The organism is Flexivirga sp. (assembly GCF_051955415.1).
Classification (GTDB): Bacteria; Actinomycetota; Actinomycetes; order Actinomycetales; family Dermatophilaceae; genus Flexivirga.
The window spans coordinates 1-57,671 of the sequence record NZ_JBQCGS010000071.1 but is presented as its reverse complement, the minus strand read 5'-3'; the positions used below and the strand labels follow the sequence as shown (position 1 = coordinate 57,671).

General features: G+C 69.3%; 46 protein-coding genes (1 of these 46 running past the window's edge). 20 read left to right on the top strand and 26 right to left on the bottom strand.

Translation table 11 applies throughout. The features are described 5' to 3' along the window. The 6 genes from ACTHL4_RS11915 to ACTHL4_RS11890 all read right to left on the bottom strand — a co-directional run. Positions 1 to 494: the 5' portion of a hypothetical protein gene (locus ACTHL4_RS11915; RefSeq protein WP_440282986.1), read on the bottom strand. The gene continues 214 nt to the left of window position 1, outside the view; 494 of the gene's 708 nt are visible here — the first part of the coding sequence; the start codon lies at positions 492 to 494; the stop codon falls past the left edge of the window. A gap of 141 nt (positions 495 to 635) precedes the next feature. Continuing rightward, a complete protein-coding gene (gene sigM, locus ACTHL4_RS11910; protein ID WP_440282985.1) occupies positions 636 to 1,193 on the bottom strand; it encodes an RNA polymerase sigma factor SigM in 558 nt (185 codons plus the stop codon). Then, positions 1,190 to 2,989, bottom strand: coding sequence for a protein kinase family protein (locus ACTHL4_RS11905; RefSeq protein WP_440282984.1), 1,800 nt, complete (start codon positions 2,987 to 2,989; stop codon positions 1,190 to 1,192). Before ACTHL4_RS11905 ends, sigM begins: the two co-directional genes overlap by 4 nt. A gap of 177 nt (positions 2,990 to 3,166) precedes the next feature. Then, positions 3,167 to 5,014: a murein biosynthesis integral membrane protein MurJ gene (murJ, locus tag ACTHL4_RS11900; RefSeq protein ID WP_440282983.1), complete on the bottom strand. Its 1,848-nt coding sequence runs from the start codon at positions 5,012 to 5,014 to the stop codon at positions 3,167 to 3,169. Beyond that, entirely contained in the window at positions 5,007 to 7,571 is a 2,565-nt protein-coding gene (locus tag ACTHL4_RS11895) for a DUF6049 family protein (protein ID WP_440282982.1), read from the bottom strand. The genes murJ and ACTHL4_RS11895 overlap by 8 nt, the downstream gene beginning before the upstream one ends. Beyond that, a complete protein-coding gene (locus ACTHL4_RS11890) occupies positions 7,519 to 8,004 on the bottom strand; it encodes an NUDIX hydrolase (RefSeq protein ID WP_440282981.1) in 486 nt (161 codons plus the stop codon). Before ACTHL4_RS11890 ends, ACTHL4_RS11895 begins: the two co-directional genes overlap by 53 nt. 144 nt (positions 8,005 to 8,148) lie before the next feature. On the opposite strand from ACTHL4_RS11890, the gene ACTHL4_RS11885 reads away from it, so the two are divergent. After that, the gene (locus ACTHL4_RS11885; RefSeq protein ID WP_440283004.1) at positions 8,149 to 9,675 is read left to right on the top strand and encodes a CCA tRNA nucleotidyltransferase; all 1,527 of its coding nucleotides are present in this window, start codon (positions 8,149 to 8,151) and stop codon (positions 9,673 to 9,675) included. A gap of 4 nt (positions 9,676 to 9,679) precedes the next feature. On the opposite strand, the gene ACTHL4_RS11880 is transcribed toward ACTHL4_RS11885, so the two are convergent. The 7 genes from ACTHL4_RS11880 to ACTHL4_RS11850 are packed head-to-tail and all read right to left on the bottom strand — an operon-like array spanning position 9,680 to position 20,289. After that, positions 9,680 to 11,491, bottom strand: coding sequence for a 1-deoxy-D-xylulose-5-phosphate synthase (locus ACTHL4_RS11880; RefSeq protein WP_440282980.1), 1,812 nt, complete (start codon positions 11,489 to 11,491; stop codon positions 9,680 to 9,682). Then, positions 11,491 to 12,486, bottom strand: coding sequence for an adenosyl-hopene transferase HpnH (gene hpnH / locus ACTHL4_RS11875; RefSeq protein ID WP_440282979.1), 996 nt, complete (start codon positions 12,484 to 12,486; stop codon positions 11,491 to 11,493). The genes ACTHL4_RS11880 and hpnH overlap by 1 nt, the downstream gene beginning before the upstream one ends. A gap of 11 nt (positions 12,487 to 12,497) precedes the next feature. After that, positions 12,498 to 13,976 carry a 4-hydroxy-3-methylbut-2-enyl diphosphate reductase gene (gene ispH, locus ACTHL4_RS11870; RefSeq protein ID WP_440282978.1) on the bottom strand — a complete coding sequence of 493 codons (1,479 nt, stop codon included), beginning with the start codon at positions 13,974 to 13,976 and terminating at the stop codon, positions 12,498 to 12,500. After that, positions 13,973 to 16,018, bottom strand: a complete 2,046-nt coding sequence (gene shc, locus ACTHL4_RS11865; RefSeq protein ID WP_440282977.1) for a squalene--hopene cyclase — start codon at positions 16,016 to 16,018, stop codon at positions 13,973 to 13,975. Before shc ends, ispH begins: the two co-directional genes overlap by 4 nt. A gap of 59 nt (positions 16,019 to 16,077) precedes the next feature. Then, positions 16,078 to 18,552 carry a hydroxysqualene dehydroxylase HpnE gene (hpnE, locus tag ACTHL4_RS11860; RefSeq protein ID WP_440282976.1) on the bottom strand — a complete coding sequence of 825 codons (2,475 nt, stop codon included), beginning with the start codon at positions 18,550 to 18,552 and terminating at the stop codon, positions 16,078 to 16,080. After that, positions 18,549 to 19,427 carry a presqualene diphosphate synthase HpnD gene (gene hpnD, locus ACTHL4_RS11855; protein WP_440282975.1) on the bottom strand — a complete coding sequence of 293 codons (879 nt, stop codon included), beginning with the start codon at positions 19,425 to 19,427 and terminating at the stop codon, positions 18,549 to 18,551. Before hpnD ends, hpnE begins: the two co-directional genes overlap by 4 nt. A gap of 1 nt (position 19,428) precedes the next feature. After that, entirely contained in the window at positions 19,429 to 20,289 is an 861-nt protein-coding gene (locus ACTHL4_RS11850; RefSeq protein ID WP_440282974.1) for a squalene/phytoene synthase family protein, read from the bottom strand. Positions 20,290 to 20,385: 96 nt separating this feature from the next. Between ACTHL4_RS11850 and ACTHL4_RS11845 the strand changes: the two genes are divergently transcribed. Next, complete coding sequence (locus ACTHL4_RS11845) at positions 20,386 to 21,597, top strand: PucR family transcriptional regulator (protein ID WP_440282973.1); 1,212 nt, start codon at positions 20,386 to 20,388, stop codon at positions 21,595 to 21,597. Between the two features lie 83 nt (positions 21,598 to 21,680). Here ACTHL4_RS11845 and ACTHL4_RS11840 read toward each other — a convergent pair whose 3' ends face one another. The 5 genes from ACTHL4_RS11840 to ACTHL4_RS11820 form a co-directional block, all read right to left on the bottom strand. After that, positions 21,681 to 23,714 (bottom strand): phosphatase PAP2 family protein, encoded by a 2,034-nt coding sequence (locus ACTHL4_RS11840; RefSeq protein WP_440282972.1) that lies wholly within the window; start codon positions 23,712 to 23,714, stop codon positions 21,681 to 21,683. Between the two features lie 25 nt (positions 23,715 to 23,739). Then, positions 23,740 to 24,405 (bottom strand): hypothetical protein, encoded by a 666-nt coding sequence (locus ACTHL4_RS11835; RefSeq protein ID WP_440282971.1) that lies wholly within the window; start codon positions 24,403 to 24,405, stop codon positions 23,740 to 23,742. Between the two features lie 8 nt (positions 24,406 to 24,413). Beyond that, positions 24,414 to 25,316 (bottom strand): DMT family transporter, encoded by a 903-nt coding sequence (locus tag ACTHL4_RS11830; RefSeq protein ID WP_440282970.1) that lies wholly within the window; start codon positions 25,314 to 25,316, stop codon positions 24,414 to 24,416. Continuing rightward, the gene (locus tag ACTHL4_RS11825; RefSeq protein WP_440282969.1) at positions 25,317 to 26,093 is read right to left on the bottom strand and encodes an SDR family NAD(P)-dependent oxidoreductase; all 777 of its coding nucleotides are present in this window, start codon (positions 26,091 to 26,093) and stop codon (positions 25,317 to 25,319) included. A 224-nt stretch (positions 26,094 to 26,317) separates the two neighbouring features. After that, on the bottom strand, positions 26,318 to 27,790 hold the full coding sequence (locus ACTHL4_RS11820) for an MFS transporter (protein ID WP_440282968.1): 1,473 nt from the start codon (positions 27,788 to 27,790) through the stop codon (positions 26,318 to 26,320). 266 nt (positions 27,791 to 28,056) lie between these two features. On the opposite strand from ACTHL4_RS11820, the gene ACTHL4_RS11815 reads away from it, so the two are divergent. After that, the gene (locus ACTHL4_RS11815; RefSeq protein ID WP_440282967.1) at positions 28,057 to 28,728 is read left to right on the top strand and encodes a TetR/AcrR family transcriptional regulator; all 672 of its coding nucleotides are present in this window, start codon (positions 28,057 to 28,059) and stop codon (positions 28,726 to 28,728) included. 113 nt (positions 28,729 to 28,841) lie between these two features. Here ACTHL4_RS11815 and ACTHL4_RS11810 read toward each other — a convergent pair whose 3' ends face one another. Both ACTHL4_RS11810 and ACTHL4_RS11805 read right to left on the bottom strand, forming a co-directional pair. Further along, complete coding sequence (locus ACTHL4_RS11810; protein ID WP_440282966.1) at positions 28,842 to 30,932, bottom strand: chorismate-binding protein; 2,091 nt, start codon at positions 30,930 to 30,932, stop codon at positions 28,842 to 28,844. Next, positions 30,917 to 31,720: an aminotransferase class IV gene (locus tag ACTHL4_RS11805; RefSeq protein ID WP_440282965.1), complete on the bottom strand. Its 804-nt coding sequence runs from the start codon at positions 31,718 to 31,720 to the stop codon at positions 30,917 to 30,919. Before ACTHL4_RS11805 ends, ACTHL4_RS11810 begins: the two co-directional genes overlap by 16 nt. 170 nt (positions 31,721 to 31,890) lie before the next feature. Here ACTHL4_RS11805 and ACTHL4_RS11800 point away from each other — a divergent pair, with 170 nt between their 5' ends. The 4 genes from ACTHL4_RS11800 (at position 31,891) to ACTHL4_RS11785 (ending at position 35,747) form a co-directional block, all read left to right on the top strand. Beyond that, entirely contained in the window at positions 31,891 to 32,883 is a 993-nt protein-coding gene (locus ACTHL4_RS11800) for a substrate-binding domain-containing protein (protein ID WP_440282964.1), read from the top strand. After that, positions 32,883 to 33,935 (top strand): ABC transporter permease, encoded by a 1,053-nt coding sequence (locus tag ACTHL4_RS11795; RefSeq protein ID WP_440282963.1) that lies wholly within the window; start codon positions 32,883 to 32,885, stop codon positions 33,933 to 33,935. The genes ACTHL4_RS11800 and ACTHL4_RS11795 overlap by 1 nt, the downstream gene beginning before the upstream one ends. Beyond that, a complete protein-coding gene (locus ACTHL4_RS11790) occupies positions 33,932 to 34,855 on the top strand; it encodes an ATP-binding cassette domain-containing protein (protein ID WP_440282962.1) in 924 nt (307 codons plus the stop codon). Before ACTHL4_RS11795 ends, ACTHL4_RS11790 begins: the two co-directional genes overlap by 4 nt. A 205-nt stretch (positions 34,856 to 35,060) precedes the next feature. Then, entirely contained in the window at positions 35,061 to 35,747 is a 687-nt protein-coding gene (locus tag ACTHL4_RS11785; RefSeq protein ID WP_440282961.1) for a hypothetical protein, read from the top strand. A 55-nt stretch (positions 35,748 to 35,802) separates the two neighbouring features. Here ACTHL4_RS11785 and ACTHL4_RS11780 read toward each other — a convergent pair whose 3' ends face one another. Further along, positions 35,803 to 36,705, bottom strand: coding sequence for an NYN domain-containing protein (locus tag ACTHL4_RS11780; protein WP_440282960.1), 903 nt, complete (start codon positions 36,703 to 36,705; stop codon positions 35,803 to 35,805). 36 nt (positions 36,706 to 36,741) lie between these two features. After that, complete coding sequence (locus ACTHL4_RS11775) at positions 36,742 to 37,146, bottom strand: RidA family protein (protein WP_440282959.1); 405 nt, start codon at positions 37,144 to 37,146, stop codon at positions 36,742 to 36,744. 245 nt (positions 37,147 to 37,391) lie between these two features. On the opposite strand from ACTHL4_RS11775, the gene ACTHL4_RS11770 reads away from it, so the two are divergent. Both ACTHL4_RS11770 and ACTHL4_RS11765 read left to right on the top strand, forming a co-directional pair. Continuing rightward, positions 37,392 to 38,195: an SGNH/GDSL hydrolase family protein gene (locus ACTHL4_RS11770; protein WP_440282958.1), complete on the top strand. Its 804-nt coding sequence runs from the start codon at positions 37,392 to 37,394 to the stop codon at positions 38,193 to 38,195. 200 nt (positions 38,196 to 38,395) lie between these two features. Continuing rightward, positions 38,396 to 39,265: an SDR family NAD(P)-dependent oxidoreductase gene (locus tag ACTHL4_RS11765; protein WP_440282957.1), complete on the top strand. Its 870-nt coding sequence runs from the start codon at positions 38,396 to 38,398 to the stop codon at positions 39,263 to 39,265. 112 nt (positions 39,266 to 39,377) lie between these two features. Here the strand turns inward: ACTHL4_RS11765 and ACTHL4_RS11760 are convergent, their stop codons facing one another. Together ACTHL4_RS11760 and ACTHL4_RS11755 are read right to left on the bottom strand one after the other, a co-directional pair. Next, entirely contained in the window at positions 39,378 to 40,469 is a 1,092-nt protein-coding gene (locus ACTHL4_RS11760) for an inositol-3-phosphate synthase (RefSeq protein ID WP_440282956.1), read from the bottom strand. Between the two features lie 3 nt (positions 40,470 to 40,472). Next, positions 40,473 to 41,141, bottom strand: coding sequence for a PadR family transcriptional regulator (locus ACTHL4_RS11755; protein ID WP_440282955.1), 669 nt, complete (start codon positions 41,139 to 41,141; stop codon positions 40,473 to 40,475). A gap of 168 nt (positions 41,142 to 41,309) precedes the next feature. On the opposite strand from ACTHL4_RS11755, the gene ACTHL4_RS11750 reads away from it, so the two are divergent. Beyond that, the gene (locus ACTHL4_RS11750; RefSeq protein ID WP_440282954.1) at positions 41,310 to 43,583 is read left to right on the top strand and encodes a transglycosylase domain-containing protein; all 2,274 of its coding nucleotides are present in this window, start codon (positions 41,310 to 41,312) and stop codon (positions 43,581 to 43,583) included. Positions 43,584 to 43,598: 15 nt separating this feature from the next. Here the strand turns inward: ACTHL4_RS11750 and ACTHL4_RS11745 are convergent, their stop codons facing one another. Then, positions 43,599 to 44,003: a PRC-barrel domain-containing protein gene (locus ACTHL4_RS11745; protein WP_440282953.1), complete on the bottom strand. Its 405-nt coding sequence runs from the start codon at positions 44,001 to 44,003 to the stop codon at positions 43,599 to 43,601. 79 nt (positions 44,004 to 44,082) lie between these two features. Here ACTHL4_RS11745 and ACTHL4_RS11740 point away from each other — a divergent pair, with 79 nt between their 5' ends. The 5 genes from ACTHL4_RS11740 (at position 44,083) to rplI (ending at position 47,372) form a co-directional block, all read left to right on the top strand. After that, complete coding sequence (locus tag ACTHL4_RS11740) at positions 44,083 to 45,375, top strand: glycosyltransferase 87 family protein (RefSeq protein ID WP_440282952.1); 1,293 nt, start codon at positions 44,083 to 44,085, stop codon at positions 45,373 to 45,375. Between the two features lie 271 nt (positions 45,376 to 45,646). Continuing rightward, positions 45,647 to 45,934, top strand: a complete 288-nt coding sequence (gene rpsF, locus ACTHL4_RS11735) for a 30S ribosomal protein S6 (RefSeq protein WP_440282951.1) — start codon at positions 45,647 to 45,649, stop codon at positions 45,932 to 45,934. A 29-nt stretch (positions 45,935 to 45,963) separates the two neighbouring features. Further along, a complete protein-coding gene (locus ACTHL4_RS11730; protein WP_440282950.1) occupies positions 45,964 to 46,548 on the top strand; it encodes a single-stranded DNA-binding protein in 585 nt (194 codons plus the stop codon). A 124-nt stretch (positions 46,549 to 46,672) separates the two neighbouring features. Then, positions 46,673 to 46,909 (top strand): 30S ribosomal protein S18, encoded by a 237-nt coding sequence (gene rpsR, locus ACTHL4_RS11725; protein ID WP_440282949.1) that lies wholly within the window; start codon positions 46,673 to 46,675, stop codon positions 46,907 to 46,909. A 13-nt stretch (positions 46,910 to 46,922) separates the two neighbouring features. Beyond that, positions 46,923 to 47,372, top strand: a complete 450-nt coding sequence (gene rplI, locus ACTHL4_RS11720; protein ID WP_440282948.1) for a 50S ribosomal protein L9 — start codon at positions 46,923 to 46,925, stop codon at positions 47,370 to 47,372. Between the two features lie 227 nt (positions 47,373 to 47,599). On the opposite strand, the gene ACTHL4_RS11715 is transcribed toward rplI, so the two are convergent. Further along, positions 47,600 to 48,973 (bottom strand): MATE family efflux transporter, encoded by a 1,374-nt coding sequence (locus tag ACTHL4_RS11715; protein ID WP_440282947.1) that lies wholly within the window; start codon positions 48,971 to 48,973, stop codon positions 47,600 to 47,602. A gap of 438 nt (positions 48,974 to 49,411) precedes the next feature. Between ACTHL4_RS11715 and ACTHL4_RS11710 the strand changes: the two genes are divergently transcribed. From ACTHL4_RS11710 to ACTHL4_RS11690, 5 genes are all read left to right on the top strand, one after another. After that, positions 49,412 to 50,194, top strand: coding sequence for a C40 family peptidase (locus ACTHL4_RS11710; RefSeq protein WP_440282946.1), 783 nt, complete (start codon positions 49,412 to 49,414; stop codon positions 50,192 to 50,194). 716 nt (positions 50,195 to 50,910) lie between these two features. Further along, a complete protein-coding gene (locus tag ACTHL4_RS11705) occupies positions 50,911 to 51,909 on the top strand; it encodes a C40 family peptidase (protein WP_440282945.1) in 999 nt (332 codons plus the stop codon). 419 nt (positions 51,910 to 52,328) lie between these two features. Beyond that, entirely contained in the window at positions 52,329 to 52,964 is a 636-nt protein-coding gene (locus ACTHL4_RS11700) for a DUF6318 family protein (protein WP_440282944.1), read from the top strand. After that, positions 52,958 to 53,884, top strand: a complete 927-nt coding sequence (locus tag ACTHL4_RS11695) for a hypothetical protein (protein ID WP_440282943.1) — start codon at positions 52,958 to 52,960, stop codon at positions 53,882 to 53,884. Before ACTHL4_RS11700 ends, ACTHL4_RS11695 begins: the two co-directional genes overlap by 7 nt. Positions 53,885 to 54,275: 391 nt before the next feature. Further along, complete coding sequence (locus ACTHL4_RS11690) at positions 54,276 to 56,930, top strand: replicative DNA helicase (RefSeq protein ID WP_440282942.1); 2,655 nt, start codon at positions 54,276 to 54,278, stop codon at positions 56,928 to 56,930. The last annotated feature ends 741 nt before the right edge of the window (positions 56,931 to 57,671 follow it).

Below are 57,671 nucleotides of genomic sequence, written 5' to 3'. Positions count from 1 at the left end.
GCACCGAACTGCGCCAGCAGCGAGGCGTCCGGAGATTGGCCGGCCGTGCCGTTCGCCATACTCGCCGCCTGGGTGTCGAAGGACGCCCCGGTGTAATGGGTGCCGGTGCTCTCCACCTGCACGCGATCGGCGAGCTGGGCGGTGCTGATGGTGTGCTGGGCGCTCCCGGACGGGAGGGCCGTCACCGGCGCGTTGTCGTGCCGCAGCGCGTTGACACCGACCACCGCCACGGCTGCCACAGCGGCCGCGGCCACCAGACCACCGACGGCCGGCATCCAGCGTCGCCGGCCCGACCGGTCGCCGGAGCGCCCGGTGCGGGTCAGCGGGGTGACGTTGTGGTGCTCCTGCTGGCCGCCGGTGCGTTCCTGCGCCAGGGCAGCGGTGATCCGGTCCTGGACATCCTGCGGCATCGGCCCGGGAGCGGGCAGCGAACGCAACAGGTCGCGCATACCTGTCGGATCGTTCTCGAAGTCGTCATCGGGAGGTGTCCTCACGGCTTCCTCCAATCGGTTCAGTAGCTGGGACGACGAATGCCAGGGCATGGTTCCGTGCTGCCCCGGGGCAGTCCGGTGGTGAGGAGACCACCATCAGTCCAGGGTCCGACGTGCGAGCGGACCCTGCGGTTCCCTCCCTCATCAGGTGCCGCCGGCGTAACCGTCCCCGTGCTTGTCGCGCAGCAGCTCGGCCAGTGCCGAACGGCCGCGTGCGCACCGGGACTTGATGGTGCCCTCGGCGACGCCGAGCACCTGCGCGGCCTCGGCCACCGGCAGACCCTGCATGTCCACCAGCGTCAGCGCCAGCCGCTGTCCCTCGGGGATCTTGCCCAGCGCCTCCTGCACGTCCAACCGCACGACCGTGCTGCCGTGCACGTCGTGCCGGTCGGCCAGGTCGTACTCCGGTAGCTCCGAGGTCGGTTTGATCCGGCGCAGCCGGTCCAGGCAGGCGTTGACGATGATGCGGTGCAGCCAGGTCGTCACCTGAGCGTCGCCGCGGAAGGAGTCTGCGCGGCGGAACGCCGAGATGAAGCCGTCCTGGACGGCGTCGGCGGCGATCTCCGGGTCGCGGGTGGTGCGCAGCGCGACCGCCCACATGCGGTCCTTGTGCCGCCGGAAGAGTTCGCCGAACGCGTCGGGATCGCCCGCACAGTGTGCCGCCAGCAGGTCCCGGTCGTTGGTCCCGGCCAGCTCGGTCACGGGTAGACCTTGACGTCGTTGATGCGCTCCTGGAACCGGCCGTTGTCCTGCTTGCTGAGCTTGGTGACCCAGAGGGTGATGTATCTCGCCTGGACGCCGTTCAGCTGCGCGGTCTGGGTGCCCTGGCCGGTCAACGTGGTCTCCGGGTCACGCGAGCTCACCGGCTCGATGTGGTCGCTGACGAAGAATTTGATCGTCGACGGACCACCGGTGGTGGTGATCTTCACGCTGCCGACGGTCTGCACGCTCCCCAGGTCGAGCAGGAGCCCGGTGCCCTGGCCGCCGCCGCGGCCGTCGGCGGTGCTGTAGTCGTAGCTCTGCCAGTAGGAACCGGGGTCCTCGTCGGCGGCCTTGGCGGCCAGTCGGGAGTTGTCGCCGCCGTTGATGCCGTATGACGTCACGCGCTGGATGGTCACCGGTGTGGCGGTCGGTGTGGGCTTTGCGCTCGTGGTCCTGGACGCCGGTGCCGAGGCACTCCCCGACGACGTGGCGGCGCCCGCGGAGGTACTGCTGGTCGAGGGCTTGGACGAGCCGCCGATGCCGCGCAGCCCGATCGCAGCGAAGACCACGGCGACGACGACCAGCAGGCCGACGATCACCAGCGCCAGCCGGCTGCTCTGGTTGTCGGCCTCGAAGTGACCGTCCAGGCCGGGAACCGGTGGTTCGAGATCGGTGAACGACGGGTCGTAGTCGCCCCTGGGGTCGCCACCGAAATCGTCGTCCAGATCGTCCCGCGGCGCTGCGGCGCGTGCGCGGGCCCGCGCCAGATCGGCGCCGGAGATCTGCGCCGTCTCGTCGCCGGTGTCGGTGCTGCCATTGCCGGCGGCCGTGGCCACGCCGGCCCGCGGCAGCGCGGTCCGGGTCGGGACGGCCTCGGTGGCCGGTGCCTCGTCGTGGGCCCGCTCCTCGAGAGCTCGATCGTCGTCGGCCGAGCCGGTCCCGGCGAGCGCCCCGCGGCCGCCACCGGGCACGGCGGCCAGGGTCGCACCGGGCCGGCGACCCGAGCCGGTCGTCCGGCGGGTCGAGGTGGTCACCCGCTCGGAGGACCAGGGTGCCAGCTGCCGGGCGAGCTCGCCCGGAGTGCGGGGGCCCTCGTCGGCGCCCAGCGTGGTCCGGCACAGCGTGTCCAGGTCGCCGGGCACTCCGGACACCAGCTCGCTGGGAGCCGGGAGCTCGCCGTCCGCGCGGCGGGTGACGTCCTGCAGACCGGGCACCGACTCCTCACCCGGCCAGCGGCGGGTCAGCCCGGCATACACGATCTGCACGAGCGCCACGGTGTCGGCGCGGGAGGCTTCCTCCGAGGAGAGTTCGTCCGCGCCGGCGAGGGCGGCGTCGGTGGGCAGGCCGAGCACGGACACGGCACCGTCGGGTGAGGTGACGATGTCGTGCGGTGTCAGCTGCAGGTGGTGCAGACCGCGCGCCGAGGCGGCGCCGAGACCACTGGCGGCCTCGCCGACCATCCGGCGCACCTCCTCGGGGGGCAACGGGTCGAACTGCAGCATGGCGGCGATCGAGTCGGCGCCGTGCAGCGCCTCGGTGATGACGTATGCCGTCCCGTCCTGCGTGCCGACGTCGAGCACGCGCGGCAGGTGACGGTCCTCCACACCCGCGGCGCGGCGGGCACTGTCCAGGGCCGCTTCGGCGTGGTCGGAGTCCGCTGCGAAGACGGTGGCGGTCACTTCCCGGCCCAACGTGGCGTCGGTGGCGATCCACAACTCCTGGTCACCACGTCCCGCCAGCTTGCGGGTCAGCGTGTAGCGCTGCGCCAGCACGGTGTTCTCGCCGATGGCTTGCACCTGACCAACGCTCCCTGTTCGCCGTTCGTGTGCCGCGTCGGCGCGGCTCCCATGGTGATCCGTGCCCGTCGCCGCCGCGCACGCATCGGCCACATCCTAAAAGGCCGACCGGCGCAGTCCGGCGGGGACACGCGCCGGGAAGCCCGATCCGCGGCGCGGACGGCGGATCGGCAGCCGTCAGCGACCGATCAGTCGTCGTACGCCGCCGAGCCGGCCGGACACCGCGCCGATGAGTTCCTCGACCTCCTTCACGTGCAGCCGACGGGAGAACAGCACATAGAGGACGAGGAAGACGGCCGCGGCGACGGCGAAGACGATGAAGTTGGCGATGCGAGTGTCGTGGCCGGTGACCAGTCCGGTGCCGTACCGGGCGGCGAACGCGATCGCCACCGCGATCACCGAGGCGACGGCGAGACGGGCCCACGTCTGCGCGACGCCGACCATCCGCAAGCCGGGCAGCTGCTGGTCCCGCAGCCAGCGGTAGCCGATGGTCGCCTCGACGAAGTAGGCGATCGATCCGGCCAGGCAGACGCCGAAACCCCGCCAGTCGTCCGGCAGTAGGACGCACGGCACGGCCAGCACACTGGTGATGATGGTGCACCACACCTGCATCTTGAACGGCGTCTTGGCGTCCTGGTAGGCGAAGAGCGCGCGCTGCACGACGACGCACACCGTGAACGGCACCAGGCCGATCAGCAGCGCGATCGTCTGTCGCTCGACCGCGGTGGCGATGGGCGGGTAGAAGGCGGCGGCCAGCGGCCCGGCGGCCACCAACGCACCGAAGGTCGCCGGCATGGTCGCCACGGAGGACAACCGCAGGCTGAACTCGGTGTCCTGGGCCACTGCGCGGGTGCGTCCCTCATGGGCGGCTCGTGACATGCGGGTGAAGAGCGCGGTGACCAGGCTGAGGGTCACCAAGGAGTGGGGCAGCATGAAGAAGAGGAATGCGTAACCCTGCGCCTGGTTGGCCGAGCCGATCCCGTTGAGCAGGTTTCCGGTGACCAGGAAGACGCCGAGCTGCTGCACGATGACCGCCGCGAACGCCCACCCCGCGATCGTGGACGTGTTGCGCAACCCCACCCCGCGGAAGGAGAAGTTGGGCGCCCAGGTGTAGCCGGACCGTCGCAACGGGATGATCAGCACCACCGCCTGGGCGACGATGCCCAGTGTCGCCGATCCGGCGAAGATCACCACCATCGACGTCGTCCACCGGGACGGGTCGCCGACCTCCCGATGGTGCTGTGCGAGCAGCCAGACGATGCCGGCGATCGCGAAGACGTTCGCCAGTGCCGGGGACCACATGAGTGCGCCGAACCGGCTGCGGGCGTTGAGGATCTCGCCGAGCAGAGTGTAGAGACCGTAGAAGAACAGCTGCGGCATACAGATGAGGGTGAAAAGGATGCCCAGACGCCAGGTGTCGCCGCTGGCATGGACGTAGCCGATCTTGAAGACCAGCGGGGAAGCCACCATGAAGAGCACGGTCGCGCCGAGCAGGATCGACATGGCGAGCGTGAGGATCCGGTCGGTGTAGGCCTTGCCTCCGTCCGGGTCCTTCAGCGCGCGGGTGATCTGCGGGACCAGCACCGCGTTGATGACGCCGCCGGCCAGCAGCAGATAGATCTGGTTCGGGATCTTGTTGGAGGTCTCCCAGACGTTGCCGGCCACGCCGATGATGACCGCGGCCATCAGGATGGTGCGCACGAAGCCGAGCGCGCGGGAGACCAGGGTGCCCGCGGCCATCACCGCGCTGGCCCGGCCGATGCCCCCCTCGGGCGCCGGTGCCGGTGCCGCCGCGGCGGGCGCCTGCGGCAGCGCATCCGGGTCCGCACCCCGGGCGATCGCGTCCCGGCGGGCCCGGACGACCTCCGGGTCGGGCATCGGCAGATAGCCGGAGTCCTCGCCCATCCAGGCGGCATACAGCGAACCGAGGCTGCCCTGGCTTTCGGGCGCGTTCTGCTGGACCTGGGCGCGCAGGTCCGACTCGGCGTACAGCTGGCCCAGGCTGGGTCGGCTCTCGTCAGTCATCGGTGTCGCTGCCCTCGCCTCGATCTGTGGTCTGCTGTGCGGTGGTCTCGCCGGCATCGACGATGGCGTCCTCCGGGGTCGGCGCGTCCGTGGCCACCGGCTGCTCGGAGGCGGTCCGCGGACCTCGGCGTACGGCGCGCCACAGGCCGATCGCGAGGATCAGTGCGGCGAGGACGCCGAGTACCCACATGATCCACCCGGAGGTCGGGTGCACGTTGATCTTCAGCTGTGCCGGCGCGTCCGTGTCGGTCAACGCCGTCCCGTCGGGTGCCCGCAGCACCGCGTCCAGCGGCACCGTGCCGCCACCGACCGCCTCGATGTGGAAATGGACGGCGGCGCGGGCACCGGCACCGATGTCGACCTGCTGCGGCGAGTCGGTGACCCGGACGAGGTACTTGCGCCGTTGCAGCTCCACCTGGACGTCGTGCACCGGCCGGTTGAGTTCGTTGGAGACGGTGAGGCTGATGTCGCCGGAGTCGGCGAAGAAATTGATCGTGGACGAGCGGATGCTCAGCTTGTGCAGCATGGCCACGACCGCGGCATGGTCCCGATCGGCGACGACGTGCAACTTCGCGGCGCCGCCGCGCCAGCGCGTGGAGCCGATGATGTCCAGTGCCCGCTTCCGTTCGGGCATGACGTCGTCACCGCCGACCAGAACGCTCTGCAGGGCGGACAGGTCCGCCCGAGCATCGTGCAGGGCGGCGAGCTCGTCGGCCGTGACGGCTTTCGCCGGGACGGTCGGTGTCGAGCCGCCCTGGGCAGGGGTCTTCAACAGGGTGGTCACCGGAGCCGTGCGCAGGGCAGCGGTCGACTGCGCGCCGGTCCGCAGGCCCACCCAACCGGCCGTCTGGAGCGCGTCGATCCGGGCCGCCAGCTGGGTCGGGTTGGCACCGCCGGAACGGGGCGCCACCAGTGCGATCGACCGCGGTGTGCCCGGTGACTGCTGGTAGAGAGCGAGCAGCTGGGTCAGTAGCCGACCGGTCTGCGCGCCCGGCGAAGTGCTGGCCCCGCTGAAGACACCGGACAGCGACTCGTCATACGTCAGGACACCGGAGGTGCCGGCGGCGCGATAGATGGCGGTCGGGGCGTCCGGTCGCCGGACGGCGCGTTGGGGCAGCAGGGCGACTGCTCGGGCCTTGCTGCCGGCGGCGAGTTGCGTGGTGTAGGAACTGACGGCCGCGCCGGGCAGGTCGCCGGTCGGCCAGACGAGCCGGACGTCACCGAGCGCGGTGACCCGGTCGGGCAGGACGCGCGCGAAGTCACGCGACACCAGCGACTGCCCCGGCTTGCCCAGTCCGTGCAACGCGGTCAGGTCCGGGTCGTCCGAGGGCAGCCACCACACCGACTGCTCGGAGCCCAGCCCGGTGAGCCGGTCGGTGAGCCCGTCCACCGCCGCGTCGATCCGGCCCTGGGGGGTGTCCGGCGGGGTGCTGGTCTGCGAGGAGGAGGGCGACGGTGACGACGAGGAAGAGGACGAGGAGGAAGATGGTGACGAAGCCGACGACGACGGCGTGCCCGAGCCGCTCGCCGCGCCCGATGCGGTGCTCGTCGGGTCGGGCGTGCCGCCGCTGCCGGAGGCCCGGCCGGTGGACCCCGCACCGGTCGATCCCGCCGATGCTCCGGTCGACGCCGGGGACGACGACTGCTCCGGCGATCCCGTGGCGCCGGACGGCGACCCCGCCGACGAATTCGACGAGGGGCTCGACGAGGGGCTCGAGGCACTGGCCGCGGCGGAGGGGACGTTGTCGTCGGAGGGTGCCGGGGGGTCGATCAGCGCCGGGTCCACCGCGAAGACGACCGGGTCGCCGGCCAACGCGTCCAAGGTGCGTTGCACCAGCGAGTCGGGTCCGACCGCGCGCTCCCACGCCGCCGCCCGCGCGGACCCGGTCGGCCCGAAGAGGTCCGGATCGGCCGGCAGGGTCAGCGGCACGACGATGCTCACCCGCAACGGCGACGTGACCGCGGAGTTCTGCAGCTGCAGGGCGCTGCGCGCCATACCCCGTATGGCGGAGGCGGCCGGCCCGCCGTCGGTGACCGTGACGGTCATCGGCAAGGAGGCCAGGCCGTAGTCGTAGGACAGCTTCTTGCCGGGGATGGTGACCGAGAACGGCGTGCTGCTGCCGGGCGCCAGGGCGCCGGCCCTGCCGGACGCGACCTCGGTCAATGGGACGTCGAGCGTCCCCGAGATCCAGCCGTCCGCGGCGCTGCGTGTGTCGAGCAGGTGGTCGCCGCTGACCGAGACGTGCACCATCGGGTTGTCCAGGGTGGCCGACCCGATGTTGGTGATGGTGCCGGTGACGGTGACCGCCTGCCCGGCGGATGAGACGGCCGGCAGGTTGGCGCCCAGGCTGATCCGGGCAGTCGACGACTTCGGCGCCGCCGTCGCGGCCGCGGAGGGCGCAGCAGCGGCGGGCGACATACCTGCAGTGACACCAGCGGCGAACAGTCCGAGCAGGAGCGCGAGCAGGGCGGCCCCGAGAGCGAGTGGGTGACCCGGCCGGTGGTCAGGCCGTCGGCGCCAGGTATTGCCAGGCTGTTTGGACGATGCGTCGCTCATTGGGGAAGGTCAGCTTCCGCTGCACACGGTCCAGGCGGAACCAGCGCGCGTCGACGGCCTCGTGATCGGGGTCGCCGTCGATGCTGATCTCGCCACCGAGTGCCTCCAACATGTAGTGATGGACCCGCTTGTGAATGCGCAACTGCGGGGTGCTGAACCAATAATCGATCGTGCCCAGGGTGACCAGGGCACGTCCGATGATGCCTGTTTCCTCCTGGACTTCGCGAACCGCCGTCTCGACCAGTGTTTCGCCCGGCTCCACGTGGCCCTTGGGCAGGCACCACTCCAATCGGCCGGCCCGGTTGTGCCGCGCGATGAGCGCGATCCAGGCGTAACCACCCGCCACGTCGATGATGACGCCACCGGCCGAGGTCTCCTCCACGGCAGGCAGCCGCCGCACGGGGCGGTCGGTGCGCGGTGGATAGAGGCTCATCTCGACACTCTAAACCGGACTCGCCGGGACGTGAGCCGATCCGACGAACGGGACGGCTGCCCGCACCCGCCTCGGGGCCTGTATCACGAGTCGCTCGGGCGCCCCTACCCTGTGGTGGTGCCGACGCCCCACCCCGACGATTCCGTGACACCCCCGACGACACCCCGGACGACCGCCGCAACCCAGCTGCAGCGACGCGCGGTCGCGCACCTGGCACCGGTGCTGCCGCTGCTGCAGGAGCTCGGCGGCATCTTCACCGCCGACGGTCACGAGGTGGCACTGGTGGGCGGCCCGGTGCGCGATGCGTTCCTGGGACGGGAGTCGACCGACCTGGACCTGACGACCTCCGCACGACCCGACCGGATCGAGGCCCTGCTCGAGCCCTGGGCCGACACCACCTGGGACATCGGGCGCGACTTCGGCACCATCGGCGCCCGCAAGGGCGACACGATCGTCGAGGTGACGACCTACCGCGCCGACGCCTACGACCGGCAGACCCGCAAGCCGGTGGTGAGCTTCGGCGACTCGTTGACCGAGGACCTGGTGCGCCGGGATTTCACCGTCAACGCGATGGCGCTGCGTCTGCCCGACCTGGAGTTCGTCGACCCGTATGACGGGATGGGCGCGCTCGCTGCGCGCTCGCTGATGACGCCGTCGACGCCGCAGGTGTCCTTCGGGGACGACCCGCTGCGGATGATGCGGGCGGCACGGTTCGCTGCCCAGCTGGGCTTCACCGTCGACCCCCGGGTGCGTGCGGCGATGACCGAGCTGGCCGGGTCGATCGAGATGATCTCCGCCGAGCGGGTGCACGACGAGCTGATGAAACTGCTGCTCGCGCCGGACCCGCGGGCCGGGCTGACCCTGCTGGTCGACACCGGCATCGCCGACCACGTGCTGCCCGAGCTGCCCGCCCTGCGGCTGGAGGTGGACGAGCACCACCGGCACAAGGACGTCTACGAACACTCGCTGACCGTGCTCGAGCAGGCGATGGCGCTGGAGGGACCGCGGGTCGTGCCGGGTCTGGAGGAGCCGGAGCTGGTGCCCGGTCCGGACCTGGTCCTGCGGCTGGCGGCGCTGTTGCACGACATCGGCAAACCGGCGACGCGCCGCTTCGAGAAGGGCGGCGGGGTCTCCTTCCACCACCACGAGATGGTCGGGGCCAAGCTGGTCCGCAAGCGGCTGCGGGAGCTGCGCTTCGACAAGGAGACGATCAAGCAGGTGTCCCGGCTGACCGAGCTGCACCTGCGGTTCCACGGGTATGGCGGCCCGGGCGTCCCCTCCCGGGACCGCTCGGGCGGCGTCGACTCGCAGTGGACCGACTCGGCCGTGCGCCGGTACATCACCGATGCGGGGCCGCTGCTGTCCCGGCTGCATCTGCTCACCCGGTCCGACTGCACGACCCGCAACCGCCGTAAGGCGGCGGCGCTGTCGGCGGCATACGACAGCCTGGAGGTGCGGATCGCCGCGCTGCGCGAGCAGGAGGAGCTGGACGCCGTCCGCCCCGAGCTGAACGGCAACCAGATCGCCGAGACGCTCGGCATCCGGCCCGGCCCGGTGCTCGGCCGGGCCTACCAGCACCTGCTGGCGTTCCGTCTCGACAACGGCCCGGTGGGGCAGGACGCCGCCCGCGCGGAGTTGCTGCGCTGGTGGGCCGAAGAAGGTGCCGAGTAGGTGGTCAGCCGCTGACCAGGGTGGGTGCCGCATGCTTCGACCCCCGCCGCCAGCGCGCCGCGAGCACGGTGTCGACGACATGGTCGGTGTCCAGGCCGTAGTCGGCCAGCAGCGTGGACCGCTCGCCGGCGGGGACGAACTCCACCGGCACGCCGAGCGGTATGACGCGGGTCGACAGGCCCTCCTGGTGTGCCGCCATGGACAGCGCCGCTCCCAGACCACCACCAATCGCGTTGTCCTCCAACGTGATCGCCACCTTGTGCTCCGCGACCAGGGACATCAGCTCCGGCGCCACCGGGTGGATCCAGCGCGGGTCGGCGACCGTGACCGACACGCCCATGCCGGCCAGCCGCCGGGCAGCGTCGACCGCGACCGTCGCCAGCGGACCGCTGGAGACCAGGAGCACCTGGGCGTCCGCGTGATGCGGCGTCAGCAGGTCGACCGGGCCGAGCCGGGTGTGCACACTCACCGGTTGCGGCGCACTGCCCTTGGGATAGCGCAGCACCGTGGGTCCGTCGTCGTGGGCCAGCGCCTCCCGCAGCAGCTCCCGGAGGCGTATGGCGTCACGCGGCGCCGCGATCCGGATGCCGGGCACGCCGCGCAGCATCGACACGTCCCAGATTCCGTGGTGCGACGGACCGTCCGGGCCGGTGATGCCCGATCTGTCGAGCACGAAAGTGACTGGCAGCCGGTGCAATCCGACATCCATCAGCACCTGGTCGAAGGCTCGACCCAGGAAGGTGGAGTAGATCGCCACCACCGGGTGCAGGCCCGAGGTGGCCAGCCCCGCCGCACAGGTGACGGCGTGCTGCTCGGCGATGCCCACGTCGACGATCCGGTGCGGGAAACGCTCCCCGAAGGGCCCGAGCCCGGTCGGCAGGCGCATCGCCGCGGTGAGGGCGACGACGTCGGAGCGTTCCTCGCCGATGGCTGCCAGCTCGGCACCGAAAACCGTTGTCCACGCTTCGGATCGGGCGGCTCCGACCGCACCGCGGCTCACTGCTGAAGGGATCGGTGCTGGACTCACGCTGTGCATCCGGTCCGCTTGGTCCTGCTCCGCCGGCGGATGACCCTTGCCCTTGCGGGTCAGCACGTGCACCACGACCGGGCCGGACTGGGCACGCGCCTCGTCCAGTGCCCGGTGCAGTGCCTTGAAGCAGTGTCCGTCGACGGGGCCGATGTAGTGGAAACCCAGTGCTTCCAGCAGGTTCGACGAGGCGGTGCCCTCGCGCAGCTGGTGCAGGTGGTGCGCCATGGCGCCGACGGTCGGGTCGTAGGAGCGTCCGTTGTCGTTGAGCACCACGACCACCGACCGGTTGCTCGCGCCGAGATTGTTGAGAGCCTCCCACGCCATACCTCCGGTGAGCGCGCCGTCGCCGATCACGGCGACCACCCGTCGACCGCGCCCGATCAGCTCGGAACCGCGCGACAGCCCGTCGGCATACGACAGGGCCGTGGAGGCGTGGGAGTTCTCAACGATGTCGCAGTCGCTCTCCCCGCGGCACGGATAGCCGGACAGGCCGCCCGCGGACCGCAGTTGCTCGAGACGGTCGTCCCGGCCGGTGAGCATCTTGTGCACGTAACTCTGGTGTCCGGTGTCCCACACGATGGCGTCGTGCGGGGCGTCGAACGTGCGGTGCAGCGCGATGGTGAGCTCGACGACGCCGAGGTTGGGACCCAGGTGGCCGCCGGTGCGGGTGACGACGTCGATCAGTCGCCGCCGGATCTGTGCGGCCAGCTCGGGGAGCGCCGTCTCCGGCAGCACCTTGAGGTCACCGGGTGAGGTGACGTGACGCAACAGGTCCGGCGACGACATCACGCCACCGCCGCCCGGATGGTCTGCCGCAACGAGTTGGTGGTGGCGATCACCGCGGTGGGTTCGTAGCCGCAGTGCGCCATACAGTTCGCGCAACGCTCGTCCTTGCCGCGGCCGAACGCCTCCCAGTCGGTGTCCTGGATGAGCTCCTCATAGGTCGACACGTAGCCGTCGTCGAGCAGGTAGCAAGGACGCTGCCATCCCTTGAGGCTGTATGACGGGATGGCCCACGGCGTGCACTCGTAGTCGACCTTGCCCTCCAGGAAGTCGAGGAAGAGTGGCGAGTGGTTGAGCCGCCACTTCTTGCGGCGGCCCTCGCCGAAGGCCTTGGCGAAGAGCGTGCGGGTCTCCTCGACACCGAGGAAGCCCTCCTGGTCCGGGGCCTTCCAGTAGGCGTAGCCGGGGGCGATCTGCATGTTGTCGACCTTGACCTCGTCATTGAGGTAGTTGAGGACGTCGATGACGTCCTGCGGTGAATCACTATTGAACACAGTGGTGTTCGTCATCACCCGGAAGCCGCGCGACTGGACCAGCTTGATCGCCTCGATGGCTGCCTCGAAACCGCCCTCGTGGCTGACCGACGCGTCGTGCCGCTCCTTCATCCCGTCGACGTGGACCATCCAGGAGAAGTTGCGGTGCGGCGTGAACTTGTCGATGTGCCGCTTCATCAGCAACGCGTTGGTGCACAGGAAGACGATCTTCTTGCGGTCCAGCAGCTCCTGCACGATCTCGTGGATCTGCGGGTGCATCAACGGTTCACCGCCGGCGATGGAGACCATCGGTGCGCCGCACTCCTCGATGGCGGCCACCGCCTGTTCGACCGGCATGCGTTGTTTGAGCATGGAGGCCGGCTCCTGGATCTTGCCGCAGCCGACGCACTTGAGGTTGCAGGCGAAGAGCGGCTCGAGCTCCACCAGCAGCGGGTATTTGTCCCGTCCGGCGAGCTTCTGCTTCAGCAGGTACTGCCCGAGGCGGACGGACTGGTGGAAGGGCATGTGGGGCATGGTCAGACGACCTCTCTGGGCAGGGTGAATTGCATGGTCTCGGTGATGCCGCCGCGTCGGCCGATCTCCAGCTCGCCGAGGGCGGCGAGTGCTTCGACGAGCTGTTCGACCAGTGCTGCGGGGGCGGAGGCGCCCGCGCTGACGCCGATGGTGCGCACGTCGCGCAGCCACTCCAGCCGTATGTCGGAGGCGTCCTCCACCAGGTGCGCCGGGGTCCCATGGGCCGCCGCGACCTCGACCAGCCGCATCGAGTTGGACGAGTTGGCCGAGCCGACGACCAGCACCAGGTCGCTGGCTGCGGCGACCTCGCGGATGGCGTGCTGGCGGTTGCTGGTGGCGTAACAGATGTCGTCGCGCCGCGGGCCCTGCAGCGCGGGGAATCGTTCGCGCAAGACGCCGGCGATCTCCTCCGCCTCCTCCACCGACAGGGTGGTCTGCATGACATAGGAGACCTGCGACGGGTCGGCCACGTGCACACTGCGGGCGTCCGCCACGGTCTCGATCACCACGACGTCGTCGGGCGCCTCTCCGCGGGTGCCCACCACCTCCTCGTGCTCGGCGTGTCCGATCAGGAAGACGGTGCGGCCCGCGGTGGAGAAGCGGTGCACCTCCTGGTGCACCTTGGCGACCAGGGGACAGGTCGCATCGATGACCTGCAGGCGGCGTTCGGTGGCCTGCACCCGCACCGACGGAGCGACACCGTGCGCGGCCAGCACTGCGGTCGCGCCCTCGGGCACCTCGTCCAGCTCCTGCACGAAGACGGCGCCGCTGCGTTCGAGCTCGGCGACCACGTGGGTGTTGTGCACGATCTGCCGGCGGACGTAGACGGGTGCGCCGTGCTTGGCCAGGGCGCGTTCGACGTTCTCGATGGCCCGCTCGACACCTGCACAGACCGATTGGGGTTCGGCGCGCAGGACGGTGTGCGGGGCGCAGGCGTCGAGCCACTGCTGCAGCACCGGCCCGGCACGGCGCAGCGAACGCAGTGCGGTCACACCACGGCGCAGCGTGCCGGGATGCACCAACGGGTCGGCCGCGGTGTCGACGATCGCCCGCACGACCACCAACGTCCTGGGCTCGAGTTCCGCTGCCAGAAAAGCGGACTCGGTGTCCACCGCCAATCCGCCGCCTGCGGCGAGCGCGGCGCGTTCGTCACCGGTCACGACGTGGTCGGTGCTCTCGATGGTGCCGACGTGCACGGTCAGGCCGGCACGGCGCAACTCGCCGGCGACGACCGGCGCCGACGGCAGCGCGAACTCGCGACCGTCGGCGCGTAGTCGGTCGGCGACGACCAGGTCGCCCGGGCGCACTTGCGGCGCCAGTGCGCCGGCGACGCCGGCGAGCACCGTCGGGACGTCGGTCCGTGGTGCCCGGCCACGCGGGCCACGGCCGGAGACGTATGGCGCCGTGCGCATTCCGCGTTCGAGGGCGAGGCGTTCGATCCGCAGGGGCGTCAGCAGCTGGCCACTTCGTGGGGCGTTCATGTCGCGACCTTCGCGACGAGACCGAGATCGGGGCGGTCACCCTGATCGATCTGGCTCATGGCCCGGACCGCGCGGCCGAGCGCCCAGACGGGGAAGATGAGCCGGTAGAGGTGGTAGGCGATGTAGAAGTCGCCGGGGAAACCGGTGCCGGTGAATCGGTCTTCGGTCCAATCACCTTCCGGGAGTTGTGTTTCGGCGAGGTAGTCGATGCCGCGTTGGAGGCTTTCGCCGAGTTCACCGGCGGCCACCAGGGCCATCAGCGCCCAGGCGGTCTGCGACGGCGTCGACTCACCGCGTCCGATCCAGGCCGGGTCGTCATACGATCGCAGGTCCTCGCCCCAGCCGCCGTCGGCGTTCTGGTGGGTCTCCAGCCAGCGGACCGCCGAGCGGATCGGTCCCGCCGCCGGGGAGACACCGGCTGCCACGAGCGCGGGCACCACCGCCCCGGTGCCGTAGATGTGGTGGGCGCCCCACCGGCCGAACCAGGACCCGTCCGGCTCCTGGTGGTCCAGCAGCCACTGCACACCGCGCTGACACCGCGCACCCCGCGAACGGCCCACCGCAGCAAGCATTTCCACGACGTGGGCCGTGACGTCGGCGGACGGCGGGTCGGTGACGGCACCGAAGTCGCAGAACGGCAGCTTCGCGGGCCACTTGCTGGTGTTGTCGATGTCGAAGGCGCCCCAGCCTCCGTCCTTGGACTGCATGCCCGCCGTCCAGGCGATGCCACGGGACACCGCCTGTTCGTGCAACGGACCGTGGGTGGTGATCACGCGGCGCAGGCCCATGACGATCACGGCGCTGTCGTCAGTGTCCGGATAGTTGTCGTTGGCGTATTCGAAGGCCCAGCCGCCGGGCGGCAGCTTGGGGTGCCGCACCGTCCAGTCGCCGGGCACGGTGATCTGCTCCTGCATCAGCCAGTCCGCGGCGCGGCGCAAGGCCGGATCACGAGGATCCACACCGGCGTCGAGCAGTGCGTTGATCGCCAGACCGGTGTCCCAGACCGGCGACTGGCAGGCCTCCAGCCGGCGCACCGGACCGTCCGCGGTGTCCTCGGTGATGACGAACCCCTCGAGACCCTCGATGCCCGCGCGCAGCACGGGATGGTCCAGTGGGTAGCCCAGGGCGTGCAGCGCGAGGATCGAGTAGACCCACGGCGGCTGGATGCCGCCCCAGCCGCCATCGGCCTCCTGCCGCGCGATGATCCACTCCGCTGCCCGGCGCAGGGCGTTGCGGCGGACCGGTCCGACCGCGTGCCGATGGTAGGCGTGCAGGGCCTTGTCCAGGCCGCTGAAAAGGCTCGCCGGTCGATTGTCGCGAGGAGCGGGCTCGGGGCCCCGCGACGTATTCCGCGGAGCGGAGCGGGGAAGCATGTGTCGAGACCGAGACCGAGATGCAGTTGGTTCGCCGGTGGGCGTGCAGGTGATCTCCGACAGATCCCACTTCATCCGTCGCTTCGGTCGCAGGGTGCACACGATGGTCAGCGGCACGATGGTCTGGCGCGCCCAGCAGCCCCAGTCGTAGATGTTGAGCGGGACATGTTTGCCCAGATACATCAACTCCGGCGGCATGGCGGGCAGGTCCGCCCAGTCCCACCAGCCGAAGAGGGCGCACCAGATCCGGGTGAACACCCGGGTCTGCTGCAGACCGCCCTGGGACAGGACGAATTCACGCGCGGCGGCCATGTGCTCGGCGCCTGGTTTGTCGCCCGCCATCCGTAAGGCGATCCAGGCCTCGACCGTGGTGGACAGGTCCGCCGGTCCGCCGGCGAAGGTCGCCCAGGTGCCGTCCGCGCGCTGCCGGCTGCGGATCCACCGGGCGGTCTGCTCGCGGGTCTCGGCGGTGTCGATGCCGAGGAAGACACGCAGCATCATGTCTTCGGCGTCCATGGTGACGTTGGTCTCCAGCTCGCCCTTCCAGGCGCCGCTGGGCAGCTGCAGCTCGAGCAGCCGTCGGGTGGCGCGCTCCAGCGTCTCGCGGGCCCTGGCGGCCATGGGATCGGTCGAAGTGCCGGTCGATGAGCGTGTGGAGACCTGCGTCATGCGGGGTCCTCGCGAAGTATCGGAGGAGCGAAGCAGGGAAGACTTGGTGGGGTGCTCACTCACATGTCCCTTCCGGCGACGTAGTGCGCCACCTCGGTCAGTCCGGTGACGGCCGTCTCGTCGAGATCGGCCCGGTGCAGCGCGTCGACGGCTTCGCAGATGGCTGCGTCGGCGCTCTCCCGGCACCACTGTCTGGCACCGAGCTGGTCCAATTGCGTTGCGATGCGGGCGACTTCGGAGTCGGTCGGCTCGCCGGAGTCGACCCACGCGGCGAGTGCCCGCTGTCCGGGCTGCTCCAGTGCCCAGGTGACCGGCAGCGACCGCTTCTTGGCGCGCAGGTCGGAGTGGTTGGACTTGCCGGTGACGCTCGGCACTCCCCAGATCCCGAGGAGGTCGTCGACCAGTTGGAAGGCATCCCCGACCGCCCGGCCGTATGTCGCCAGCGCCGTGCGCTGGTCGTGGGAGGCGCCCAGCAGCACCGCCGGCAGTTCGGTGCTGCAGCGCAGCAGCGCACCGGTCTTGGCAGCGGCCATGGCGCGGCATTCGCCCAGTGAAACCGTGTGGCGTTGCTCGAATCCCATGTCGAGGATCTGTCCGCGGATGAGGTCGCGGGTGGTGGCGGCGAGCAGGTGTCCGGCCTCCGCGGCGTGTGGTCCGGGGTCGGCCAGCACGGTCTCGAAGGCGAGGGCGTGCATCGCGTCACCGCCGAGGATCGCGGTCGCTTCGTCCCAGACCGACCAGACCGTCTCACGATGCCGGCGGGTGCGGTCGCGATCCATGATGTCGTCGTGCACGAGCGAGAAGTTGTGCAGCAGCTCCAGCGCCGCCGCGCCGCTGACCGCCTGCGCCGGGTCGGCACGGACCGCCTGCGCCGCCAGCAGCGCCAGCATCGGGCGCAACTTCTTGCCGCCGTCCTCGCGGACCGGGTTGCCGCGCTTGTCCACGAAGCCGAGGTGGTAGGCGACCACCAGGTGTTCGAGCCCGTCGAGGGTGTCCACCGCCTTGCGCAGTGCCGGAGTCACCAACGTCTGGGTCAACTCCTGCGCGTGCAGCAGCACCCGTGGACCGTCGTCACGGTCCGCCGGTGCCGGGACGGGATCAGCGGCCGAGCGCCGGACCGCCGGCGTCGAGCCGCCGACCGAGTGCCGGGTCGACCGGGCCGGCAGACTGGCCGGTAGATCGGCCGGCAGACCCGCAAGGAGCACGGTGGCGGCCGCGTGCCCGCTGCGGACCGCGCCCTCCATCGTGGCCGGCCAGCCGGTGTCGGTCCACGCACCGGCCAGGGCGACACCCGGCCGACTGGTCGCCGCGCCCGGCCGCAGCCGAGCGCTTCCCGGCGCCGCGCGGAAGGTCGCCTCCGGCTCCCGCGTCACGAAGAAGTCCAGCACCTGCGCGCCGGCCATGCCCGGCAGCAGGTCGCAAAGGTGCGGCAGTGCCCAGTCCCGTAGTTGCGCGGCTGTCATCCCGATGAGTTCGTCGGCGGCCGAGACCGAGACCGCGAGACACTGGCGCCGGTCCTGGATCCCGGCGGCGGCGCTGCGGTCGAAGACCCATTGCAATGGACTGTCCACCGCGGCAACGAAATCCGTGTCCAGCACCGGCCGGTCCAACACCACGTGCACGTTGACGATCGGGGAGACACCGAGGCCGTCGGCCAGGTCGGCGGGCAGCCCGAGCGCGATCGGGTCGATCATCCGCTCCAATGCGGCTGGCGGGACGGCGAGCACCACGGCGTCATACGTCTCCTCGCCCGCGTGGGCGACCACCCGGACGCCCGTGTCGCCGGGCACCACCGCGCTGACCTTGCTGCGTAGCCGCACCGTGCAGCCGGCCTCCGCCAGGGCGCGGTCGGCGGCGTCCCCGTGCAACTGCTGCAACGGGACACGGGACCATCCGATGTCCGCGGCGCCCTTGTCGGCGAGCATGCCGAGCTGGAAGACGGTCGCTGCCAGCGCCAGTGAGCAGCGGTCCGCGTCGGCGTTGAGCGTGGCTTTGCCGATCAGCTCCCAGAGCACCTCGATCGACCGGTCGTCGGCGCCGTGCTGCCGCAGCCACCCGCCGAAGCTCTGGGCGTCGACCTGCGGGTCGGCGGGGTCCAGCCGGCCGAGAGCCAGTGCGACGCGACCGACGGCCAGTCGTTGCCGCAGCGGCATCCAGCGGTGTCGGAGCAAGGCCGCGCTCAGGTGCAGCGGGGCGGGCAGGTCGTTGCGGCGCAGGAGGGTCCGGTCGGCGGATCGTTCGCTGGCGATGGGTACGTCGAGGCGCTCCTGCAGGTAGGTCAGGTGTCGCACGCCGAGCCGGTCGAGCAGGCCGAGGTAGGACGTGCAGCACCGCAGGAACACGTGCTGGCCGCCGTCCACCCACAGTTCTCCGCGGCGGAAGGAGTGCGTCAGGCCGCCGAGGCGGGCCCGTGACTCCAGCAGGGTGACCTCCAGGCCACGGTCGGCCAGGTCCAGTGCCGCGGTGATCCCGGCGAGGCCCCCGCCGATGACACAGACGGCCCGGCGTGCGGCAGGGAGTGCGGAGTGCGTCATACCGGCAACACCGCCTTGACGAGCGACATCAGTGCGACACGGCCCTTCTCGTGCGGCGGCAACGACATTCGGCGTTCGTAGACGGCCGTCGGGTTGTCGCGGATGCGCAGCAGCAGGTGGTGATAGATGCCGGCCATCGCCGCACAGCACGCGGTGCTGCGGTGGTCCAGTTGCGGCAGCAACCGCAACCCGAGGTCGTACCAGGCCTGCGCGCGGTCCGCGGCGAAGCAGATGTATGCCGCCAGTCGCGCGTCCGGGTCGTGCAGCGCGCCGGTGTCGTCCAGTTGCAGCCGGACGCCGAAGCGCTCCAGCTCCTCGCGCGGCAGGTAGACCCGGCCGATCAGCAGGTCCTCACGGATGTCACGCAGGATGTTGGTCTGCTGCAACGCGATCCCGAGCTGGTCGGCGAAGAGCGGGGCCCGTGGATCGGTGCGGGCCGTGCCGTTGCCGAAGATCGACAGGCACAGCCGGCCGATCGACCCGGCGACGCATCGGCAGTAGAGCCGCAGGTCCTCGAAGGTTTCGTAGGTCGCGCCGCTCAGGTCCATCTCGACGCCGTCCAGCAACTCCTCGAAGGCTTCCAGCGGCACCGGGAAACGGCGTGCCGTCTGGGCGACCGCCGCCATGACGGGATCGGTGGAAGCGTCGATGTCGGACAGCTGTTTGCGCACCAGTGCCAACGAAGCACGTTTGGTCTCCACGGGTGCGTCGTCGTCGCCGATGTCGTCGATGCGGCGGGCCAGCGCGTAGAGCGCGCACAGGCCCTGCCGCTTGGGCGTGGGCAACAACCGGATGCCGTAGTAGAAGTTGCGCGCCTCGGTGCGGGTGATCTGCTCGGCCTCCGCCATCGCCGCGTCCCTCGTCAGCTCTGTCACGTCATCGCCTCCCCGAAGTGAGCAACAGCCGAATACCGTGCCGCAGCAACGTTGCTCGTCGTGGCCGGACCGTCTGGGCACCGGTGACCTCACCACCGGCGCGCTGCAGCGCATCGGCCGTCGCGAGACCTCCGGCGACATATCCGGCGACCGCGATCCGGGCCCAGCCGCGCAACTCTCCCACGAGTGTCGTTCCGGCAGAGAGCATTTGGCGGCAGGTGAGGACTTGCGCCAGCACCACGGACCGCAGCGCGGCCGCATGGTCGGGAGCGAGCATCGTCGTGTCGGTCAGCCCGGCAGCGGACAACTGGTCCTGCGGCAGGTAGACGCGTCCGGCCCGGTGATCCTCGACGACGTCCTGACAGTGTTCGAGGATCTGCAGTGCCGCGCAGACGGTGTCGCTGCGGTCGACACGTCCCGGCGTGGACTGGCCGAACACTGCCAGCACGAGCCGGCCGATCGGGTGCGCCGACAGTGCGCAGTATTCGAGCAGCGCAGGCAGGTCCGCGTAGCGCGTGACCTCCTGGTCCATCAGGTTCGCCTCGATCAAGTCGTCGAATGCCTGCAGTGGCAGGGCACAATCGCGTGCGTATGGCGCGAGGTCGCGCAACACCTGATGCTGCGGCGTCCCACCGTCCACTAACCGTTGCAGGTCGGCGCGAAACGTCAGCAGCTGCTGGGTGCGGTTGCCCGGGGCAGCGTCACCCAGCTGGTCGATGTGGCGTGCGACGTCGTAGACGGCCAACAGTGCCCGACGGCGACGAGCAGGCAGCATCCGCAACGCAACCGGGAAGTTCTCGGTCGCGGCGCTGGGCGCAGCGTCAGCGGTGCTGACGCCGGAGGGGCTGGTTGCGTCGAGCATTGGTCTCAGCTTGCCCCGGGTGAATCGTGAAGCGCTGCACCGAAATGTGTGGCGCTGACTGCCGTTGTTTGTCACCAAGTGATAGACCTGATGATCGTGGGGACCACTGCGAGCGTCGCTGACCTGCCCGGGCCACAGCCGGCCGAGCTGCGTCTGCTGCAGGCACGCCTGGTGGCCGGATTCCCGCAGATCATGATGTCGGTCGCCCAGGAACTCCAAGTGCTGTGGCCGGCCTGCCTGGAGTTCGCCGCGGACCGCGGCACCGAACTCGCCGACACCGCCGAGCAGGTCGTGTCCCGGCTGATCGGCGCGGTCACCCAGGATGCGCTGACGCTGCCGGCGACAGCGCCCGAACTCGACCCGTTGCTGGTGGCGATGTTCGATCAGCTGGGCCGGGCGCAATTCCAGCAGGGGCGTGACCTCAACGGCATCCTGACGGCATACCAGGCGGGCGCCCGGGTGGCGTGGGCGCACATCTCGCACGAGGCGATGCAGGTCGGGCTGGACATCCGCCGGCTGTCCCGGTTGGCCGAGACGCTCTTCATGCTCACCCACGACATCTCGGCACGCACGACCGATGGTTACGTGCGCGAGCAGTCCGAGCGTGGGCTGGTCTCGCACCGAGCCCGTGGTGAGCTGTCCGGCCTGCTGATGTCGACCCTTCCCGACCGCAACGGCGTGCTGCTCGCCGCCGACCAAGCCGGCTGGGCGGTGCCGGACGAACTCGCCTTCGTGCTCCTGCGCGACCAGGACGACCCGCCGCTGCCGACGCGACCGCGGCTGGACCCGGAGTGGCTGGTGGTGCACGTGGGAGACGTCGTCGGCTGGCTGGTGCCCTGGGTGGCCGGGATCGAGCCCCGTTTGCAACGAGCACTCGGCGAGCTGCCGGCGGTCGTCGGCCCGCCGGTGCCGGTCACCGACGCCCGGCGCAGTATGCGGGTGGCCCGCAGCGCCCGCCGGCTGCAGGACGCCGGCGCCCTGCCCAACCGGATGATCTTCGTGCCCGAACACATCGACACGATGCTGGTGCACCGCAACCCGGAGCTGCTGGCCGCGTTGCGCGCCCGTGTGCTTGCGCCGCTGGACCGGCTGCCCGACGGGACGCGCGAGCGGCTGGCGGAAACGCTGACCAGCTGGCTGCGGCACTTCGGGTCGCGACGCGCCGTGGCCGCCGAGCTGCACATCCATCCGCAGACCGTCCGTTACCGCCTCGACCAGTTGCGCGACATCTTCGGTGCGGCGCTGGACGACCCGGCGCAGCGCGCGCAGCTGTTCCTGGCGCTGGTGTGGGGCCCACCGCCGGAGTGACCCGGCGGGATCGCCCGCTGCAGGATCTTTCGTGGACCGACGACCTGCGCATGAGGACCAGGCCACCAGGGAGGAGCTCTGCCTCAGACTCTCGTAGAGCCGGGCTCGGCGACGAGGTCGCTCACCGCCGTGGCGAGTCGTTCGCCGAGTGCGTCGGCGAAGTCGCGCGCATCCAGCAGGTCCGCGTCGGTGACCACCGTGATGCCGAGCGATCCGCACCAGCTCAGCGCCCCGATGGTCAGCGGGATGCCGGGTGCCGGGGGCAGGATCGGCTGCACCCGTCCGACCGGAGCACCGGCGAGGGTGAACCGCTGGTCCGGGCCGGGCATGTTCGACACGATCGCCTGGAAATACTGGGGGCCGTAGACCGTTCGGGCGAACCACCGCCGGCCCGCGTGGGGCACGGCACGCAGCGCCGTGGCCATCACCCACCGTGAGGCGAGCGCCCGGGTCGGTGTGCGGATGGCGCTCGCGTGGTCACGAACCTCATCGCGTAGCGCGGCGATCGGTGCGTCGCGGGCCGGGGTGTCGACGATGACCGCCCCGGTCAGGTTGCCGCCGTCGGTGTCGTTGCCGGTGTCGTCGCTGTTGTCAGCGGGCGCGCGAAGCATGACCGGGACGGACACGCGCAGCTGCCCGGCGCACGATCTCGCGAGGTTCGGATCGGTGTGTGCCAGGGCGCTCCCGGTGGCGGCCAGCAGCAGCTCGGTGACCCGCATCCGGTGCGCGCGGGCGGCGGCGCGGACCTGCTCCAGCGGCACCTCGAGGGTGGCGAACCCGCGCCGTGTCCCGCCGCGAGGCAGTTGGGCCGCCGGTCTGCCGTCGGTCGCCAGCTGCGCCAGTCCCTGTATGACGCCCGCTCCGCGCTGCAGCGCCGATGGGCCGTCCCGGTCGGGGATCGGCAGTCGATAGGGCGGTTGCAGGATGTGCAGCAGCTTCGCGACGGCTCCGATGCCATCGGCCATGCAGTGGTGCATCACGATGCAGAAGGCCGCTTCGTCACCGAGGCCGTGGATCAGCCAGGCCCGCCACAGCGGCCGGTCGCGCGGCAGTTCCTCGGAGGTGAGCTGCCCGACCAGCTCGTCCAGCGCCGCCGGACCGGCGCCGTCCGGCAGGGACCGCTCGACCAGGTGGTGCGACCAGTCGATCGGCCCGGCGGGCACCCAGCGGTGCAGTGCAGGTGACGCGAGCCGGTCGGTGAAGTGCGGCAACCGGCCCAGCTGGGCGGCCAGCGTCTCGTGCAGGTCCTGCAGGGTGGGTGCCGTCGGTCCGAGCAGCGCCAACCCGCCGACGTTCTGCGCATGCCCGGGGCGCTCGACGTCCAGGAAGAACGCGTCGGCGGTGGGCAGCGCCGCACCCGGGCGGCGTCGTGCGCGCCATTCGGTGAGCGCGACCGCGGCCACCACGACGATGCCCGCCCCGACCGCGTCGAGCACGTAGTGGTTGGCGGTCGCGACCACGACATACAGCGTCACGGCCACGTGGAACGCGCTCGCCACCTGCAGCCATCGGCGGCGCGACATCCGGGCCAGCATCACGCTGACCCACAGCGCCCAGGCGATGTGCAGGGACGGCATCGCCGCCAACTGGTTGGCGCCGGCCACGATCGGGGAACCCCACGAACCGACCGAGCCACCGGTCGCCACGGTGTCGACGAACCCCGGCATCATCCGTGGCGGCATCAGCGGCAGCAACGCGAAACAGCCGAACGCCATCAGGTTGAGCAGCGCGAAGGAGTTGCGTGCCTGCCGGTAGAGCGCCGGCGTCCACACGTAGGTGATGACCAGCAGCAGGGCGGCCGAGACGATGTAGGTCGAGGCGTATTCGTAGTTGGCCGCCGTCATCAGCCCGGGCCGCGCGGCCAGCCAGGAGTTGAGCGACCCCTCGATGTCGAGGTGCAACCACTGCTCCAGCTGTATGACGCGCTCGGCGTGCGTCTTCGCCACGGCGGCGCGCGACGGGCCGTTGAGCGCGTCGACCAACAGGTAGACCACGAAGAGCGCGAGCCCGCCCAGCAGCTCGGTGCGCAACCGCGGCCGGTGTGCGCGTGGCACGGCGGGCCAGTGCAGCGAGGGCAGGTGCACCGGGTGATGGCGGTGGTCCTGGGTGGCGCTCACGGCGAGGCACCGCCGAACGGCACCGCTAAGCGAACGAGATCGAGAACTCGGGCATCCGGCGCAACCGGCTCCAGCCCCAGGCGATGCAGACGGCGACGGTCAGCAGTGTCAGCGACGTGCTGAAGACGCCGCGCGACAGGATGGCGTTGCGCGCGCCGAACTGCAGGAAGCCCATGCTCATGCCGACGTCGATGAGCCGGGACGCGCCCCACAGGATGCAGACCTGGCTGAACATCCGGTGTGCCCGTTTGTCGTGCATCAGCATCTGCGGCAGCGCGATGAAGTCGCGGGCCAGGTGCTTGGTGATCGGCCGTCCGATGGCCGCGCTGCCCAGGAAGATCAAGGCCATCAGCAAGGATCCGGCGATCGGCTGCAGCACGTAGATGTAGACGCTGGACAACGCCAGCGAGAGTGTGGTGCGCCCGACCAGCATCAGCACCGCCATGAGGAGCGTGCGCGGCACCGACGACTGCGTCCGCAGCCGCACCGCGACGATCAGGCCGGACCACACCAGCACCGAGATCAGCCCCCAGAGCTGGCCGACGGTGGCCAGCGCGGCATACAGGATGAGGGCGGGTATGACGACCGCCTCGAGCAACATCCGACCCGCCCGTAACGCGGAGGTGCGCACGAACTCCCGGTCGATGATCAGGGCGCAGGCCCCCTGCTGCGCTACTGGTCGCGAAGGCATGTATCACACTATGTCACCGCCACCTGTGAGTGGTCCCGTGTTTCACTGCGAGTGAGCGGTGAATGGGCCAGACCGGCGATGCCGATGCCGATGAGCACCGCGGTCACCGACACCGCGGCGAGCGCGCCCGGCGTGTGCGGGGCGGTGACGTGGAAGCCGAAGATGCCGGCCAGGTAGCTGATCACCGGGTTGGTGATGCTCATCGCCGCAACGGCCCACGGCAGCGAGCCGTTGGCGAAGGCGGCCTGCTCGATCAGCAGGCCGGACGCGGTGGCGACCGCGAGGCTGTAGCCCGGCCAGTCCAGCGCGGTGTGCAGCACTCCCGGACCGAAGAGATCCTCGGTGGTCAGCTTGGTGAGCACGGCGTTGCCGGCGAAGCAGACTCCGGCCGCGACGGCCAGCATCAGGCTGGACGCGCGCGGGTCGCTCTGCTGCCGCGCGAAGAGGACCAGCAGCACGACCACGGCGACCATCGCCAGCAGTACCCAGATGACCTGCTCCCGGTTGGGGGTGCCGTGCAGGGGCGCGGCGCCGCCGACCGACAGCAGGACGATGAGGCCGGCGCAGATGCACAACACGTAGGCCCAGTCCTTCAGGCCCGGGGTCAGCCGACTGCCCACACCGGTCAGCAGCAGCGCGAAGAGCACCTGGCTGACCATCACCGGCTGGACCAGGGCGACACTGCCGAGGTGCAGCGCCGCGGCCTGGATCACGAAGCCGAGGTTGTTGATCACGAAACCGGTCAGCCACAGCTTGCGGCGGACCAGCGCACGCACGAACGCCGAGAAGCCGTGCACGGTGCCCAGTGAGTGTTCGCCGGTGGCCTGCGAGGCGGCGCGTTGCTCGAGCATCGCCGACAGCGCGAACGCGAACGCGGCCGCACAGGCGAGCAGGAGGACCAGCCACAGCATTCAGTCGTCTCCTAACCGGGTCTTCTCGCCCCAACGCCCGGCCAACCGCGTGTATGCCGCCGGCCATGCCGACCGCACGACCGGTGCTACCCGGAGGGCTGGGTCGGCAAACCGTTCGGGCCGTCCGGATGCGATCAGCGAAACGACCTGCCGGGCAACGGATTCCACGTCCCGCGGGCGGGGCCGTCGGCGTTGGTAGGGGGTGCCACGCCGGGTGAAGAAGTCGGTGTCGACGACGCCCGGGACGAACGTGGTGACCTCGACACCGGTCCCGGCCGCTTCCAGCCGCAACGAGTCGGCGAAGGCGTCCAGGGCGGCCTTGGTGGCGGCATACACGGCCTCGCCGGCGACCCCGGTGCGTCCGGCGATGCTGGTGACGAAGCACAGCTGTCCGTGTCCGGCGGCGAGCATTCCGGGCAGCACCCGACGGGTCAGCGCGATCGGGGCGGTGAGATCGGTCGCGATGAGGTGGGGGATGCGCTCGGGCGGCATGCTGTCGAACGCCCCCTGCCAGCCGACGCCGGCGTTGTGCACGACCAGGTCGAGCCGGCCGTGCGCCGCGGTGGCCTCGGCGACGAGGCGCTCGTGCTGGGTCGGGTCGGCCAGATCGGCCAGCACATGGTGGGCTCCGAGCTCGCGGGCGACGTCGCCGGTGCGCTGCGGATCCCGGCCGTGGACGACGACCCGCACACCGTGGCGGTGGAGCTCAGCGGCGACGGCGGCACCCAGGCCGCCACTGCTGCCGGTGACGAGTGCGAAGCTGCCGTGCAGTCTCATGCGCATGCGCCACCTTCGTGCTCGCCGCGTCCCTCGGACCGGTGGCACGCGTCTCCGGCAGTGCGCCGATCCGCCACGGCACCAACATATTCGGGCCCGATGACTTTGCGACACCGGGTTTGGGCTGCCGCTAGCCCGCGAGGAGCGAAGGCAGAAGGCTCAGCGCGGCCCGAGACCCCCGATCCCGGACCGCGCCGATTACCCCGCAGCTAGGTGCTACGGACTCACCCGACCTCCAGGGCGATCTCCTCGGTGTCGCGCAGCTGCTCCACCGGCGCTGCCGTGTCGCGGGACGCCGCGTCCTTCGACGGGCGCCGCATCACCAGCATCACCAGCGCGAAGGCGATGAAGAGCATCACGCCGCCGACCTGGAATCCGCGATCCGCGCCGGTCACGAAGGTGTGTATGGCGTGCTGGCTCGCGCCGGGCGCGACCGCCGGGTCCTTGCCGGCCGTGGCGAAGACCGTCACCAGCACCGCGAGTCCGAGCGCGCCGCCCAACTGCTGGGTGACGTTGACCAGGCCCGAGGCGACCGAGGTGTCGGACGGCTCCACCCGGGACAGCCCGGCCGTGGTCAGCGGCACGAACGCGATGCCGTTGCCGAGGGCGAAGACGACGAACGCCGGCAGCATCTGCAGATAGGAGGTGTGCTCGGTCAGCGTCGTCAGCATCAGCATGCCGATGGTCGACAGCAGGGTGCCGACGGCGGCGATCGCCTTGGTCGAGTAGTGGTTGGAGATGACCCGGGCCACCAGTTGCGAGCTGATGAAGATCGTCACCGGGAAGGGCAGGAATGCCACCCCGGACTGCCACGGCGTCCAGCCGAGCACGATCTGCATGTACTGGCTCATGAAGAAGAACGACCCGAGCGAGCCCGCCACCAGCATCAGCCGGGCCAGGTATGCCGTGGCCCGATCCCGGTCGGCGAAGAGCCGCAGCGGCATCACCGGCGCCGCTGCCCGCAACTCGACCGCGACGAAGATGGCCAGCAGCACCAGGCCCAGCCCGAATGCGGCGAGCGTGCCGCCGTCGGTCCAGCCGTCGGACGCGGCCCGGATGAATCCGTAGACGACGGACGTCATGCCGACGGTGACCAGCAGCGCACCGGTCACGTCGACCGATCCCCTGCCCGGTGCGCTCGCGGATCCCGGGGCGCCCTTCTCCCGGGAGAGCGCCCGGAAGCCCGCGACCAGCACGGCCACACCGATCGGGACGTTGACGAAGAAGACCCAGCGCCAGGACGCGACCGAGGTCAGGATGCCGCCGGCGAGCAGCCCGGTGGCGGCGCCGGAGGCGGAGACGACGGTGTACCAGCCGATGGCGCGGGTCTGCTCGGCGCCGGGTTTGTAGAGGGACATCAGGATGGCGAGGGCGGACGGTGCGGCGAAGGCCGCGCCGGCACCCTGCAGGGCCCGCGAGGCCAGCAGCAGTGCCTCCCCCTGGGAGAGGCCGCCGGCGAACGAAGCGGCGACGAAGACCGCCATACCGGCGAGGAAGGTGACGCGCCGCCCGACCAGGTCGCCGGCGCGGGCGCCCAGCAGCAGGAGGCCGCCGAAGGCGAGCGTGTAGGCGTTGACGATCCACGACAGCGAGGTGGAGCTCATGTGCAGTTCGGAGCCGATGTCCGGCAGGGCGATGTTCACGATCGCGGCGTCGAGCACCAGCATCAGCTGGGTGACGAGCACGGCCGTCAGCACCAGGCGCTTGGCCTCGCCGCCGGTCGCTGGTCGAGTGGGGCGAGCCGCTAGGCGAGCACGTATCGAGACCCGACCGTTTTCTGATGCCGAGTTGTTGTTGGTTGTGCCCGCCGCGGTGCGGCGAGACTTGGTAGTAATGGTCACGAGTTGTGTCCTTCGCGAGAGCGAGGCGTACCATGAATAGAAGCGGAGATGATCTCCGTTTAGAACTATACGGAGGAATCCTCCGGTTTAGCAACCGGGGATTGCCATGAGGTGTGAGAACGATGGCCACAAGCGGCTCGGCAACGGCGTCGAAGCGCTCGTCCAAGACGGCGTCCGATGGATCGGAAAACGTTGACAGATCAACGGATTCGTCGGCGCTGGGTGCGTGCGGCAAGCCGTTGCGCGCGGATGCCGCCCGCAACCGGCAGAAGCTGATCGACGTCGCGACCACGGCCTTCACCGACGACGTCGACACCACGCTGGATGAGATCGCCAAGCGCGCCGGCGTCGGCATCGGCACCCTCTACCGGCACTTCCCGACCCGCTGCGACCTCGTGCTCGCGGTGTATGGCGACCAGGTCGCGGCGCTGGAACAACGCTCCTACGACCTGCCGAAGGAGCTCGAGCCGGGCGAGGCCCTGCATGAGTGGATGCGCGGCTTCGTCGGCTATTACGCCGTCAAGATGGGCCTGATCAACCTGCTGCGCTCGATGATGCAGGGCAACCCGGAGACCTTCGAGTCGGCCCGCAACCGCATGCGCGAGTCCGCCGCCCGGGTGCTCCAGCCGGCGATCGACGCGGGCGTCATCCGCCCGGACGCCACCCCGATGGAGCTGACCCGCGCCCTCGGCGGCGTATGTCTGGCCTCGACCACCCCGGAAGGCCAGGAGACCTCACTCGCCGTCGTCGACCTCATCTACGACGGCCTCCGCTTCGGAGCGCCGAACGCCTGATCGTTGGCTCGCCGCCGAGCCCACCAGCGAGCCCACACCAGCGAGCCCCCACCACCGAGCGGACACAAAGAACACCGACGGGACACGAAAATCAGTCCGCTACCGGTGAGTATTCATGTCCGGTCAGCCCGTTCGTGTCCGGTCGGTAAACGGGAGTCGCCGGCCCGACGCTCGGGTGGTCCGGGCGCTGCCGCCATCGCCCGCAGCATCGACTGCGCCTTGTCGACCGTCTCCTGCCACTCGGCGTCCGGGTCGGACAACCGGGTGATCGCACCGCCGACGCCGAGCACGAAGCGGTCACCGGTCAGCTGCACGGTGCGGATCGCCACATTGAGCGTGGCCGTGCCGTCCAGCCCCAGCAGCCCGATGGATCCGGAGTAGACGCCGCGCCGCTCCGCCTCCAGACGCCCGAGCAGCTGCACCGAGCGCTCCTTCGGCGCACCGGTCATCGAGCCCGGCGGGAACGCCACCCGCACCAGATCCAGCGCGTCACGGTCGGCCGGCAGTTCGCACTCGATCGTGCTCACCAGTTGTATGACGGTGGGGAAGCGCCGGACGCCATACAGCTCGGTGACCCGCGTGCTGCCCGGCACGGCGATCCGGTTGAGGTCGTTGCGGACCAGATCCACGATCATCAGGTTCTCGGCGCGATCCTTGGCGGAGCGGGCCAGCTCGGCGGCGCTCGCCGCGTCGCGGGCGGGGTCCCCGCTGCTGCGCCGGGTGCCCTTGATCGGGGCACTCACCGCGTGCCCGCGGGCGTCGACCCGCAGGAACAGCTCGGGCGAGGCGGACACGACGGTCCGCCGGTCATCCAGGCGCAGGTATGCCGCGTGCGGCACCGCACCGGCCGCGCGCACCGAGCCGAAGAGTCGCAGCGGGTCGCCGGTGAAACGGCCGCGGATCCGGCGGGTGAGGCACAACTCGTAGGACTCACCCCGGGCGATCGCCTGCTGGCAGTCGCCGACCAGCCGCAGGTAGCCCTCGGCTGACGTGGCGTCCTCGACCTGCTCGAGCGCGGCCGACCCGGTCCGGGGCTCGGCATCGTCCGCCGCCGGTATGTCGCCCGCCAGCAGCGGGTGCAGCTCGGCGCGCCACCGATCCAGCGAGGCGACCGCCGAGGCGTCGTCCGGATCGTCCAGACCGACCAGATGGCAACGGTTCTCGTCGTCCACCACCACTGCGCGGGTGACCAGCAGCCACCAGGCATCCGGCCAGTCGTGCGCGCCTCGTGGATGCGATGCCGGCAGCCCGACCAGTTCCGTGCCGACCTCGTAGCCGAAGTAGCCGGCATACCCGAGCACCACGCCGGGGTCGTCGCCGACGGTCTCCAGCCGCCCGGCTGCAGCGCGCAGCCGGCGTTGCAAGGTGTCCAGGATCCCGGTCGGCAGGTCGGTGACCGTGCCGTCCCGCACCAGCCGGGTGCCGTCGCCGACCGTGCCGAGCAGTCGGTGGCCGCAGTGCGCATCGGTCCAGCCGATCACGGTGCAGCTGCCGCGGTATGCCGTCGAGATGCCGTCCAGCACGACGTCCGGCGCCGTCGGGCACAGCCGCAGCACCTGCTCGACCGTCAGCGGCCGGTCGAGCCGGAGCGATCGTTGCCGGCTCGGCAGGCGTGAGCCGGCCGGGTCGTCGGCGCTCGCCGCGAGCCGCAGGAAGTTGCCGATCAGGGTCGACCCGAAGCTGCTCTCGATCGACTCGGGGTGGAACTGCACGCCCCAGCGGGGCCGGCCCGCGACACGCAGCGCCATCAGCGTGCCGTCGTCGGCATACGCCAGCGGTTCGATGGGCGCGACGACGGTCGTGACCTCGAGGCTGTGATAGCGCACGGCGGTGAATTCGCCTGGTATGCCGTCGAACAACGGATCGCCGGCGTGCGAGATCACCGATGATTCGCCGTGTCTCGGGTGATCGGATCGCTCCACCGGGCAGCCGTGCAGCAGCCCGAGCAGCTGATGGCCCAGGCACACCCCGAGGACCGGCAGCTCGCTGTGTTCGAGCACCTGCCGCGACGTCCCGACATCGGCCGGCACGCCGGGGTGGCCAGGGCCGGGTGAGATGACGACGGCGTCGAAGCGGGCGGTCCAGCCCAGCGGCAGCGGCTCGTCGTTGCGGACCACCTCCACGGTCACCGCGGCGAACTCCCGCAGCAACTGCAGCAGGTTGTGCGTGAAGCTGTCGTGGTTGTCGATCAGCAGGACGCGCACGGCAGCCGCCCTCCGTCCGGCAGCAGCTCGGCGACGGGTCGCCGGGCACCCTCGACGGCCGACTGCAAGCGATCGCGCAAGGACGGATTCGGCTGGTATGTCGTGCTGTTCACGCGTTCGACCAGCCGCACACCGTGCAGCGCGGAGAGGGTGAAGACCGCCGGTGCGGCCAGCAGGTGCGACGCCGTCACGGTCGCGGTGCGCACCGGCCGGTCCCCGTGCTCGCGCAGCACGGCGAGGGTGACGCTGTCGAGTCGCGGACCGTCCGGAACCACGAGTTCGCCGTTGCGGGCGATGACCACGGTCGCGAAGACTGCCTCGCTCAGCGTGCCGTCGCCGGTGACGAGGACCTGGTCGTCATACCCGGCGTCGAGCGCCTGCTGCTGTGCATAGAGCTGGGACAGGTGGTCGAATCCCTTGACATCCGGACGTTTTCGAGCATCCGGTGTCCCGCGCAGCAGGAGCGCCGTCGTGGTCCGGAGGTGTTCCACGGGAAACGGTCGCAGGAGCAGCCGTAGCCCGGACGCCGTCCAGACGAAGCCGGGGAACCACGAGCCCTCGACCGGCAGGTGCGCCAGCGCGTGGTCGTATGCCGCCCGCGACTCCTGCCCGGTGATCCCGAACACCTCACCGACCTGCCGGGTGAAGCGCCCGCGGTGCCGGTCGATCGCGACACTCGCACCGTCGGCCAGGTGCCAGGAGTCGAGCACGACGGTCCCGGCCCGGGCGAGGTCGGCGACGGTGGCGTCGGACGCCAGGGAGCAGTCCGGCTGCGGTGCGCAGGTCATGGGTGATGGGTAGCACAACACGACCGGCACGCGACGCGTGCGGTTCGGCATACTCACGCACGGCGCTACGACGGGTTACTATGCCTCGATATATCAAGTCGATACATGCAGGCACCTCGGACACGGCACCACCCCATGCCGTCCGTACCGGGACCAGGAAGGCCAGACTCGTGAGGATCAACGGTAGGTGCGCGCGACTCGCCGCAGTCGTGGCGGTCGGCGCGTTGGCCCTGACCGGCTGCAGCAGCACCGGCGGCAAGAAGGCCACCGAGCAGCAGGCGGGCAAGGGCGGGCACGCCAACACCCCGCGCTTCACCGCCGCGCTGATCACCCACTCCGCGCCCGGCGACACGTTCTGGGACATGGTCCGCAAGGGTGCCCAGGCGGCGGCCGACAAGGACAATGTCGACCTGCAGTACTACGCCGACCCGGACGCGTCCAAGCAGGCGAGCCTGGTGCAGGCCGCGGTCGACAAGAAGGTCGGCGGCATCGCGGTCACCCTCGCCAAGCCGGACGCGCTCAAGGGCGCGGTCAAGAACGCCGAGGCGGCCGGCATACCGGTCGACGGCCTGAACTCCGGCACCGACCAGATGGGCCCGATGGGACTGATCGGCTTCTTCGGGCAGGACGAGCTGGTCGCGGGCGAGGCGGCCGGCGAGCGCCTGGAGCAGGCGGGCGCGCAGCACCCGATCTGCATCATCCACGAGCAGGGCAACGTCGGTCTGAACGACCGCTGCAAGGGCGTGAAGGAGAAGGTGCCGAGCACCCAGGTCGTCTACGTCAACGGCGCCGACCTGCCGTCGGTGCGCTCCACGATCACCGCGAAACTGCAGCAGGACAAGCAGATCGACTGGATCGTCGGCCTGCAGGGCGACGTGTCGCTGAACGCCGTCAAGGCGGTGCAGGCCACCGGATCGAAGGCCAAGATCGGCACCTTCGACACCAACGCCGGCATCGTCAAGGCGATCCAGGACGGCACGGTGCAGTTCGCCGTCGACCAGCAGCCGTGGCTGCAGGGCTACCTGGCGATCGACGCGCTGTGGCTCTACCGCACCAACGGTGACACCGTCGGCGGCGGCAAGCCGACGCTGACCGGGCCGGCGTTCGTGGACAAGAGCAACGTCGACAAGATCGCCGAATACGCCGGCAAGGGCACGCGTTGATGGCCGGCGCGGTCTCCACCACCGACACCCGGACGGCGCCCAGGTCGCCGATCGCCGCGCTGCTCGGTAAGCCGGAGGTCGGTGCACTGATCGGTGCGGTCGCGATCTGCGTGCTCTTCCTGTCGGTCGCGCCGGCGTTCCGCGGGCTGGCCAACGTCGGGACGATCCTCTACCAGTCCTCGGCGATCGGCATCATGGCCGTGCCCGTGGCGCTGCTGATGATCGGCGGAGAGTTCGACCTGTCAGCCGGTGTCGCGGTGACCAGTTCGGCGCTCGCCGCGTCGATGCTGGCCTGGGAGTTCAACTTCAATGTCTGGGTCGGCGTCCTGCTGGCGCTGGCGGTCGCGCTGGCCGTCGGCTTCGCCAACGGCTGGTTGCTGCACCACACCCGGCTGCCCAGCTTCCTGGTCACACTCGGCACTTACTTTGTGCTGCAGGGTGCCAACCTCGCGGTGCCGCGGCTGATCGACAACAACGTCACGTCGCCGAAGATCGACGACATGGCCGGATTCGACTCCGCGCACGCGGTGTTCGCCTCCAGCCACACCTTTTTCAAGTCCGGCTCGTTCGAGGGCATCACGATCAACATCTCGGTGCTCTTCTGGGTCGTGCTGACCGTGGTCGCCGCGGTGGTGTTGACCCGCACCCGTGCCGGCAACTGGATCTTCGCGGCCGGCGGCGACGCCGAGGCGGCGCGGGCCAGCGGCGTGCCGGTGGTGCGCACCAAGATCGGGCTCTTCCTCTTCGTCGGTTTCTGCGCCTGGCTGCTGGGCATGCACACGCTGCTCAATTTCGCGACGGTGCAGTCCAACCAGGGCGTCGGCAACGAGTTCATCTACATCATCGCCGCGGTCGTCGGCGGCTGCCTGCTGACCGGCGGCTTCGGGTCGGTGATCGGTGCCTCGATCGGCGCGCTGATCTACGGCATGACCAACCTGGGCATCACGTATGCCGGCTGGAACGTCGACTGGCTGAAGACCTTCCTCGGCATCATGCTGGTGCTCGCGACGCTGATCAACATGTGGGTACGACGACAGGCGGAACGCCGATGAGTGAGCCAAAAGCTGGTCGAGTAGCGAGGAACGAGCGTATCGAGACCTCGGACGACCAAGCTGGTCGAGTAGCGGCGAGGGACGATGAGCTCGCTGGTCGAGTAGCGGCGAGGGACGAGCCGCGTATCGAGACCACCGAACCGGACGAGACCGCTCCCGTCATACAGCTTCAGGGCGTCGGCAAGACCTACGGCACCGTGCGCGCGCTGACCGGCATCGACCTGGCGGTGCGCGCCGGCGAGGTGACCTGCGTGCTGGGCGACAACGGTGCCGGCAAGTCGACGCTGATCAAGATCATGGCCGGGCTGCACGAGCACACGTCCGGCACCATGCTGGTGGAGGGCACGCCGCGGAAGTTCGGCAGCCCCCGGGAGGCCGTCGAGGCGGGCATCGCGACGGTCTACCAGGATCTGGCGCTCGCGCCGCTGATGTCGGTATGGCGCAACTTCTTCCTCGCCCACGAGCTGCGCAAGGGTCCGCTGCGGCTGCTGGACTCGGCCCGGATGAAGCAGATCACCCGCGACGAGCTGGCCAAGATGGGCATCGACCTGCCGGATGTGGACCGTCCGGTGGGCTCGCTCAGCGGTGGCCAGCGGCAGTGTGTGGCCATCGCTCGGGCCATCTACTTCGGCGCGAAGGTGCTGATCCTGGACGAGCCGACGGCCGCGCTCGGTGTGAAGCAGTCGGGCGTGGTGCTGAAGTATGTCGCCCGCGCCGCCGAGTCCGGCCTAGGCGTCGTCTTCATCACGCACAATCCCCACCACGCCTTCCTGGTGGGCGACCACTTCGTCATCCTCAAACTGGGCGAGATGGCGCTGGACGCCTCCCGCGACGACATCACCGTCGAGCAGCTGACCGAGCAGATGGCCGGCGGCGACGAGCTGGCCGAGCTGGCGCACGAGCTGCGCGCGGACGCCTGAGTCGGTTGGCACTCCCCTCGCCGACTGACGCACTTGGTGCCGACTGACGCATTTGCAACGGCGTCACTCGTCGGCAAATGCGTCAGTCGGCATGGCCGCCCATGACCGAACGACGGCCCGAGTCATGACATTCGGCACAGGTGCCCGGCCGGACGCCGACCTACCGTGAAGGTCATCGCGGAGACACATCAGGAAGGCGAGCACAATGACATCGATCCGGCTGCACCGGTCCCACTGGTGGCTGCTGATCCCCGCCGGCTGGGCGCTGGTCGGCGTCGTCGGTCACTGGCTGGTCCTGCCGATGGTCCTGTTGACGGTGTTCCTCGGCACGGGGATGTCCCGGCACGGGCGGGCGGCGAGGTTGCAGTGCCGGCGCGACCACGAGGAGCGCCACCAGCAGCATTTCCAGGCCGGCCAGGCGCCCTGGGAGCAGCGGCACACCGTCGCGACGCCGCAGCCGGCGCCACGGGTGGACCTGGCCAAGCAGGAGCCGGACACCCTCACCAGCCTGACCGCGCTGTCCGACCTGCCGACCGACGTGCGCCAGCGCGCGCAGCGGCTGGAACACGAATGCTCCGAGACGCTGACGTACCTACGCAAGCACGGCGCGCCGACCGCGCAGGTCTTCGAGGTCGAGCAGATCCAGACCGACTTCGGCCCGCAGGCGCTGCGGTCCTACCTGGCGCTGGCGCCAGGCAGTGCGGACACGACCGAGGTGCTGGACGGCAAAACCGGTCACCAATTGATCATCGAGCAGCTCGATCTGCTGCTCAATCAGGTCGCCGCGCACCTGCACCGTGCGGCCCGGCTCGGCACCGACGAACTGCTGGCCAACCACCGCTTCCTGACCGAGAAGTTCGGACCCGGAGGGGACTCGGAGCTCACCATCTGAGCGACGAAGTATGGCGCGGCATCCGGGGGAGCCGCGCCATACGTATGTGCGGAGGTCACCGGAGCCGGACGGCCAGCTGCCCATTGTCCAGCAGCTTGGTCTCCACCAGCTTGTCGTGACTCTCCACGAACGCGCGGAACGACGAGAACCCGAGCGACTTCTCCTTGAAGGTCGAGTCCAGGCGCTGCATCTGGCTCTTCAGGCTGGACGAGTGCTGCCAGCCGTCGTCGCTCTTCTCGGCGCCGATCCGGATCGCGCGGCGCAACAACGCGGTGGCCTGAGCTTCCTTGCTCGTGGCGGTCTTTCGCGCTTTCGCGGACTTGGCGGCAGCCTTCTTGACCGGCTTCGCAGGTGTGCTGGCCACGGGTCCGGCATCCGCTCCGGGCGCCTCTGCTGCGGCGTCGTCGGAGACGCCGGGCAGGTCGCCGTACGAGCTGAAGTCGTCGCACGCAGCCACGAGCGCGCGGCTCGTCGACCCGGTGACGCCGATGCCGACGACGAACCTGCCGAGTTGCTTGCAGCGCTGCGCCAGCGCGATGTAGTCCGAATCCCCGCCCACCACCACGACATGCGTGATGTCGGCGTGCTGGAAGAGATCGTTGACCGCATCGATCGACAGGCGTATGTCGGCGCCGTTCTTGGTCCCCGACGTCGCGAAGAGCTGCACCAGATCGACGGCGCGGTCGGTCAGCTGCCGCTTGTATGCCGCATTGGCCGGCACCGACCAGTCGGCATACGCGCGGGTGAAGGCCACGGTGCCGAACGACGAGGCGTAGTCGATGATCGCGCCCAGGTCGACCTCGGCCTCGATGAGGCGACGCGACACCTCACCCTCCTCCGCGGGCGTGTGATCGCGGGCGTTGTCCTTGCGCCACCGGCCGGAGCCGTGCACGGCGTCGTACCGCGAGATCACCATGTTGTCGAAGTCGATGTAGACCGCGACGCGCGCATCACTCATGTTGCCGACCCTAGTGCGGGTATGGCGGGCCGCGCCTCAGCCGGCGACGGCGGCGACGGCCTCGATCTCCACCAGTTGGTCGGGATAGCCGAGCACCGCGACACCGACCAGGGTGCTCGGCACGTCATGGGTGCCGAAGTGCGCGGCCACGACATCCCAGGCGGCCACCAGTTCGGCCCGGTCGGTGGTCGCGACCAGGACGCGCGTGCTCAGCACGTCGGTCAGCTCCGCGCCGGCCGCGGCGAGCGCGATCTCCAAGTTGGTCAGGCACTTTCGCGCCTGGCCGGCCACATCCCCGACCGCCGCGATGGTGCCGTCGGAGTGCAGGGGACACGCGCCGGCCAGCTGGATCACCCGGCTGCCGGAGGGTGCCGTGGCGGCATACGCGTAGGGCGCCGGCGCCAGCTGGTCGGACCGGATGAGGCGGACTGCGGGGGACATGGCACCGACGCTAGGGCGCCGGAGCGGCGGCCACCAGTGAAATTCGCACGCGCACGCGCACGCGTCGCGGCCGACGCGCCTGGCGCCCGCCGGAAAGGTAAACGCCGCGCCTCGCGGCGGTATGGCTTCGGCATCGCCACGGCAAACCTTTGGCCGGGTCGGGAACCAAACCCCCGCTGCGCCGTCGACAGGGCCACTATCCGGTGGTGGCACACATCTCTGCCATGACCGACAGGAGCCCACGCATGACCCGCATGACCCGCTCGTCCCTCACCCTCAAGCTCGGCGTCGGCGCCACCGCGCTGGCCATGTCCCTGGTGCCGGCGCTGTCTGCGCGGGCCGCCGGCGTCAACTATGCGGCGCTCGGGGACTCCTATTCCTCTGGTGTCGGGGCCGGCGACTACCTCGGCAGCAGCGGCGACTGCGATCGCAGCCCCAACGCCTACTCGGCGCTGTGGGCCCAGCAGCACAGCCCGTCGGCATACGTCTCCGTCGCCTGCTCGGGCGCGAGAACCACTGACGTCATTGCCAATCAGCTGGGGGTGCTGTCGGCGAGCACCACCTTGGTGAGCATCACCATCGGCGGCAACGACGTCGGCTTCAGCAGCATCATGCAGGACTGCATCCTGGACGGCACGACGACCTGCGTGAACGAGGTGAACAACGCCAAGGCAGACGCGAAGGCGAACCTGCCGGGCAAGTTGGCGGGCGTCTACAGCGCGATCCGGTCCAAGGCGCCCAACGCGCACGTCGTCGTGCTCGGCTACCCCGATTTCTACGACCTGAGCAAGGACTGCGTCGGCATCAGCCAGGAGTCCCGCACCGCCATCGACAGCGGCATCGATGTGATTGATTCGATCACCAGCACTGCGGCCAGCAGGGCCGGATTCACGTATGGCGACGTGCGCGGCGCGTTCTCGGGCCACGAGATCTGCGACTCGGGCCGCTGGCTGCACTCGGTCAACTTCCTGCACCTGGAGGAGTCCTACCACCCGACCGCGGACGGCCACGCGAAGGGCTATCTACCGGTCTTCGCCGCTCGGGCCTGAGGGCAGCGACCCGCTCCCCTCTTTGCCGAGAGGCCCCCCGTTCGCCCACCGGCCCCTCGATTTGGCCCCGTTTTCCCCGAAATCGGAGGTCCGCTCGATCATTCGGGGGCCTTTCGGCGATGTCACCGGCGCCGCCGGGGCGCACGAACAGCGCAAACCTGATCAAGCAGGCCGCGTGCCCGCTGCGGCATGCTCGAACGATGGATACCGAACCATTGGCCGGGCAGGTCGTCCTGATCGCCGGCGCATCGCGCGGCCTCGGCCGGGCGTGCGCGATCGAGTTCGCCGCGGCCGGTGCGTATGTCGTCTGCACCGGCCGCAGCACCCGCGACGCACCGACCCACGCGCAGCCCGCTGACCTCACGCTGGAGCGGACGCTCGAGGAGGTGGCCGCGCACGGCGGGAAGGGCGAGTGGCACCGCTGTGACCACACGGATCCGACGCAGGTGGAGGCCCTGGTGCGCGACCTGGTCGAGCGGCACGGGCACATCGACATACTCGTCAACAACGCGTGGGGCGGCCACGACCACCACGACGACCCGGGTGGCGAGGAGGTGTGGGACGAGCCGATGGATCAGTTCCGCGCGATGCTGCTCGGCGGTGCCTACTCGGACTTCGTCACGTCGATGCTCACGCTGAAGCTCGCGATGGCACCGGAAGGGAAGGGCCTGATCCTCACCTCGACCTGGCACATGCCCGAACCGCCCGCCTGGCTGCCCTACGAGTCGAGCAAGGCCGCCAAGAACCGGCTGGTCTATGCGCTCGCGTATCACCTTCAGCCGCACGGGATTCCGGCGATCGCGGTGGCACCCGGCTGGATGCGCACCGAGCTGATGGAGGCAAAGGTCCCCGCCGAGGATCTCGCCGGCAACACCGAGTCACCCCGGTATGCCGCGCGCGTGATGGTCGCGCTCGCGACCGACCCGGACGTGCAGCGCTTCAGCGGCCAGGTGGTCGACGTGGGCGAGCTGGCGGTGGCGTATGGCGTCACCGACCTCGACGGCACGCAGCCGCAGCCCAACGCCGGTCGCTTCGAGCCGAGCCGCCCCCTCCCGCCATACGAGAGCTGACTTCTCGCCGAGAGGACACCTAAATGCCGAAAAGACAGGCAAATCGGGCGATCAGAGCCCGAATTGCCTGTCCTCTCAGTATGTTTCCTGTCCTCTCGGCGAGAGGGTCAGGTCAACGAGTCTCGTCGCCCTTGATGAAGGCTTCGAGCTTGGCGCGGCCGAGGCTGTCCTCGCGCTGCTCCGGCGGGGACTTCATCAGGTAGGACGAGGCCGACAGCAGCGGGCCGCCGATGCCGCGGTCCTTGGCGATCTTCGCGGCCCGGATGGCGTCGATGATGATGCCGGCGGAGTTCGGGGAGTCCCAGACCTCGAGCTTGTACTCCAGGTTCAGCGGAACGTCACCGAAGGCGCGGCCCTCGAGGCGCACGTAGGCCCACTTGCGGTCGTCCAGCCACTGCACGTAGTCCGACGGGCCGATGTGCACGTTGCGGCCGTCCTTGATGCCGGCCAGCGGGCCGCTCAGGTTGGAGGTCACGGCCTGGGTCTTGGAGACCTTCTTGGACTCCAGGCGCTCGCGCTCGAGCATGTTCTTGAAGTCCATGTTGCCGCCGACGTTCAGCTGGTAGGTGCGGTCCAGCGTGACCCCGCGGTCCTCGAAGAGGCGGGCCATGACGCGGTGGGTGATGGTCGCGCCGACCTGGCTCTTGATGTCGTCGCCGACGATCGGGACACCGGCGTCCTCGAACTTCTTGGCCCACTCCGGGTCGGAGGCGATGAAGACCGGCAGGGCGTTGACGAAGGCGACGCCCGCGTCGATGGCGCACTGGGCGTAGAACTTGTCGGCCTGCTCGGAGCCGACCGGCAGGTAGGAGACGAGCACGTCGGCCCGGGCGTCCTTGAGCGCCTGGACGACGTCGACCGGCTCGCTGTCGGCCTCGGTGATGGTCTGGGCGTAGTACTTGCCGATGCCGTCGAGGGTGGTGCCGCGCTGGACGGTGACACCGGTCGGCGGGACGTCGGCGATCTTGATGGTGTTGTTCTCGCTGGCGGTGATCGCCTCGGCCAGGTCGAAGCCGACCTTCTTGGCGTCGACGTCGAACGCGGCGACGAACTCCACGTCACCGACGTGGTAGTCACCGAACTTCACGTGCATCAGACCCGGGACAGTCGTGTCGGGCGACGCGTCCTTGTAGTACTCAACACCCTGCACGAGCGAGCTCGCGCAGTTGCCGACGCCGACGATGGCGACGCGAATGGATCCCATTTCCTACTCCTTGTCGGATTTTCCGCTGGGGCCGGAGTGTTCCTCCGGAGACTCCCCATCGACCGGCTGATCGGCAGGCGCCGTCTCGCCGGGATTGGTGATGCCGTATGCCGAGCGCTCGGTCTCGATCAGCTCACTGAGCCAGCGCACCTCACGTTCGGTGGACTCCAGCCCGTGGCGGTGCAATTCGGCGGTGTATTTGTCGGTGCGCTCGCGACGCGCACGGGACTGCTCCCGCGAGTCGTCCAGGCGCTCCTCCAGCCGACTGCGGCGACCCTCCAGGATGCGCAATCGCACATCGCTGCTGGCTCGGCCGAAGAAGGCGAAGTGGACGTCGAAGTTCTCGTCCTCCCACGAGGCAGGGCCCGTCTGGGCCATGAGCGTCTGGAACTGCTCCTTGCCCTCCGCGGTCAGCTCGTAGGTGATCTTGCCGCGCTTGCCGCCGAGGCCGGGACCCTGGTGGCTCTGCCGGTCCTGGTCGGCGGAGCTGCGCTCACTGATCCAGCCGCGCTCGACCAGGCCGCGCAGGCACGGGTAGAGCGAGCCGAACGACACGGCACGGAACGCGCCCAGCACCCCGGACAGTTGCTTGCGCAACTCGTAACCGTGCAGCGGCTGGTCGTGCAGCAGACCGAGGATCGCCAGCTCGAGTATGGCGCCACGTCGTGACATGGGCGACCTCCTCGGTGCTGTCGGTGGATCCTGCGGATGCGGGGGGTGTGACCACGAGCATAGCGCATCCGATGTATCGAACCGATACATCGGCGTTGTATGGCGGGTCGATGGGTGCAGCGGCCTTCACGATTCCCGGTTCACTGCTTCGGCAGTTACCCTGCACCGGTGACAGATGAGCAGGGTGGGGCGCCTCGTCGCGCCGCAGCGCGACCGGTGCCGGGCCGCAGGAAGCGCCCGAAGAAAGAGCACGGATTGTTCTTCAAGGTCTTCTGGCGGACCGTGCTGGGCTTCGTCCTGCTGGGTCTGATCGGGGTCGTCGCACTGGTCATCATCTACCTGCGTACGCCCATCCCGCAGCCGCAGGCCGACGCCGCGAAGCAGGTCTCGATCGTCTACTACAGCGACGGGAAGACCGAGCTCGGCCGGTTCAGCACGGTCAACCGCGAGGACGTCAAGCTGGCCCAGGTGCCCAAGACGGTCCGCTACGAATTCCTGGCCGCCGAGGACCGCAACTTCTACAAGAACTCCGGCGTCTCGATCAGCGGCACCATCCGCGCCGCCTGGAGCACGCTGTCCGGCGGGCAGGAGCAGGGCGGCTCGACGATCACCCAGCAATACGTCAAGAACTACTTCCTGACCCAGGACCGGTCGGTCAAGCGCAAGGTCAAGGAGATCATGATCGCGCTGAAGATCGACCGGAAGATGTCCAAGGACGACATCCTGCAGGCCTACCTGAACAACATCTACTTCGGGCGCGGTGCCTACGGCATACAGGCAGCGTCGCAGGCCTACTTCGGCGTCGACGTCAGCAAGCTGGACGCCAGCCAGGGCGCGTTCCTCGCCTCGGTGATCAACGCGCCGGGCCTGTACGACCCGCAGTACGGCGCGGACGCCAAGGCGCGCGCCAACGCCCGGATGACCTACGTGCTGGACGGCATGGTCAAGGAGGGCTGGATGACGCCGGCGCAGCGCGCCAAGGCGCACATGCCGGACTTCAAGAAGTACAACCCCAACGCGCAGCAGGTCTCCGGCCCGAACGGCTACATCGTGTCGGCCGTGCGGTCGGAGCTGCAGCACAAGCTGAAGCTGACCCACGAGGACATCGACCGGGGCGGGCTGCGCATCACCACGACCATCGACAAGAACTCCCAGAAAGCGGCCGTCGACGCCGTCCACCGGAACGTCCCGAGCCAGACCGCCCGGCTGGACGCATTGCACACCGGGCTGGTCGCCGAGCAGCCGGACGGTGCGGTCGTGGCGATGTATGGCGGCGAGGACGCGGCCAAGGAGATCAGCGCCGCGAACGATGCACAGCTGCAAGGCGGTTCGAGCTTCAAGGCGTTCGGGTTGGCCGCGGCATTGCAGGACGGTATGACGATGCAGACCAAGTTCAGCGGTGCGTCGCCGCTGATCCTGCACCGCGGCAACGGCAAGACGACCAAGATCTACAACGACAACCACGAGCAGTTCGGGATGCTCACCCTCGAGCGCGCCTTCGCGGTGTCGTCCAACACGGCGTTCGTGCGGCTCAACCAGGCGCTCGGCACCGGCAAGACGCTGGCCGCCGCGCAGCAGCTCGGCATACCGCAGAGCTCCCCGGGCATGAACGACCCGGTGCCGACCGACATCCTGGGCAGTGCGGCCGTGCGGGTGATCGACATGGCCAACGCCTACAACACCATCAGCGCGGAGGGGAAGAAGGCCGACCCCTACTTCATCCAGAAGGTCACCAGCGTCGCGGGTGACTACAGCTACGACGCGCACCCGAACACCCAGCAGGCGATCGCCAAGGACGTCGCCGCCAACCTGGTCAACGGGATGACCGGCCCGCTGACGGACTCCGACGGCACCGCGCACCACACCGCCGGTCAGCTGAACCGGCCGGCCGCCGGCAAGACCGGCACGTCCAGTCACTACCTGTCGGCGTGGTTCACCGGGTTCACGCCCGACCAGCTGACCGTCTCGGTCGGCATGTATGCCGGCAACGGCAAGCAGGCCGGCACCATCGGGCTGGACAAGGCGACGCACAACGCGTCGTTCTACGGCGGCGACACGCCGGCCACCATCTGGCTGGACTTCATGCAGGCTGCGCTCAAGGGGCAGAAGGTCGCCCCGCTGCCGCAGACGAAGGAGGTCAAGCAGACCACGACGTATTCGGCGCCGCCGGTCACCTCCACCCAGGCGCCGACCAGCACCACCACGACGACGTCGTCCACGCCGAGCTCGACCAGCTCGAGTTCGACGCCGTCCAGCAGCACGTCGAGTTCGACCACCAGCACGACGCAGCCGCCGAGCCCGACCACCACCACGACGACCACGCAGCCGCCGAGTCCGACCTCACGTCCGACGGCGACCCGGCCGACGCTGCCGGTTCCGCCGCCGCCGGTCACCCAGGGCGGCGGTCAGCCGAGGTCGTCGGAGCCGCAGCCGACGCGCTGAGTTACCCGGCTGGGCTCACTGCGGGTCTGGCCGCTCCTGCATGAGCGCGTCGTCCTTGTCGCGGTCTTCGACGACATACGGTGCCGCGCGGTCCTCGCGATCGCCGCCGACGCCGAAGTGGCGGTAGAGGTCCTGCTCGTCCTTGGGCGTCAGCCGCCCCGACGGGTCGTGGTGTGGTGCGTCCCGCAGCTGCTGGTCGTCATACGGCACGGTGAGCCGTTCGCCGTCGAACTGCGCGGTGGCGAGAGGCACCATGGTGGCGTCGTCGGCTCCCTCGGTCGCGACCGCCACCCACTGCGGCTGGGACGTGGCGTCGTCGAGGTAGACGGCGTCGACCGTGCCGAGCTTGCTGCCGTCGGCGCCCATGACGTCGACACCCTGCAGCGATCCGGGGTCGAACGTGTTGCTGTTCGTGGTCATGATCGTCCTTCCTGGAGGTCCGAGCACGAGCCGAGTTACCCGGCACCGGTTAGGGACAATCGCGGGTTAGGCTCGCGCCGTGCCTTCGCCCACACGCCTGACCTCACCCAGCCGCGGGGAGGAGCCCGCCGCGCTCGCGACCGGGATCATCGGTGGGCCGGTCGGTCGTTTCGCGGCGATCGGCCGCCGTGGCTGGACGTATGCCGCGGCGATGTTGTCGGCGCTGGCGTCGGTGCTGGTCGCGCTCGGCGTGCTGCAGAAGAACCACTGCGTGCGCGAGGGCTGGGGGTCACCGGGTGCCCTGTGGCACGCGTGCTACTCGGACCTGCCGGTGGGTTCCGGCGGCCCGAAGGGCGGCACCCCGTGGTCGTCCGGCGGCGCGGGCAACACCCAGCCGGTCCTGACCGCGATCCTGGACTGGATCGTCAAGCAGTTGACTCCGGGCGGCAGCGCGCTGGGCACCCAGCAGGTCTACTTCGCGATCGGCACCGTGATCATCGCGCTGCTGATCGCGCTGACCACGATCGCGACCGCGTCGATGCTGCGCAGCACCCCATGGCTGGCCGCACACGTGGCGCTCAGCCCGGTGCTGATCACCGCGGCCCTGGTCTCCTTCGACGTGCTGGGCGTCGCCCTCGCGACCGTCGGTATGGCGCTCTGGGCGCGCCGGCACCCGGCAGCCGCCGGCGTCTGCCTCGGTGCAGCAGTCATGGCCCGGACCAATCCGTTGGTGCTGCTCGGCGCGATCACCCTCATCGCGCTGCGCGACGGCACCCGCGGCCCGCTGGCCCGCTGCCTCACCGGCGCGGCCGCGGCGATCGTGGTCTGCTTCGGGGTGGCGTACGCGTGGGGCGGGGATCCGCTGGCGCCATACCGCGGCTGGTGGCACCAGGCCGCCGGTTACGGCTCGCCGGGCTACCTGCTGACCGCCGCGCACCATCCGCTGCCGGCGACGTCGCTGTCGATCATCGCGGTCCTCGGCTGGGTGGTCGCCTTCCTGCTCGGTGTCTACCTGACCGGCCGGCCCGTCGAGCGCACCCAGCTCGCGCCGCTGGCGCTGACGATGCTGGTCATCGTGCTGCTCACCGGCAAGTCGATGTCGGTGCAGAGCTGCTTGTGGGTGCTGCCGCTGATGGCGCTGGCTGCGCTGCGCTGGCGCGAACACCTGCTGTGGGCCGGCGCCGAGATCGTCTACTTCGTCATGACCTGGATGTACATCGCCGGGCCGAGCAACACCGCCAAGGCGCTGCCCGCGGCGGCATACTCCTTCTTCCTGCTGATCCGGCTGATCGCGTATGTCGGGATCGCCTGGGCCTCCTGGGAGACCTCCCAGGACCTGGAGCGCGACCCGGCCACCCCCGCTGATCGGTGAAGCTGGGCGCACGCTGGTCGAGTGCCGGAGGAGCGGAGCGGGGGAGGTGTATCGAGACCGAGTGCCGCATCGCGCGATCTCGATTAACGCCGGACGGTCGTTGACCGATAAACTCGCGTCCGGCCCGTGCCGTAGGTATCCGTATGTCGGAGCCTGGCGGCATACTCGCGGGAGACACCGGAGACGGTGACGACCGGGGGCGGGCCACGCTGCAACCCTCCTGTCACGGAGAGACCGTGACCGCTTGAGACCGAAGGAGGTGGGTTAACGCATGCGTCAGTACGAATTGATGATCATCATCGACCCCGAGCTCGACGAGCGCGTTGTCCAGCCCACGCTGGACAAGTTGCTCAAGGTCGTGACCGCCGAAGGCGGCAAGATCGACAACACCGACATCTGGGGTCGTCGCCGTCTTGCCTACGACATCAAGAAGAAGTCCGAGGGCATCTACGCCGTTGTGACGATGACCGCCGAGTCGGCTACCGCCAAGGAGCTCGACCGCCAGCTGTCGCTCAACGAGCAGATCATGCGCACCAAGCTGCTGCGCGTGGACGCCTGAAGCTCGACATCTAGCAAGGGAGTTCCGACATGGCCGCAGGCGACACCGTCATCACAGTCATCGGCAACCTGACCCAGGACCCGGAGTTGCGGTTCACGCCGTCCGGGGCAGCCGTCGCCAACTTCACCGTTGCGTCGACGCCGCGCTACATGGATCGGCAGACCAATGAGTGGAAGGACGGCGAAACGCTGTTCATGCGCTGCTCGGTATGGCGCGAGGCGGCCGAGAACGTCGCCGAGTCGCTGACCCGTGGCGCACGGGTGATCGTCTCCGGTCGCCTGAAGTCCCGTTCGTGGGACGACAAGGAGACCGGCCAGAAGCGCACCACCATGGAGCTCGACGTCGACGAGGTCGGCCCGTCCCTGCGTTACGCAACCGCGAAGGTCAACAAGACCCAGCGCGGCGGCGGACCCGGTGGCGGTTTCGGCGGCAACGGCGGCGGCAACGGTGGTTTCGGCGGCAACTCCGGTGGCCAGCAGGGCGGCTTCGGTGGCGGACAGCAGTCCGACCCGTGGGCGACCGGCGGCCAGGGCGGCGGCCAGCAGGCCCCGCAGTCCGGTGGTCAGGGCGGCGGCTGGAGCACCGGCCCGTCCTACGACGAACCCCCCTTCTGAGGATGCCGGTCGAGTAGGAGCGAGCCGCTAGGCGAGCGACGTATCGAGACCAGCGTCATACATCACAGAACAACCCCATCCCGAGTGAAGGCTCGGGCTCTCGGAAACGAAGGAGAGCACCACGATGGCTAAGCCCGTCATTCGCAAGCCCAAGAAGAAGGCCAACCCGCTGAAGCTGGCCAAGGTCGAGTCGATCGACTACAAGGACGTCGCGCTGCTGCGCAAGTTCATCAGCGACCGTGGCAAGATCCGCGCGCGTCGGGTCACCGGCGTCTCCGTGCAGGAGCAGCGGCTGATCGCCACCGCGGTCAAGAACGCCCGCGAGATGGCCCTGCTGCCCTACTCGTCCTCCGCGCGCTGAAAGAAGTAACGCTATGAAGATCATTCTGACCCACGAGGTCGCCTCGCTCGGCGCTCCAGGTGACGTGGTCGAGGTCAAGGACGGCTACGCCCGCAACTACCTCCTGCCTCGCCACTTGGCCACGCCGTGGACGAAGGGCGGCCAGAAGCAGGTCGACGCGATCACCAAGGCGCGGGCCACCCGTGCGGTGAAGTCGCTGGAGCAGGCCCAGTCGCTGAAGGGCAACCTGGAGTCCTCGGTCGTGCGCCTCGCCGCGCGCGCCGGTGAGTCCGGTCGTCTGTTCGGTGCGGTTACCACCGCCGAGATCGCCGAGGCCGTCAAGGCCGCCGGTGCGGGCGAGATCGACCGTCGCACGGTGCAGGTCGCCCAGCCGATCCGCAACGTCGGCACCCACGAGGTCAGCGTCAAGCTGCACCCCGAGGTCGAGGCCACCGTCACGCTGGACGTCGTCGCCGCGAAGTGACGTCGCGCCGCTGACAGCAGCGCAGAGCCGGTCATCCCCCGTGGGGTGGCCGGCTCTTCGCATGGGCGGCGTACCGGTGCATAACCGGCAACGGTCGCTAGCTCTGGGCATGTGTGCAGCCGGGACCCGTGCATAACCGGCGACGGTCGCCGGTTGGGGGTGCTTTCGCGGGCCGGGGCCGGTGCATAACCGGCAACGGTCGCTGGTTGGGAACCGCCGACGCCGCCTCAGGCGCCGGTCACCATCCACCGCTCCGAGCGGGCGCGCAGGCCGAGACCGACGAGCCGGAAGAGCATGAAGCCGGTGAACGCCCACCACAACATCAGCAGCGCATGACCGGGACCGCCGGCCCGCAGCGTGGCGGCGTGCGCGTGCACCAGCCACAGCAGCGGCAGGTATGCCGCCAGCGACGCCACCTGCAGCCACGCCAGCGCGGGCCCGTCGCCGGCGCCGATCAGCACCCCGTCGAGCACGAACACCAGCCCGGCCACCGGCTGGCCGAGCGCGACGACGAGCAATGCCACCGAGAGCGCGTCCCGGACCGACTGGTCGCCGGTGAACAGGACCGGCACGACGGTGTGCGTCGCAGCCACGACGACGCCGAGCGCGACGCCCATCCACCACCCCCACCACAGCATCAGCCGGGTGGCGGCGCGGGTGCCCGCCAGGTCCTGCGCGCCGAGTGTGTGGCCGGTGAGCGCCTGGGCGGCGATGGCCAGCGCGTCGAGCGCGAACGCGAGGAAGCCGAAGACGGTCATCGCGACCTGGTGCGCGGCCAGCGGCACGTCGCCGAGTTCGGCGGCGGCCCAGGTGCTGGCGAGCATCGCGGCCCGCAGCGCCAGCGTGCGTACCAGCAGGGGGACGCCGAAGCGGGCCGCGGCGAGAACCCGCCCGGGATGCGGCCGCAGGCTGGTGCCCAGCCGGCGGGCCCGGCGCAGCACGACCAGGAGCAGCCCGGCCGCCAGACCGGACTGCGCGATGACCGTGCCGAGCGCCGAGCCGGCGATGCCGAGCCCGGCGCCATACACGAAGACGACGTTGAGGACCAGGTTGGCGGCGAAGCCGGTGGTGGCGCCGATCAGCGGCGTGCGGGTGTCCTGGAAGCCGCGCAGCACGCCGGTGGCGGCGAGTACGGCGAGCATCCCGGGTATGCCGAAGGCGCTGATCCGCAGGTAGATCGTGGCTTCGTCCGCAACGGCGGGAGAGGCGCCGAAGACGTCGCAGATCGGCCCGGCGAAGACGGCCACCACGACCGTGGTGATGGCACCGAGGAAGACCGACAGCCAGATGCCGTCGACACCCGCGCCGACGGCCGCCGAGTCCTGCCCGGCGCCGAGCCGCCGGGCGACCAGCGCGGTGGTGCCGTAGGCGAGGAAGACGTAGATGTTGGCGGCGGTCAGCAGGGCCGCGCTGGCGACGCCGAGGCCGGCCAGCTGATCGGTGCCGAGGTGGCCGACGATCGCCGAGTCGGCCATCAGGAAGAGCGGTTCGGCGACCAGTGCGAGGAACGCCGGGACGGCGAGCGCGAGGATCTGCCGATGGGTCGAACGCGAGGGGGTGTCCGTGCCGGCGGGCGGCGACGACGGAGGGCTGGCGGGCACGCCCCCCAGGGTACGGCGCGCTGCGCGGCCTGCCCGCCTCGAGCGTCCCGCTGCGGCGCGGGTGACGAGCACGTAAATCGTGTCTTGTCATGTGAGACGCCGCCGTCTCAGGTTCGGCTCGCCGTTGCCGCGGACCCGTGCGGTGGCGCCGGTTTGCCGCGCGCCGACCGGAACCGCGGAATGCTGCGGAATATCACGGAATGATCACGAGGCCAACTCGGTCCGAACGGGCGAGCGCCGGCGTCCACAGCTGAACGGTTGTCCACAGATATCCGCGAACGACTTTGGGAAGGCGTCCGCATGCGTCATAGTCAGTGACCGTGCCACCGGCGAAATTCGGGGAGTCGGCTGCACAACCTGGGTGGGGGCGGATCGCTCCGGGGCAACGGCGCCCGCACCCGTTCGTCACTGCAGTCCATTCGAAGGGTCCCTTGATTCATGGGTTCGTACTCCCCGCGTCACTTGAAGCGTGAGCCGAAGATTCTGAACAAGTTCGGGCGCCGTGGCGTCGCCGTCGCCGCAGTCGGCGCGGTCGTCGTTCCGGTCGCCGGCATGGAGAGCGCCTCGGCGGCTCCCGGCGCCGGCCTCGTGCGGGCGACCACCGTGCACGCCGCCAGCCACGTCCAGGCCGCCGGCCATCTCGCCGCCACCGTGCGCGTCGGCCCGACCGTCCGCTACGGCTCGCGCGGCAGCGCGGTCAAGACGGTCCAGCGCAAGCTGCATGGCCTGGCCGTCGACGGCATCTTCGGCGCGCGCACGCGCAGCAAGGTCAAGTCGTTCCAGCGCGCGCACCGACTGGCCGCCGACGGCATCGTCGGTCCGCACACCTGGCGAGCGCTCGGCGGCTCCGGCGGCGCCCCCACCTCGGCCCCGAAGCCCGCACCGAAGGCGCACTCGTCCTCCATCGTGTCGATCGCGATGAGTCTGCGCGGCACGCCATACCGCTACGGTGGCGACTCGCGCTCCGGCTTCGACTGCTCCGGCTTCACGCAGTACGTCTACCGCCAGGCCGGCAAGAGCATCCCGCGCACCGCGTCGGCGCAGGCCGCCCGTGCCACCCGGGTCTCGAGCCCGCGTCCCGGTGACCTGATCTTCTGGGGTTACCCCGCCTACCACACCGGCATCTACCTCGGTGGCGGCAAGATGATCGCCGCCCGCCGTCCCGGCACCGTGGTCGGCGTCCAGAACCTCTGGGGCAGCCACTACTTCGGCCGCATCTGAGGCCCCCCTGCGAGCGCGGTCCCGCCGCGTCCGAGAAAGCCCCGTCGACCCGGTTGGTCGGCGGGGCTTCTCGCTACCGTCACACGGCCTGTAAGGCGCTCCTGAGCGCTTGTGGGCCGGCGATCACGGCCGTGGTGGATGCGCGCGCGAGGCGACAGGAGGCGCCGGCAGCCGCCCGCCGGTGGGCGCGGGGAGGCGCGGCATACCTCCTGCGGCGGCCCGCGCGGACGCGGCTGCCGGACGGAAGGTTGGTTGCAGAACGCTCACATCTCATATGATGAGACGTTTCCTGAAAACTTTCAGTTCGGCGTGTCGTTCGAATCATTTTGCGGCGTGAGCTGCTAAAAGCAGCCACTTCGGCGCAGTTTCGTTGAAATTGCAACACCGGCGCGCAACAGCCCCGTGTGCACCGCAAATTCACTGCAATCACACCAGTCACAGCCGTCACAACGGCCCATTCGTACTCAGAATTCGCGTCTTTCACAGGTTCGAAACCACCGGCATCATCAGTGCTCGTGCAGCGCCTTCTTCGGGGAAGGAGTAGGCGACATCGGGGGATGACACGGCACGCGTGTCATCCCCCTGCGCGCGTTTCAGGACTGGACGAGTACCGAGAGGGTCACATGGCCACGATTACTACTCCGAGACATCGCAAACCACGGCCTGGGCTGTCAGCCAAGGTCGCCCCGGCGATCACCTCCCGCAAGGGTCTGGCGGTGACCGGAACGCTCCTCAGCGTCCCGGCGACCGTTGCCAGCCTCGTGCAGGCTGCTCCGTCGTATGCCGATCCCGGCAGCGGCTCGAGCGCGTCAGGGCAGCGCAGCAGCGCGTCGACCGGTGGTGTTCGCACCGCCGCGCCGGCAACCGTGGTTTACCTGCGCTACGGATCAACAGGCAGTTACGTCAAGACGCTGCAGCAGCGGCTGGGTGGGCTGGCGACGGACGGCGTCTTCGGGGCGCTCACGCTTTCGAAGGTGAAGTCCTTCCAGCGTGCGCATCACCTGGCCGTCGACGGCATCGTCGGACCGGCGACGTGGAACGCCTTGGGGGGTTTCCCGGGGGCCACCACGAACCCGGCGCCGAAGCCGACACCCACGCCGACGCCGACGCCTCCGCCGCCGACCTGCAAGGTCAGTGTGCTGCGGTATGGCGCCACGGGCGGCTACGTGTCGAGCGCGCAGCGGGACCTCGGCGGTCTGTCCGTCGACGGTGTCTTCGGTGCCGACACGCTGTCGCGGGTGAAGGCGTTCCAGGCCAGCAAGGGTCTGGTGGCCGATGGCATCATCGGCCCGATGACCTGGAGCGCGCTGGGCGGCTTCCCGTGTGGCAGCGACCCGACGCCGACGCCGACCCCACCGCCGCCGTCGAGCAACCAGGGTCTCTCCGCGGTCGTCTCGATCGCGCAGAAGTACCTGGGTGTGCCCTACGTGTGGGGCGGCTCGTCCCCGTCGCAGGGCTTCGACTGCTCGGGACTCACGTCATACGTGTACAAGCAGGCCGGGCTCTACATCCCGCGCACGGCCAGCCAGCAGCAGGCCTACATGAAGAAGACGACCAGCCCGCAGCCGGGTGACCTGGTCTTCTTCGGTGCGCCGGCGTATCACGTGGGCATCTACGTCAGCCCCGGCATGATGATCGCGGCGCCGGTCCCCGGCGACGTGGTCAAGCTCCAGACGATCTGGACGACGCCGACCAACTACGGCACGTTGCGCTGAGCGCAGCTCGCCGTCCGGTCCACGCGGCCACGGTCACTCCGTCGAGTGACCGTGGCCGCGGTGCATATGCCGGGCGGATCGCGTGGCGCAGTGACGTCGCGTGGCGCAGCGACGTCGCGCGGCGCAGCGACGGTGCGCGGCGCCGAGAGGTCAGCCGATGCACTGAGCCGGTGCTCTGGCGACATCCATCGACCGCTCGGCGCGCGTGGTCCGGTGGGCGGGGTGGGTGCCTGTGGACAACTTCTGCGCCGTGACCCATCGGCTTGGCATGATCGCGGGGTCGGGTATGCCGCGCCGCGCCGCTTCTTGACCAAAGTTTTAATCGGTTGGCCGGTTTTGCGCCCGACAGGGCGCCGATAATCGCGGGGCACTCAGGTTCCACTCAGGGAGGGATGTCACCGATGCGGAACTCACGCGCCATGGCCGCCACCGCGACGCTGCTCGCGGTGCTGGCAGCGGCCGGCTGCAGCGGCGGTTCGAGCGGCGGTGGCTCGTCGTCGACCGCATCGCACAGGACGAACCCCGGCACCAGCTCCGGGGAACCTGCCCCGCCACAGACATCGACCAGCAGTTCCGCCACGGCCACCTCGCCGTCGTCATCCGCGACGCCGTCCTCGAGCGGTACGGCGGCCGGCGCGCCCGGTGTGCCGGACGCCGCGCGGCAGCACACGGAGGCTGGTGCAGTGGCATTCGCGCGGCATTACTGGGACACCGTCAATAAGACCGCGGTGGAACCCAAAGTAGATGTGCTCGAAAAACTGGCGACGGATTCTTGTAAGACATGTCGAAACTTTGCCGAAACCGTGCGGTCGAATGTCCAGGACGGCCAGAAATTCAGTGGACCCGAAGGGAAGATCCTTGAGTCCGAATGGCGAGCGAACGCTGTTTGGATGAAGATTGAACCGATGGACGTGGACCTGATCGACGCAGATACGGGGGCTGTTGTGAAACACTACCCGAAGGATCCGGTGTACATCTGGGTCATTGATTTAAGGTGGACGGCCGCAGGGTGGCGGGTGAATTCGATGCAGGTAGCAGATTCAAGTTCATGGTGAACGGTTGGGGACTGGCGTCGGCGGTCCTAATAGCGATCGTGGCGACTAACGTAAGTAACTCCACGGCCGCTATAGGGGCGCCGCATCAGTCAAGAGGCAAGTGTATCAACGGTGTTTGCGGCGAGACGGATGGCGACGGCACTTACGCTGGTATGTCCCGAGGACAGACGTCACGGTTGCCGAAAAAGGGAAAGTCCACAGTTACCGAAGGCAAGAAACATGTCGTGAAACTCGTGCCATACGAGTATCGAGTGGCTCTTGCCTGCCCGGCCAACAATGATCCCGAAAAGAACGAAGTCGGTTGCGAGAAGGCGTTCAAGACGTGCATCGACGTCAAGGACGCGGAGGGCCCGTTGAAGACCGTTTTCCGCCGTCTGACGGAACCGAAGGGAAAGGACGGCTGGCACAACGTCGGGGAGACGTGCTGGCCGAAGTTGGTTCCGGGAGCCAAGTCGAAGCCGGAGCTCACGGTCGCTATGATCCGGTCGGAGTTCATCAGGACACCGTTCGTCAGACCGAAGGCGACCATGGAGCCGGTCGGCAACCGCACGCTGGTCAACCTGCCCAACATCTTCACCGCCGACTTCTCCGGTGCCGGCTACGGGCCGGACGAGGTCCGCACCGTCACGCTGCTGGGTCACCAGGTCCGCATCAAGCCGGTGCTGAAGTCCAACACGTTCCACTTCGGCGACGGCGCCTCACTGGGGCCGACGGAGTCTCGTGGCGGCGGCTACCCGGACGGCGACGTGCGGCATACCTACGCCCAGCGCGGCACCGTGAGCGCGTCGGTCACCACGGTCTACGGCGGCCAGTTCTCGGTGGACGGCGGGCCGTTCACCGACCTTCCAGGCACGGCTACGGTCACCGGTCCGGCGCAGCCGATCCAGGTGCTCGAGGCGACCGGACGGCTGGTTCGCTGAGCCGCCTGCAATCCGTGCGCGGGCACGATCCGCAGACCCGCTGTGGCGGCACGCCGCCACCACGGCGCTGTGGGTAACTGGCGTCACAAACACGCCAAACTTTTTTCTTGTGCACAACGGCGGTCGCGCGTTTGCGCAGGTCAGCGCGCCGAGGGCGACACACCCACATGGTTATCCACACCGCTGTCCCCAGGCTCGTGCACACGACATACCGACTCCTCCACACGTTGTCCACAGGTTGTCCCGAGCGCATCTGAGCGGTCGTTTGCGGGGGCGGCGAATCGGTTCTAGCGTGGCCACTTCGCGTGTCACGCACCCCGGTTGCCAACCACTGTCACACCCTTGTGGTGCAGTAGACACATGTCCGAAAACGGTCGCAAGGAGAGCGTGCGTGGCGATTGCTGAGCTTCCCCCGGACTACACCGACGAAGGTGGCCACGGGGGCGGATTGGTCCCGCCGCAGGACGTTCCAGCGGAGCAGTCGGTGCTCGGCAGCATGCTGCTGTCCAAGGATGCGATCGCCGACGCGGCCGAGGCCGTGGACGGGCGCGACTTCTACCGGCCGGCGCACGAGGCGATCTATGAAGCCATCATCGACCTCTACGGGCGCGGGGAGCCGGCCGACGCGATCACCGTCGCCGACGAGCTGACCAAACGCGGCGAGCTGAGCCGCATCGGCGGCCAGGCCTACCTGCACGAGCTGATCCAGGGTGTGCCGACCGCCGCCAACGCCGGCTACTACGCCGAGATCGTCGCCGAGCGCGCCGTCCTCCGTCGCCTGGTCACGGCCGGCACCCGCATCGTGCAGATGGGGTATGCCGACGGCGGCGGCGACGTCGTGGACGTCATCAACGCCGCCCAGGCCGAGGTCTTCGGCGTCACCGCCGGCAAGGAAGCCGAGGACTACGTCCGGCTCGGCGAGATCATCGCCGAGACCGCCGATGAGATCGACGCCGCCAGCAGCACCAACGGTCAGATGGTCGGCGTGCCCACCGGCTTCACCGACCTCGACGCGCTGACCAACGGTCTGCACCCGGGTCAGATGATCGTCATCGCGGCCAGGCCTGCTGTGGGCAAGTCAACGATTGGTCTAGACATTGCCCGGGCGTGCTCGATCAAGGCTGGTATGGCGTCAGCGATCTTCTCGCTGGAAATGAGCAAGACCGAGATCTCTATGCGGCTGCTGTCCGCGGAGGGCGGGATACAGCTGCAGCACATGCGCAAGGGCACCATGCGCGACGAGGACTGGACGCGGCTGGCGACCACGATGGGCAAGGTGGCGGATGCGCCATTGTTCATTGATGATTCGCCGAACATGTCGCTGATGGAGATTCGCTCGAAGTGTCGGCGTCTGAAGGAGCGCAACGACCTGAAGCTGGTGGTCATCGACTACCTGCAGCTGATGACGTCGGGCAAGCGCGTTGAGTCCCGGCAGCAGGAAGTGTCGGAGTTTTCCCGTGCGCTGAAGCTACTGGCCAAGGAGATCAACGTCCCGGTCATCGCGATCAGCCAGCTGAACCGTGGTCCCGAGCAACGCACTGACAAGCGCCCCCAGATGTCAGATCTGCGCGAGTCCGGTTGCCTGACCGGTGACACGCGACTCCTACGCGCCGACACGGGCGCGGAAGTGTCGATCGGTGAACTCGCGAGGACGGGCGAGAAGGAAATCCCGATCTGGGCACTCGACGACTCGCTGCGGTATGTCGTCAGACCCCTCACCCACGCCTTCTCCACCGGGATGCGGCCGGTCTTTCGGATGACGCTCGGGTCGGGCAAGACGATCCGCGCGACCGAGAACCACCGTTTCCTGACGTATGGCGGCTGGCAGCAGCTGGGAGACTTGCACGCTGGTGACCGACTCGCGGTGCCGCGGCACGTTCCCGCTCCCGAACGGTTCGAGCCGTGGGAAGACGACAAGGTCATCCTTCTGGCACATCTCATCGGTGACGGATCCTTCGTCAAGAAGCAACCCATCCGATACGCCAGCATCGACGAGCACAACCTGGAGGCGGTCAGCAAGGCGGCGCTCGGCGGTTTCGGGGTGGTGGCTGTCAGGGATGACTACGCCGCTGCGAGGGTCACCACGCTGAGGCTTCGCGCGCCGTACCGGTTGACGCACGGGCGCCGTAATCCGATTGCGGAGTGGCTCGATGGGCTCGGATTATTCGGACTGCGCAGTCACGAAAAGTTCGTGCCGGAGTCGATGTTCCATGCCTCCAAGCGGCAGATCGCACTCTTTCTGAAGCACATTTGGGCGACGGACGGCTCGGTCACGGTAAACAAATCCGGTAAAGGTGGTCGCATCTACTACGCGTCGACGTCGCGGCGGCTGGTCGATGACCTGAGCCTGCTGCTGTTGCGCTTCGGCATTTCCACACGTACGCGGGTCACCCGGAAGAACGGATATCGCGACGGCTACACGATTGACATCTCCGGGTCCGACAGTCAACGCCGGTTCCTGCAGGAGATTGGCGTCTTTGGTGATCGCGGCGTGCACGCTACCCGGCTGCTCGCCATCGTTCGCGAGACCAGCTCCAACACCAACGTAGATACCGTTCCGACACCTGTTTGGGACACCGTCAGGGAAGTGCTCACTGAACGCGGGATGACGCATCGCGAGTTCGCCGCGGCGATGGGCACGCAGTTCTGTGGCTCGACGATGTGGAAGCACGCGCCTTCGCGTGAGCGGCTCGGTCGTGTCGCGACACTGCTCGACAGCGCTGAACTTGAGCTGATGTGTGTGAACGACGTTTTCTGGGACAGCGTCGTGTCGATCGATCTCGAAGGTGTCGAGGAGGTATTCGACGCTACCGTGATTGGCAGCCACAACTTCATCGCCAACGGGATTGCCGCCCATAACAGCATCGAGCAGGACGCCGACATGGTGATCCTGCTGCACCGCGAGGATTCCTACGACCGCGAGTCCGAGCGCGCCGGCGAAGCCGACCTGATTGTCGCCAAGCACCGTAATGGTCCAACCGACACGATCACCGTGGCGTTCCAAGGGCACTACTCACGGTTCACCAACATGGCGCAGAACTTCTAAAGTCCTGTCGAGATGCAGCCAAGATTGACGAACTGCCGCTTGTTGTCGAGATGCAGCGAAGACTGTTCAAATCGCGTTTTGAACAGTCTTCGCTGATTTCTGGGGTGTCTGACAATCGTCGGAGACGGTCCGACGAGGCGAAATCGTTAATGAGAACTGTTCTCCCGTGCACGTTTGGCGGGCCGGCTCTGGCGTCTGTGCAGGTCAGCGGCCCGTTACTGCGACCAGTTCTCACTTCACAAGTTACTTCGCAGTACTTGCTGTGAAAACGAACCCCGTGTCACACCGTGCGCGGTTCTCCGGGGCCAGGGGGTCAACGAAATCGAGATCCGTCGAGGACTGTCCGAGGCACACGATGAAGCTGACCCGGCTCGGGCCGCGCACGGAGGTTGCGGAAGGCGAGACGTTCAGGGCGGAGTGCACCGGGATCGTCTTGGGGCATGCTCCGCATGCCGATCGACAGACGGAGCCGATTGAGATCGAGCTAAGTGCAAGGGGACCCCGGGCGCTGACGTCCCGGAGACCCCTTGTGGTTTACCAGTTCGCGGCGACCGCCTGTGCGTGCTCGATGAAGGCCAGACTGGACTCAACGCTGCCTGGGCGAGTTGAGTCCCGCATAGTGGTGTAGCGCGGTCGCCGTGATCGTCCTGGTATTGGACGTGGTGCGGCCACCGCGTGATCCTTCGAGTGAACCTCTCACAGCACTCTCGAATGGAGTCATCACGATGACCGCACCACACA

What these genes read in the sequence shown, in the direction of transcription:
- ACTHL4_RS11805 (WP_440282965.1), bottom strand. Translation starts at nt 31,720, where the DNA reads ATGACCTGCGCACCGCAGCCGGACTGCTCCCTGGCGTCCGACGCCACC.
- ACTHL4_RS11710 (WP_440282946.1), top strand. Translation starts at nt 49,412, where the DNA reads ATGGGTTCGTACTCCCCGCGTCACTTGAAGCGTGAGCCGAAGATTCTG.
- ACTHL4_RS11695 (WP_440282943.1), top strand. Translation starts at nt 52,958, where the DNA reads ATGGTGAACGGTTGGGGACTGGCGTCGGCGGTCCTAATAGCGATCGTG.
- ACTHL4_RS11700 (WP_440282944.1), top strand. Translation starts at nt 52,329, where the DNA reads ATGGCCGCCACCGCGACGCTGCTCGCGGTGCTGGCAGCGGCCGGCTGC.
- ACTHL4_RS11880 (WP_440282980.1), bottom strand. Translation starts at nt 11,491, where the DNA reads ATGTCGTCGCCGGACCTGTTGCGTCACGTCACCTCACCCGGTGACCTC.
- ACTHL4_RS11830 (WP_440282970.1), bottom strand. Translation starts at nt 25,316, where the DNA reads ATGCTGTGGCTGGTCCTCCTGCTCGCCTGTGCGGCCGCGTTCGCGTTC.
- ispH (WP_440282978.1), bottom strand. Translation starts at nt 13,976, where the DNA reads ATGAACGCCCCACGAAGTGGCCAGCTGCTGACGCCCCTGCGGATCGAA.
- shc (WP_440282977.1), bottom strand. Translation starts at nt 16,018, where the DNA reads ATGACGCAGGTCTCCACACGCTCATCGACCGGCACTTCGACCGATCCC.
- ACTHL4_RS11755 (WP_440282955.1), bottom strand. Translation starts at nt 41,141, where the DNA reads ATGTCACGACGTGGCGCCATACTCGAGCTGGCGATCCTCGGTCTGCTG.
- hpnE (WP_440282976.1), bottom strand. Translation starts at nt 18,552, where the DNA reads ATGACGCACTCCGCACTCCCTGCCGCACGCCGGGCCGTCTGTGTCATC.
- murJ (WP_440282983.1), bottom strand. Translation starts at nt 5,014, where the DNA reads ATGACTGACGAGAGCCGACCCAGCCTGGGCCAGCTGTACGCCGAGTCG.
- ACTHL4_RS11835 (WP_440282971.1), bottom strand. Translation starts at nt 24,405, where the DNA reads ATGCCTTCGCGACCAGTAGCGCAGCAGGGGGCCTGCGCCCTGATCATC.
- ACTHL4_RS11895 (WP_440282982.1), bottom strand. Translation starts at nt 7,571, where the DNA reads ATGAGCGACGCATCGTCCAAACAGCCTGGCAATACCTGGCGCCGACGG.
- ACTHL4_RS11775 (WP_440282959.1), bottom strand. Translation starts at nt 37,146, where the DNA reads ATGTCCCCCGCAGTCCGCCTCATCCGGTCCGACCAGCTGGCGCCGGCG.
- hpnH (WP_440282979.1), bottom strand. Translation starts at nt 12,486, where the DNA reads ATGCCCTTCCACCAGTCCGTCCGCCTCGGGCAGTACCTGCTGAAGCAG.
- ACTHL4_RS11770 (WP_440282958.1), top strand. Translation starts at nt 37,392, where the DNA reads ATGACCCGCATGACCCGCTCGTCCCTCACCCTCAAGCTCGGCGTCGGC.
- rpsR (WP_440282949.1), top strand. Translation starts at nt 46,673, where the DNA reads ATGGCTAAGCCCGTCATTCGCAAGCCCAAGAAGAAGGCCAACCCGCTG.
- ACTHL4_RS11795 (WP_440282963.1), top strand. Translation starts at nt 32,883, where the DNA reads ATGGCCGGCGCGGTCTCCACCACCGACACCCGGACGGCGCCCAGGTCG.
- ACTHL4_RS11825 (WP_440282969.1), bottom strand. Translation starts at nt 26,093, where the DNA reads ATGAGACTGCACGGCAGCTTCGCACTCGTCACCGGCAGCAGTGGCGGC.
- ACTHL4_RS11765 (WP_440282957.1), top strand. Translation starts at nt 38,396, where the DNA reads ATGGATACCGAACCATTGGCCGGGCAGGTCGTCCTGATCGCCGGCGCA.
- ACTHL4_RS11760 (WP_440282956.1), bottom strand. Translation starts at nt 40,469, where the DNA reads ATGGGATCCATTCGCGTCGCCATCGTCGGCGTCGGCAACTGCGCGAGC.
- rpsF (WP_440282951.1), top strand. Translation starts at nt 45,647, where the DNA reads ATGCGTCAGTACGAATTGATGATCATCATCGACCCCGAGCTCGACGAG.
- ACTHL4_RS11890 (WP_440282981.1), bottom strand. Translation starts at nt 8,004, where the DNA reads ATGAGCCTCTATCCACCGCGCACCGACCGCCCCGTGCGGCGGCTGCCT.
- ACTHL4_RS11790 (WP_440282962.1), top strand. Translation starts at nt 33,932, where the DNA reads ATGAGTGAGCCAAAAGCTGGTCGAGTAGCGAGGAACGAGCGTATCGAG.
- ACTHL4_RS11730 (WP_440282950.1), top strand. Translation starts at nt 45,964, where the DNA reads ATGGCCGCAGGCGACACCGTCATCACAGTCATCGGCAACCTGACCCAG.
- ACTHL4_RS11745 (WP_440282953.1), bottom strand. Translation starts at nt 44,003, where the DNA reads ATGACCACGAACAGCAACACGTTCGACCCCGGATCGCTGCAGGGTGTC.
- ACTHL4_RS11780 (WP_440282960.1), bottom strand. Translation starts at nt 36,705, where the DNA reads ATGAGTGATGCGCGCGTCGCGGTCTACATCGACTTCGACAACATGGTG.
- ACTHL4_RS11850 (WP_440282974.1), bottom strand. Translation starts at nt 20,289, where the DNA reads ATGCTCGACGCAACCAGCCCCTCCGGCGTCAGCACCGCTGACGCTGCG.
- ACTHL4_RS11815 (WP_440282967.1), top strand. Translation starts at nt 28,057, where the DNA reads ATGGCCACAAGCGGCTCGGCAACGGCGTCGAAGCGCTCGTCCAAGACG.
- ACTHL4_RS11785 (WP_440282961.1), top strand. Translation starts at nt 35,061, where the DNA reads ATGACATCGATCCGGCTGCACCGGTCCCACTGGTGGCTGCTGATCCCC.
- rplI (WP_440282948.1), top strand. Translation starts at nt 46,923, where the DNA reads ATGAAGATCATTCTGACCCACGAGGTCGCCTCGCTCGGCGCTCCAGGT.